General features: G+C 58.0%; 48 protein-coding genes and 1 other annotated feature (2 of these 49 only partly in view). Of the genes, 14 read left to right on the top strand and 34 right to left on the bottom strand.

What is annotated here, in order from left to right; all coding sequences use genetic code 11:
* The 4 genes from BCM02_RS01055 to BCM02_RS01040 all read right to left on the bottom strand — a co-directional run.
* A protein-coding gene (locus tag BCM02_RS01055; protein WP_246183134.1) for a helix-turn-helix domain-containing protein crosses the window boundary here: on the bottom strand, positions 1-375 show its beginning. Its footprint begins 1,911 nt before the window's first position; 375 of the gene's 2,286 nt are visible here — the first part of the coding sequence; the start codon lies at positions 373-375; the stop codon falls past the left edge of the window.
* Positions 376-1,032: 657 nt separating this feature from the next.
* Positions 1,033-3,351: a glycoside hydrolase family 95 protein gene (locus BCM02_RS01050; RefSeq protein WP_148927203.1), complete on the bottom strand. Its 2,319-nt coding sequence runs from the start codon at positions 3,349-3,351 to the stop codon at positions 1,033-1,035.
* A 2-nt stretch (positions 3,352-3,353) separates the two neighbouring features.
* Positions 3,354-4,451: a mandelate racemase/muconate lactonizing enzyme family protein gene (locus BCM02_RS01045; RefSeq protein WP_148927202.1), complete on the bottom strand. Its 1,098-nt coding sequence runs from the start codon at positions 4,449-4,451 to the stop codon at positions 3,354-3,356.
* Between the two features lie 35 nt (positions 4,452-4,486).
* A complete protein-coding gene (locus tag BCM02_RS01040) occupies positions 4,487-5,269 on the bottom strand; it encodes an SDR family NAD(P)-dependent oxidoreductase (protein ID WP_148927201.1) in 783 nt (260 codons plus the stop codon).
* A gap of 178 nt (positions 5,270-5,447) precedes the next feature.
* On the opposite strand from BCM02_RS01040, the gene BCM02_RS01035 reads away from it, so the two are divergent.
* Positions 5,448-6,350, top strand: a complete 903-nt coding sequence (locus tag BCM02_RS01035; protein WP_187433946.1) for a helix-turn-helix transcriptional regulator — start codon at positions 5,448-5,450, stop codon at positions 6,348-6,350.
* A 91-nt stretch (positions 6,351-6,441) separates the two neighbouring features.
* On the opposite strand, the gene BCM02_RS01030 is transcribed toward BCM02_RS01035, so the two are convergent.
* Positions 6,442-7,980, bottom strand: a complete 1,539-nt coding sequence (locus BCM02_RS01030; RefSeq protein WP_148927199.1) for a glycoside hydrolase family 31 protein — start codon at positions 7,978-7,980, stop codon at positions 6,442-6,444.
* Between the two features lie 146 nt (positions 7,981-8,126).
* On the opposite strand from BCM02_RS01030, the gene BCM02_RS01025 reads away from it, so the two are divergent.
* Positions 8,127-8,999: an AraC family transcriptional regulator gene (locus tag BCM02_RS01025; protein WP_187433945.1), complete on the top strand. Its 873-nt coding sequence runs from the start codon at positions 8,127-8,129 to the stop codon at positions 8,997-8,999.
* A 47-nt stretch (positions 9,000-9,046) separates the two neighbouring features.
* On the opposite strand, the gene BCM02_RS01020 is transcribed toward BCM02_RS01025, so the two are convergent.
* The 14 genes from BCM02_RS01020 to BCM02_RS00955 form a co-directional block, all read right to left on the bottom strand.
* Positions 9,047-9,880 (bottom strand): carbohydrate ABC transporter permease, encoded by an 834-nt coding sequence (locus BCM02_RS01020; RefSeq protein WP_148927197.1) that lies wholly within the window; start codon positions 9,878-9,880, stop codon positions 9,047-9,049.
* Between the two features lie 22 nt (positions 9,881-9,902).
* The gene (locus BCM02_RS01015) at positions 9,903-10,793 is read right to left on the bottom strand and encodes a carbohydrate ABC transporter permease (protein ID WP_148927196.1); all 891 of its coding nucleotides are present in this window, start codon (positions 10,791-10,793) and stop codon (positions 9,903-9,905) included.
* Between the two features lie 247 nt (positions 10,794-11,040).
* Complete coding sequence (locus tag BCM02_RS01010; RefSeq protein WP_148927195.1) at positions 11,041-12,519, bottom strand: ABC transporter substrate-binding protein; 1,479 nt, start codon at positions 12,517-12,519, stop codon at positions 11,041-11,043.
* A 262-nt stretch (positions 12,520-12,781) separates the two neighbouring features.
* Complete coding sequence (locus BCM02_RS01005; protein WP_148927194.1) at positions 12,782-13,573, bottom strand: PP2C family serine/threonine-protein phosphatase; 792 nt, start codon at positions 13,571-13,573, stop codon at positions 12,782-12,784.
* A gap of 33 nt (positions 13,574-13,606) precedes the next feature.
* A complete protein-coding gene (locus BCM02_RS01000; protein ID WP_148927193.1) occupies positions 13,607-14,440 on the bottom strand; it encodes an SPL family radical SAM protein in 834 nt (277 codons plus the stop codon).
* A gap of 52 nt (positions 14,441-14,492) precedes the next feature.
* Positions 14,493-14,825, bottom strand: coding sequence for an RDD family protein (locus BCM02_RS00995; RefSeq protein ID WP_148927192.1), 333 nt, complete (start codon positions 14,823-14,825; stop codon positions 14,493-14,495).
* A 50-nt stretch (positions 14,826-14,875) separates the two neighbouring features.
* Positions 14,876-15,124, bottom strand: a complete 249-nt coding sequence (locus BCM02_RS00990) for an AbrB/MazE/SpoVT family DNA-binding domain-containing protein (RefSeq protein ID WP_148927191.1) — start codon at positions 15,122-15,124, stop codon at positions 14,876-14,878.
* Positions 15,125-15,298: 174 nt separating this feature from the next.
* The gene (locus tag BCM02_RS00985) at positions 15,299-16,021 is read right to left on the bottom strand and encodes an amino acid ABC transporter ATP-binding protein (RefSeq protein WP_148927190.1); all 723 of its coding nucleotides are present in this window, start codon (positions 16,019-16,021) and stop codon (positions 15,299-15,301) included.
* Complete coding sequence (locus BCM02_RS00980) at positions 16,018-16,653, bottom strand: amino acid ABC transporter permease (RefSeq protein ID WP_425466145.1); 636 nt, start codon at positions 16,651-16,653, stop codon at positions 16,018-16,020. The genes BCM02_RS00985 and BCM02_RS00980 overlap by 4 nt, the downstream gene beginning before the upstream one ends.
* 151 nt (positions 16,654-16,804) lie before the next feature.
* A complete protein-coding gene (locus BCM02_RS00975; protein ID WP_148927188.1) occupies positions 16,805-17,599 on the bottom strand; it encodes a transporter substrate-binding domain-containing protein in 795 nt (264 codons plus the stop codon).
* A 346-nt stretch (positions 17,600-17,945) separates the two neighbouring features.
* Positions 17,946-18,833: a DNA-binding domain-containing protein gene (locus BCM02_RS00970; RefSeq protein WP_187433944.1), complete on the bottom strand. Its 888-nt coding sequence runs from the start codon at positions 18,831-18,833 to the stop codon at positions 17,946-17,948.
* A gap of 19 nt (positions 18,834-18,852) precedes the next feature.
* A complete protein-coding gene (locus BCM02_RS00965; RefSeq protein ID WP_148927187.1) occupies positions 18,853-20,124 on the bottom strand; it encodes a sensor histidine kinase in 1,272 nt (423 codons plus the stop codon).
* Between the two features lie 119 nt (positions 20,125-20,243).
* The gene (locus BCM02_RS00960) at positions 20,244-21,713 is read right to left on the bottom strand and encodes a peptidase G2 autoproteolytic cleavage domain-containing protein (protein ID WP_148927186.1); all 1,470 of its coding nucleotides are present in this window, start codon (positions 21,711-21,713) and stop codon (positions 20,244-20,246) included.
* Positions 21,714-21,863: 150 nt separating this feature from the next.
* On the bottom strand, positions 21,864-22,253 hold the full coding sequence (locus BCM02_RS00955) for a hypothetical protein (protein WP_148927185.1): 390 nt from the start codon (positions 22,251-22,253) through the stop codon (positions 21,864-21,866).
* Between the two features lie 303 nt (positions 22,254-22,556).
* On the opposite strand from BCM02_RS00955, the gene BCM02_RS00950 reads away from it, so the two are divergent.
* Entirely contained in the window at positions 22,557-23,744 is a 1,188-nt protein-coding gene (locus tag BCM02_RS00950) for a S8 family peptidase (RefSeq protein WP_187433943.1), read from the top strand.
* Between the two features lie 149 nt (positions 23,745-23,893).
* Positions 23,894-24,754, top strand: a complete 861-nt coding sequence (locus BCM02_RS00945) for a DUF2935 domain-containing protein (RefSeq protein ID WP_148927183.1) — start codon at positions 23,894-23,896, stop codon at positions 24,752-24,754.
* 98 nt (positions 24,755-24,852) lie between these two features.
* Here BCM02_RS00945 and BCM02_RS00940 read toward each other — a convergent pair whose 3' ends face one another.
* Positions 24,853-26,205 carry a lytic polysaccharide monooxygenase gene (locus BCM02_RS00940; protein WP_148927182.1) on the bottom strand — a complete coding sequence of 451 codons (1,353 nt, stop codon included), beginning with the start codon at positions 26,203-26,205 and terminating at the stop codon, positions 24,853-24,855.
* A gap of 510 nt (positions 26,206-26,715) precedes the next feature.
* Positions 26,716-27,306 carry a TFIIB-type zinc ribbon-containing protein gene (locus tag BCM02_RS36530; RefSeq protein WP_425466133.1) on the bottom strand — a complete coding sequence of 197 codons (591 nt, stop codon included), beginning with the start codon at positions 27,304-27,306 and terminating at the stop codon, positions 26,716-26,718.
* Between the two features lie 217 nt (positions 27,307-27,523).
* Here BCM02_RS36530 and lacZ point away from each other — a divergent pair, with 217 nt between their 5' ends.
* From lacZ to BCM02_RS00920, 3 genes are all read left to right on the top strand, one after another.
* Entirely contained in the window at positions 27,524-30,661 is a 3,138-nt protein-coding gene (lacZ, locus tag BCM02_RS00930; protein WP_246183133.1) for a beta-galactosidase, LacZ type, read from the top strand.
* Positions 30,662-31,116: 455 nt separating this feature from the next.
* Complete coding sequence (locus BCM02_RS00925; RefSeq protein ID WP_246183132.1) at positions 31,117-31,530, top strand: fibronectin type III domain-containing protein; 414 nt, start codon at positions 31,117-31,119, stop codon at positions 31,528-31,530.
* 209 nt (positions 31,531-31,739) lie between these two features.
* Positions 31,740-32,486, top strand: a complete 747-nt coding sequence (locus BCM02_RS00920) for a DUF4184 family protein (protein ID WP_342791289.1) — start codon at positions 31,740-31,742, stop codon at positions 32,484-32,486.
* A gap of 83 nt (positions 32,487-32,569) precedes the next feature.
* Here BCM02_RS00920 and BCM02_RS00915 read toward each other — a convergent pair whose 3' ends face one another.
* The 7 genes from BCM02_RS00915 to BCM02_RS00890 all read right to left on the bottom strand — a co-directional run bounded on the left by BCM02_RS00915 (position 32,570) and on the right by BCM02_RS00890 (position 42,809).
* Entirely contained in the window at positions 32,570-33,526 is a 957-nt protein-coding gene (locus tag BCM02_RS00915; protein ID WP_148927179.1) for a family 43 glycosylhydrolase, read from the bottom strand.
* A gap of 494 nt (positions 33,527-34,020) precedes the next feature.
* The gene (locus tag BCM02_RS35095; RefSeq protein ID WP_187433942.1) at positions 34,021-34,194 is read right to left on the bottom strand and encodes a hypothetical protein; all 174 of its coding nucleotides are present in this window, start codon (positions 34,192-34,194) and stop codon (positions 34,021-34,023) included.
* Between the two features lie 16 nt (positions 34,195-34,210).
* Positions 34,211-35,539 (bottom strand): stalk domain-containing protein, encoded by a 1,329-nt coding sequence (locus BCM02_RS00910; RefSeq protein WP_246183202.1) that lies wholly within the window; start codon positions 35,537-35,539, stop codon positions 34,211-34,213.
* Between the two features lie 282 nt (positions 35,540-35,821).
* A complete protein-coding gene (asd, locus tag BCM02_RS00905) occupies positions 35,822-36,907 on the bottom strand; it encodes an aspartate-semialdehyde dehydrogenase (RefSeq protein ID WP_148927177.1) in 1,086 nt (361 codons plus the stop codon).
* Between the two features lie 204 nt (positions 36,908-37,111).
* Positions 37,112-37,380, bottom strand: a binding site (T-box leader).
* Positions 37,381-37,496: 116 nt separating this feature from the next.
* Entirely contained in the window at positions 37,497-38,078 is a 582-nt protein-coding gene (locus BCM02_RS00900; protein WP_148927176.1) for an NAD(P)H-dependent oxidoreductase, read from the bottom strand.
* A gap of 306 nt (positions 38,079-38,384) precedes the next feature.
* A complete protein-coding gene (locus BCM02_RS00895) occupies positions 38,385-40,964 on the bottom strand; it encodes a rhamnogalacturonan lyase (protein WP_148927175.1) in 2,580 nt (859 codons plus the stop codon).
* 369 nt (positions 40,965-41,333) lie between these two features.
* The gene (locus BCM02_RS00890) at positions 41,334-42,809 is read right to left on the bottom strand and encodes a protein adenylyltransferase SelO (RefSeq protein WP_148927174.1); all 1,476 of its coding nucleotides are present in this window, start codon (positions 42,807-42,809) and stop codon (positions 41,334-41,336) included.
* A gap of 201 nt (positions 42,810-43,010) precedes the next feature.
* On the opposite strand from BCM02_RS00890, the gene BCM02_RS00885 reads away from it, so the two are divergent.
* From BCM02_RS00885 to BCM02_RS00875, 3 genes are read left to right on the top strand one after another with little or no spacing between them, the layout of a single operon-like run.
* Positions 43,011-44,546, top strand: a complete 1,536-nt coding sequence (locus BCM02_RS00885) for a spore germination protein (RefSeq protein ID WP_342791288.1) — start codon at positions 43,011-43,013, stop codon at positions 44,544-44,546.
* A gap of 30 nt (positions 44,547-44,576) precedes the next feature.
* Positions 44,577-45,965 (top strand): Ger(x)C family spore germination protein, encoded by a 1,389-nt coding sequence (locus tag BCM02_RS00880; RefSeq protein WP_187433941.1) that lies wholly within the window; start codon positions 44,577-44,579, stop codon positions 45,963-45,965.
* Between the two features lie 21 nt (positions 45,966-45,986).
* Positions 45,987-47,069 (top strand): GerAB/ArcD/ProY family transporter, encoded by a 1,083-nt coding sequence (locus BCM02_RS00875; RefSeq protein ID WP_187433940.1) that lies wholly within the window; start codon positions 45,987-45,989, stop codon positions 47,067-47,069.
* A gap of 31 nt (positions 47,070-47,100) precedes the next feature.
* Here the strand turns inward: BCM02_RS00875 and BCM02_RS00870 are convergent, their stop codons facing one another.
* Positions 47,101-47,640 carry a chromate transporter gene (locus tag BCM02_RS00870; protein ID WP_342791287.1) on the bottom strand — a complete coding sequence of 180 codons (540 nt, stop codon included), beginning with the start codon at positions 47,638-47,640 and terminating at the stop codon, positions 47,101-47,103.
* A 14-nt stretch (positions 47,641-47,654) separates the two neighbouring features.
* Positions 47,655-48,287, bottom strand: coding sequence for a chromate transporter (locus BCM02_RS00865; protein ID WP_148927171.1), 633 nt, complete (start codon positions 48,285-48,287; stop codon positions 47,655-47,657).
* 311 nt (positions 48,288-48,598) lie between these two features.
* Here BCM02_RS00865 and BCM02_RS00860 point away from each other — a divergent pair, with 311 nt between their 5' ends.
* On the top strand, positions 48,599-49,792 hold the full coding sequence (locus BCM02_RS00860) for an ROK family protein (RefSeq protein WP_148927170.1): 1,194 nt from the start codon (positions 48,599-48,601) through the stop codon (positions 49,790-49,792).
* Positions 49,793-49,886: 94 nt separating this feature from the next.
* Here the strand turns inward: BCM02_RS00860 and BCM02_RS00855 are convergent, their stop codons facing one another.
* The 4 genes from BCM02_RS00855 to BCM02_RS00840 form a co-directional block, all read right to left on the bottom strand.
* Positions 49,887-50,627 carry a copper resistance CopC family protein gene (locus BCM02_RS00855; RefSeq protein WP_187433939.1) on the bottom strand — a complete coding sequence of 247 codons (741 nt, stop codon included), beginning with the start codon at positions 50,625-50,627 and terminating at the stop codon, positions 49,887-49,889.
* A 155-nt stretch (positions 50,628-50,782) separates the two neighbouring features.
* Positions 50,783-51,427, bottom strand: a complete 645-nt coding sequence (locus BCM02_RS00850) for a chitinase N-terminal domain-containing protein (protein WP_187433938.1) — start codon at positions 51,425-51,427, stop codon at positions 50,783-50,785.
* Positions 51,428-51,972: 545 nt separating this feature from the next.
* Positions 51,973-52,338: a DUF4180 domain-containing protein gene (locus tag BCM02_RS00845; RefSeq protein WP_148927167.1), complete on the bottom strand. Its 366-nt coding sequence runs from the start codon at positions 52,336-52,338 to the stop codon at positions 51,973-51,975.
* Positions 52,339-52,394: 56 nt separating this feature from the next.
* Positions 52,395-53,378, bottom strand: coding sequence for an aldo/keto reductase (locus BCM02_RS00840; protein ID WP_148927166.1), 984 nt, complete (start codon positions 53,376-53,378; stop codon positions 52,395-52,397).
* A gap of 112 nt (positions 53,379-53,490) precedes the next feature.
* Here BCM02_RS00840 and pdxR point away from each other — a divergent pair, with 112 nt between their 5' ends.
* The 3 genes from pdxR to BCM02_RS00825 form a co-directional block, all read left to right on the top strand.
* Entirely contained in the window at positions 53,491-54,915 is a 1,425-nt protein-coding gene (gene pdxR, locus BCM02_RS00835) for a MocR-like pyridoxine biosynthesis transcription factor PdxR (protein ID WP_148927165.1), read from the top strand.
* Between the two features lie 193 nt (positions 54,916-55,108).
* Positions 55,109-56,284 carry an MFS transporter gene (locus BCM02_RS00830; RefSeq protein WP_222870989.1) on the top strand — a complete coding sequence of 392 codons (1,176 nt, stop codon included), beginning with the start codon at positions 55,109-55,111 and terminating at the stop codon, positions 56,282-56,284.
* 112 nt (positions 56,285-56,396) lie between these two features.
* Positions 56,397-57,671: the 5' portion of a methyl-accepting chemotaxis protein gene (locus BCM02_RS00825; protein ID WP_148927163.1), read on the top strand. The gene runs 3 nt beyond the window's last position; 1,275 of the gene's 1,278 nt are visible here — the first part of the coding sequence; the start codon lies at positions 56,397-56,399; the stop codon falls past the right edge of the window.

Below are 57,671 nucleotides of genomic sequence, written 5' to 3'. Positions count from 1 at the left end.
GAGCACGACGTTGGCGTTGCGCAGATAAATGTAATAATTTTGGAGAAAATCGTTCGTCTGCCCGTACACCATCACTTCCTTCATGATCTTCCAAATGCCGTAGACATTCCCTTCGCCCGGGTCCGTCTTCTCGTTCATGAGCACGTACAAGTCCTGGTTCAGCGCGAGCTGGCGCGTGAAGCCTTCGACCTCGGCCATGCGCCGCTCGAGCATTTGCTGGCTCTTCTGCAGCAGCGTCAGGCTGTTCTCGATGGAGACGGATTGCGTGACCGCGATCGACGTCCGGTACGACATGTAGCCGGCCAGACTCGGAATGATCAGGATGATGATGTAGGAGATCAAAAAACTGCGAAAAATCGAGGACTGGTTGGACACTGCTGTCCACGCTCCTTAAAGATAGTCGATCCCCCCACCCCCTCCGCCGAGGGGGCTCCGAGGGCGCTGCCCTCTGGACACCCGGCTTCGTGCTTGTTCACCCTCCCCCTTCCCCCTCCGCCGAGGGGAACCAAAGGGCTTCGCCCTCTGGACTCCCTTTTCGTGCCTGCACCTTTGTTCGCGATTGGCGGATTGCTTCGAGCTGGCACGCTTTTGTCCTTGCGGACAAAGCTTCAGTGGTTGTAGAAGCTCAGTCCTAGTACACAAGCCTGTCAACTATAGGCCACAGGTGACTTCAGTGGACGTTTTCCCTTAACCTGACAGCATTACCCTCCGCCGAGGGGACTCCATAGCGTATGCTTCCGAAGTGCGCTTTCCTTCGGAAACCGCTGAGGTTGCCGCCCTCTGGACACCCGCTTTCGTGCCGTCTCGCGGGGTAGTGGTTGGCGGATGTTTTCGAGTTGGGCACGCTTTTGTCCGTTGGACAAAGCTTACTTCGTAGCGGTGCCCTTCCGAACACTCGAACCGCGTTAGTACTTGCCCTTCCCTACTATTCTATTGGTTTGTTCGCAAGCGAATACTATGATATTGCTTCCGCCTCGATAGCCGCTTTACGCGCAAAAGACAACCACAGTTTCCTGTAGTTGTCTCTCCGTGTTATTGGTGCTGCGCGATGAGCTCGCACCCTCGGATGTGCAGGCTTTCGCCCGCTTTCAGACGGAGCGGGATGACGCGATCGCGGTAACGCAGCCGCATATGCAGCGGCGACATGGTCAGGATCGTCGCTTCGGCGAGACTGCCGTCCTGCCAGTGAATGTCCACTTGGGCGTTGCCTTGGGCTTTGAGCCCGGTGATGCGGCCGGTTGGCCAGGCGGCTGGCAGCGCCGGCAGGAGATGGATCTCGCCGGCATGGCTTTGCAGGAGCATCTCGATGAGCGCGGCGGCGCCGCCGAAGTTGCCGTCGGCGACGAAGATGTTCGTCTCCGCGCCGGCGATGCCCGCCTTGGAATAGGTGAGCAGATTATCGAAGCACAGGTCGCTGATCAAGTACGCGACGTTCTCATAAGCCCGTTCGCCGTCATGCAGACGAGCGTAGCTGGCCGCGAACAGCGCCAACGTGAACTCCACGTCCTCGAAACCATCCTCGCGCTTGCGGGTCAACAGCGTTCGCCGTGACGCTTCGCTTAATTCGGGCGTGCCGTGCGGCGTGATTTCCCCGCCGGGATAGAGGCCATAGAGATGCGCCAGATGGCGGTGATCCGGCTGGGCTTCCTCGTAATCTTCCAGCCACTCCTGCAGCTTGCCGTCCGTTCCGATCTGCAGCGGCGGGAGCAGCGCGATCGCCTCTTCCAGCCGCCTGCGGAAATCCGGATCGTCGCCGAGCTTCTCCGCCGACGCCAGGCAGAATCCGAACAGCTCGCGCACGAGCGACTGGTCCATCGTCGGCCCCATCGACAGCGCGTGGCTGTTCCGTTCGCCGCCCCGCACGTAGAAACTGTTCTCCGGGGAATTGGACGGTCCCGTCACGAGCCAGCCTTTCTCCGGATGTACTACCATGTAATCATTGAAAAAGCGAGCCGCTTCTTTCAGCACCGGATAAGCCTGCTCCCGCAGGAACGCTTCGTCGCGGCCGTATTCGTAATGCATGCGAAGATGCATCGCAAGCCATAATCCGCCGGTTACGTTCAGCCCCCACGAATAGTGCCAGCCAGGGGCGGTGAAGCCCCACGCGTTCGAGAACACGTGCGCGGTCCAGCCCTCGCAGCCATAGAAGTCGGCGGCCGACGCGCGCCCCGCCTCCGCCAGTTTCGCGACGTATTTCATGAGCGGTCCGTGACATTCCGCCAGGTTCGCCGCCTCCGTCGGGTAGTAATTCATCTGCGTGTTAATGTCGAGGTGATAGTCGCAGCTCCACGCCATCCGGTTCGCTTCCCCGTCGTTCCATAAGCCTTGCAAATGCAGCGGCAGCGGCGAGTCCGAACGCGAGCCGGCGATCGTCAAATACCGGCCGTATTGGAGGAAGAGCGCGAACAGCTGCGGATCGTCCCCGCCGGTGCCAAGCAGGCGAATACGCTCGTCGGTCGGCAGCACCTCCCTCTCCGACCGTCCGAAATCCGCCTCCACTCTCGCGTATAGCGAGCGGTATTCCCGTCTATGATCGTCGAGAAGCCGGTCGTATCCTTTGGTCGACGCTTTCGACACCGCAGTTAACGCTTCGTCCTGCCAGCCATCGTCCAGACGTCCGTAATCCGTTGCCACGCCGACATAGATCCAGACCGAATCCGCGCCGCTCACCGTAAGCGCGTCTCCGTCCGGCTTGATCGTCCCGCCGCTGGCGACAAGCTTGACCGCGCCCGCGCAGCGTACGCCGCACGTGCCGTCGCTGTGCATCGTCTCCACCGCCTGCCCGCGGAAGCGAATGACCCCTTCGCCCTCGGCGACCGCCTCGAACCGATCCGTCCTGCCCGATAGCCGAATCGCGAACGAGACGCCGCCCGGCTTATCGCCGCCGATGCGCGCCGCGATCACGTCGTCCGGATGGCTCGCGAACACTTCGCCGGCGCGACGTGCATCCGCATGCTCGACGGATGCCCGATAGACCGCTTCCTCTAGATCCAGCTCCCGCTTCACGCGGCCGCCGCCAGTTTCGTGCGCGATACGGATATCGCACATCGACAGATGCGTGCCGAAGTTTCGCTTCTCCGCCTGGAGCAGCTGCTCCGCGAGCGCCTCGCCCTGCGCGTAATCGCCCTGAAAGAACAATCCCCGCAACCGATCGAGATCCGCCCTACCGCGCGAGTTCGTCTCCGTACGCTCTTCCTTGCCGGACCAATACGTCGCTTCCGTCAGGCACCAGGTTTCTTCCTGCTCGCCGCCGATAACGACCGCGCCGATCCGTCCGTTGCCGATCGGCAGCCCTTGCTTCCAGTCCGCCGCCGCTTTGTTATATGTTAGTCGCATGCCATAATTGATCATTGTCATCTCACCCGATATTCATCATAATAGCGCGGCACGATATCCGTCGAAGCGCCCGGACGCTCCGGCAGCCTGTACATGCCGCTGATCACGGTGGCCGGTTCCTCGAAAATATGCCGGATCCACGGGATATACTCCAGCATGATCGCGCCGGGCGTCGCAGCGGCCAAATGCTGATGGATCTGCCCCATATCGCCTACGTGCGGGCAAAGCGGGATATCGTACGCCGCGGCCAAGCCTGCGACCTGCAGCCATTCCGTTATACCGGCGACGCGCGTGACGTCCGCCTGGCAATATTCGACGGCGCCTTGCTGCATATAATCGCGGAACGCGTATTTCGTATAGACATGCTCGCCCAAGGCGATCGGGACGTTCAACGCGTCGGCGAGCTTCTTATGACCGGCGATATCATCCGGATTGAGCGGCTCTTCCAGCCAGAACAGGTCGAATTCCTCCAACCGCTTGCCCCAGGTCATGGCCGTATTGATATTCCACTGCTGGTTGACGTCGATCATGAGAATCGGCTGTTCCCCGATCGTCTCCCGCACCGCCTTGACGCGATCGTAATCCTCGCGAGGGTCCGGCTTGCCCACCTTGATCTTCACGCCCGCGAAGCCCTGCTCGACGATCTCGGCGACATCCTTCAGCAGTCGTTCCTTCGGCCAATTCAGCCAGCCGCCGTTCGTGTTGTAGGCGCGGATGCCCTTGCTCTTGTGACCGCCGAGATATTGCCACAGCGGCTTGTTCGCCGCCTTCGCCATGATGTCCCACAGCGCGATGTCGACGGCCGCCAGCGCCATATGCGCGATGCCGGCGCGGCCGACCCAATGCATTTTACCGTAGCGCATCGCATCCCACAGCTCTTTGACCATGAACGGATCCTTGCCGATCAGCTCCGGCGCGTAATAGCGGTCGATGGTAGCGGCGATGAGGTCGTCGCCATGCGCGCAAGTACCGGTGTACCCGCAGCCGACGAACCCTTCGTCGGTATACACCTTCACGCCGGTTAGTCCCCAGTGCGTCGCCGCGTTGATGGCGTCCGTGATCGGCGGGGTGATCGGCACGTGCAGCACGAATGATTCCACTTTCGTAATTTTCATCGTATGGACTCCTTAACCGAAAATAGCGAACCCAATTAGTAACCGAGCGAAGCGCCGCCATCGACCGGGAGCGCCGCGCCCGTGATGAAAGACGCTTGCCGGCCAGCCAAGAACAGCACCGCCGAGGCGATCTCGTCCGGCTCCGCCAGCCGGCCGAGCGGATGCATCTCGCCAAGCTCGCGCGCCGTACGCGCGGGATCGTCCTGTCGAGCCGTCCAAGCCTCAAGCAGCGGCGTGCGAACGCCGGCGGGACAGACGCAGTTCACCCGCACGCCGCCTTGGGCGAAATCCAGCGCGAGCGACTTCGTCAACGCGATCACCGCGCCCTTCGACGCCGTATAGGCCGGGTTGTTCTTCTGCCCCGTCAGTCCGCCGAGCGAGGCTATGTTCACGATTGAACCTTTTGAACGCTTAAGCGGCTCGGCCGCGTGTTTGATGAGCAGAAACGCGCCTTTCACGTTCACGTCCAACACCAGGTCGAGCCCTTCTTCATCGATTCGTTCGATCGGATGAGGCATAATAACGGCCGCATTGTTCACGAGCACGTCCAAGCGGCCGAACGTTAATAGCGTGCGCTCCATCAGTCGCGCGATCTCCGCTTCATGCGACACGTCGCAGCGGACGAAGAGGGCTGCCGGCACGCCGCCGCTCCTGCCGCCGAATTGCCGATTGATCCGATCGGCGGCTTGTTCGCCTTCCGTCTCCCGCAGTTCCGCGATGACGACGCAGGCGCCTTCGGACGCGAACCGCCGCGCGCACGATTCTCCGATGCCGGAACCGGCGCCCGTCACTATGACGACATGATCCTTAAATAACACGGGTTCTCCCCCATTCGCTTACGGCGCTTGCATAAGATACAGGCCAGTTATCAACCCGACGCTTCCATTATGCACGGGCCTATCGTATCATGATCAATAACGCATCGTATTTGGTAGCGCATCCAAAAAGTTGACGATTCATCCGGTAATGACATACTTCCGAACGGGGGAGTCTTACGTGAGAACATTAGCCATGCTGAAGCCGCACGTCGGCGATTCCATGCCCTATCTATACGACGGCAGCTCCAATGAAGGCTTGCGCGTCTGCAGCGTATATGCGTTCCATCTGTTCACGGACGGTCCAGGCGAGATGGAGATCGAAGGCGTCCGTTATCCGATCGAGAAACGAACGCTCGTGTTTCTCCGTCCCGGCCAGCCGCACGCTTTTCATATTTCGCCCGCGCATCCGCTCGCATCGCATAACTTGTACTGCGATCTGTGGGACGCCAAGACGCCCGTCTCCCGGCATCGGACGTTTATTTACGCGCCGAACCCGTTTTCCCTGCCCGAGCTATCCGCTATGCATGCTTGCCCTGAAGCGGACGCGCTGCCCGGCGTCTTCTCCCTCCAGCCGTATCCGCATCTCTACGAAGCGTTCCTGCATATCGTCCGCCAGTACAACGAGATGTCGGATTACCGGACGGAGACGGTCAACAGCCTCTTCTACGCCTGGCTGCTCAGCTGGCATAACGCCTTCCATGCGAAGGTCCCCCGCGATTATCGCATCGTGCGGCTGATCCGTAGCTTGGAGCTTATGCCCGAGCGGCGGGAGCCGGTGAAGGAGTGGTGGCGGCAGTGCGGATTGAAGCGGACCCACTTCCACGAGCTGTTTCTCCGCGAGACCGGCATGACGCCGAAAGCTTACCAGCACCGGCTGATCATGCGGCGGGCCGTCAACCTCATCCAAGAGAGCGAGCTCAGCATCACGGCCGTCTCGGAGAAGCTCGGTTATCCGTCGATTCATCCGTTCACCCGGCATTTCACGGCTTATTACGGCATCAGTCCGAAGCAATACCGGTTGAATCCGCGCGCGGGTCTCGCCTTGAACGCACAGGCGCGAGAAATTCGCCATGCGAAGTGAATAGCCCGTCCCGCCACGAAGGCGCGGACGGGCTATTATTCGAGTCATTATTCAATCGGCGGATCAACCGGCTAGCCCTATCGGCAGGCCGCTACCCGATTAACCGATACCAAGGAAGCCGCGTTAGCGGCGCATCGATGTCCCGCACGCACGGACCGATTACGACGGAACCGTCATCCCCCAGCCATTTTCCGAGAGGAAATTCCACCTTCCTTCTTCGCGCGCCTTTCATGAGCACGGGCGATGCGAGGATCGTATCGCCGAGCATGAATTGGTCGGTCAACCGCTCGAACCCTTCCCCCGGGAAGACGTAGTCCAGATGCCGGATGATCGGTTCGCCCGTAATCGCGGCCTGTCGGGCGAGCGCCAGAATAAGGTCCCCGAACGATCGGTGAAGATCCGCCGCCGCGACGCACGCCGCCAAATGCTCGTCATCCAGCGCGCGCCATGGCGCGGCCGAGAACTGCATCATCGGGAACAACGCCGAGCATTGCGCATATCGAACGAACAGCTCCTGGTCGACCTGGCGGTCCGGCCGGTTCTCGACGTCGGCGATCTGTCCGCCTCCGATCATATCCGGACAGACGAACGCATACCCGGCCAGCCCCTGCGCCAAGCCGTTCGGTATGAGCGAAGCCAGCCCGTCCGCGCCCCAGCTGTGGTTCTTATCCGCGAGACGCTGCACGAGCGGCCGGCCCGCGCTCTTCCAGCAAGCGCGGTACTCGTTCAGCGCATAGCGCAGACCGACGCGCGCCCACGCCTCGCAATGCCCGTTCGGATGGGCGCCGGCCGCGCTTCGGTCGTCAGCCCGGTAATATTGCGGATCGCCGGCATCGAATTTGAATCCATCTACGCCGTATGCCGTCATCAGCCGCTCCAATTCGCCGTCGAACCAGCGAACCGCCGCTTCGTTCGTGCAATCCAGGACGGCGCTGTACCCGTTCCACCAGCGACGGACGGCCGTCTCGCCCGTTGCGTTCCGAAGGAGATACCCTTGGCGTTCGAGGAACCGGAAGTTCGCCGCGTTATCCGGACTGACGAACGGGCAAATCCACAGCATCACCTTGAAGCCCATCTCGCGAAGCTTCGCGCACATGGCCTTCGGATCGGGGAATCGATCCTTGCGGAACGTCCAGACGCCGTAATCTTCCATCCAGTTATCGTCGATCATGAGAATCCCGGGCGGCATGCCGTTCCGGAGCGCCGCTTCGGCGTAAGCGAGCACCTTCTCCTGCGTCGGCTCATACTGCAGCTCGATCCACAGGTTGTACTGCGGCGCCGCGAAGAACATCGGATCCGGCCATCTGCCGTCCGGTGCGAAATGCGCATGCGAAGCGGCCCGATACGCCTCCCGCAGACTGCCATGCCCCTCGCCTAACCGCGCAGAACTGCCGGCTTCGCATTCAACCACGAGTTCGTCCGGGTCAAACTCGAACCGAAACGGCTCCTCTGACCATATATAGCGGCCGAGGCTCGAGACGAGGAACGGCACCGCTTGATTGCTTCGCCCTTCGCGGATCAAATCTCGGGTATGCCTCTCCTCGCCGAACGGCATCCTAATCCCGTCTTCGATATCGCCGCCCCACCAATATTCGCCTTCCAGACGCTGTACGATCAATCGCTCGCCCATTCTCGCCACGACTCCTTTTTCCTGAAGCGCTATAGCGCAATAATCGCTTTCCGTGTCCCTAATAATAGGCTAGAATCAAGCGTATGCGATACAGGCGATCGTGCGCGATTGTTAAACGATCTAGCTGCGTTGGAGGTGGATGCCGCTTGGCGGCCGAAGGACATAACCAATACATGATGCTGCTTAGCGATCTGTATCCGTTCAATCTGTTCACGCCGGAACCTGTGGCGGGCACGCTCTTCCCCCCGCATTGGCACGATGAATGCCTGGAGATGGTCTACGTCACCAAGGGCTCGGCCGAATTTCGAATCGGCGGAACCAAGCACATCGTCGAGCAGGGCGATCTCGCGCTCATCGGCGAAGGCCAAATTCACAGCGGTTACGCGGAAGACGGAACGCCGATGTATTACACGATCTTGCTCGATCGCAGCCGCATGGTGAACGCCGACACGAGCAGTCTCGCCTACAGCGCCTTGTTAACCGGCCGTCTGGAGATGCCGACGATTCTTAAGCCCGGCGATCTGCATTATGGGACGTTAACGAACGTCATTACCGCCGTCATCGCGGAATTCAATCAGCGCGAGCTCGGGTTCGAGCATGCCGCGAAGTCGCACCTGCACGTGCTGTTGACGTACCTGAGCCGCTTCTACGGCTCGTCGGCCGAACGTCGCGACCGCAGACAGGTCGCCGCCATGCGCCAAATCGACCGAATCAAGGACGTCATCGCGCATGTCGAACGTCATTATTCGGAATCGCTGACGGTTAACCAAGCCGCGTCGGTGGCCGCCATGAGCCCCTATCACTTCTGCCGCGTATTCAAAGGGGCCGTCGGCCGAACGTTCAACGAATACGTGCAGCTGTTCCGGATCGCCCAGGCCGAGACGCTCATCCGCGACACCGATCTGCCGATTACCCTCATCGCGGAGCGGTGCGGCTTCGGTTCGGTCCACTATTTCGACGAGCTGTTCAAACGCCATCGCGGTCAGACCCCGACGCAGGCGCGCAAAGGCGCGACTTAACCCCCCGATTGCCGCAATCGGGAGGCGTTCGTTTGCGCTCCGCGCTCTCACCCTTTCGTCCCGCCCTGCATGCCGAAGCCCTTCGACATGAACCGCTGGGACAAGACGTACAGCACGATCGACGGGATCGCGTACATGACGGAGAATGCCGCCAGTTTGCCGTAATCCGCCATGCCGTATTGACCGAAAAACTGATAGATCTTCAACGAGGCGGGGAAATTCTCCGGCGACTGCAGTAGGATGTATGGGACGAAGAAATTGCCCCAGCTCCCAGAGAACGTGAAAATCGCGACCGTGCAAATGCCGGGAATCATGAGCGGCGCAACCACCTTGCGGATGCCGACGAACACCGACGCGCCGTCGATCCAAGCCGCTTCCTCCAGCTCGGACGGCACGGAGTCCATGAAGTTCTTCAACATCCAGATGCCGTAAGGCATCGCCGACGCGACGAAGAACAGGATAACGCCGAAAATATTGTTGTACAGCTTCAGCGTGAGAAACAGCTGATAGACCGGCACCATGACGGCGGTGATCGGCAGCGACGTCATAAACAGAATCGTCAGCATGAACGGCTTCTTGAACCGCAGCTGGTACCGCGACAGCGGATACGACGCGAGCAGGCCAAGGACGACGACGATGATGGCTTGGCCGCCGGACATGAGCAGCCCGATCAGGAACGCCCGCTGGTTATCCGGATTCGTGAGCACGTCGACGTAATTGCCCCCGGTCAGCCGAGACGGCATCTTTAATGATTGCATCGCGTTCGAATCGACGGAGGCGACGAGCACCCACAGCAAGGGGAGCACGAAACAGATGCCGATGAACGCCAGGATGGCGTACGGCAATATTCGGAAGACCCATTTTCGCTGGTTCGCATTCATAACGGTCGTTCTCCTTGTCGGTTTACTCTTTCATGGAACGGATGTAGAACAAGCTCAGAATGATGCCGATCAGCAGGAGCAGCAGGGAGATCGCGGTGCCGTAGCCCAGCTGATAATTCACGAACGCTTGATTGTACATGAAGATCGGCAGCGTTGTCGTCGACGTCCCCGGCCCGCCTCCGGTCATCGCGTAGATAAGCCCGAATACGCCTAGCGTCTGGAGCGTCACGAGCATCATGTTCGTCATGATCGTATCTTTGATGTACGGAATCGTAACGCGGGTTAGAATCTGCCATTTCGAAGCGCCGTCCACGACTGCCGCTTCTTCGATCTCGCTCGGCACGTCGTCCAGCGCGGCTTGGAACACGAGCATCGAGAACGCGGTGCCATGCCAGATGTTCGCCAGTATGACGGTAACCATCGGAATCGTGTACAGCCACGTGACGGTCGAGAATCCGAACGATTGCAGTATCGCGTTCAGCGTTCCCTCGTCGCCGAAAAAGCTGTACAAGCACAGCGCGCAAACGATCTCCGGCGTCACCCAGCCGGCCAGCACGATCGTCCCGATAATGCGGCGGAACCACCTGTTCTTGTGCTTCATCAACAGCGCGATCAGGAAGCCCAGCACCTGTTGGCCGATGACGGCCGATCCGATCAGGAAGACGAGCGTGTTCCAAATGCTCGAACGCACCGTCGGATCCTCGAACATGCGCGCGTAGTTATCGAGACCGACGAAGTTCAGCTCCTTGGCTGCTTCGCCGGTCAAGGCCAGATTCGTGAAGGAATAGAATACCGTCAGCAAGATCGGATAGATGAAGAATACCAGCATGATCGCGACCGACGGAAGCAAAAAATAGAGCCACGTCCACGTCTTCCTTCGTTTCGCGGGCGCGGCGGCGGCTATACTGCTCATCTCGCGCATCCTCCCTTCCGGGCTTCGGATAAGGTGAAACGGCTGTCGCCGTCCTTGATGGCGCAGCAAGTTTCATTCCGGTTAAGCTGATTGGTTTGCGTTCACAATCCGAGGATTGGGAATGCAGCATTCAACGATCCTGAAATAGAAGCCGAATTATATTCGTGAAACTTATATTTGCTTATATTTTAAAAGAAGGCTTGCTCGAAGCGCCGCTTGCGGCAGCGCGTCAAGCAAGCCGGCCGTCTTATTTCTCCACGATGTGATCCTCGCCGACAATGCGGGTCACGTCCTGCGCGTATTTCTTCGCGGCCGCTTCCGGCGACGTGCCCGTCGCCACGGACTCGACCATCGTCTGAATTTGCGTCGACACTTCCGGATATTTGTCCTGCGCCGGACGGAATTCGGCGTTCTGCAAGTATTCGGTCGCGATGCCGTTGAACGGCATTTCCGTATAGCCCGGATCCTTCGCCACGTCGGCGCGGACGGTAATGTTGCCGGCGGCGATGACGAGCTTCTGCGTATTTTCCTTGTTCAGCGCGTATTTGATGAAATTCCATGCCTCGTCCTTGTTCTTCGCGTTGGCCGGAATGGAGAGCGCCCAGCCGCCCGCCAGCGTAATGGAGCCCGGCGCTTGCCCTTTGCTCGTCGGCATCGGCGCGAAGCCGAGCACGTCCTTGTATTCCGGCCACGGCGCCGCGCCGTTCGGCAGGTAGTTGCCCGTGATCCACGAACCGTCCAGTTGAATAGCCAGCTTCCCTTGCGGGAGGTATTCACGCGAAGCCGTATTGCCCGCTTGCCCGTTCAGCACCTTGGACAGCGGCGGACCGAGCTTCTCTTTGTTGACCGTTTCGACGAAGGAGAGCGCGTCGATAATGCCTTGGCTCTTCGTGATCCATTTGCCGGTCGCGTCGTCGTAAAGGCGTTCGCCCGTGCCGTACAGCAGCATTTCATAGGTCTGCATCGACGTCGCCTCGCCCGTCGCTTTGCCCATGTTCATCCAGATCGGCACGACGTCCGGCAGCTTCTCCTTGATCGTTCGGGCGGCGCTCAACACCTCGTCCCAATTTTTCGGCTTCCAATTTTCCGGCAACCCCGCCTGCTTGAACAGCGTCTTGTTGTACCAGAGTCCGCGCGAATCCGTGTTATACGGAACGCCGTATACTTTGCCATCGCTGGCGGTAACGCCTTTCTTCATCGCCTCGATGAACGAGCCGTTCGTCCAGTCCTCCCATTCCTCGAGCCGGTCGTCGAGCGGCTCGAGATAGCCGGCGCTCGCGTCGGAATTCAGGATGAACGTATCCTCCGTGACGATGTCCGGCGCGGTGTCCTTGGATTTGAGCGCCAGCGCGATTTTGGCGAAATAATCGCCTTCGGATGCCTGAATCGGCGTCGGCTTGATCTCCACGCTCTTGTCCGGATAGCTCTCCGACACCGCCTTGATCCATTGGAACAGGACGCCTTTCTCGCCGATGCCGTCGTCCCGATATGTAATGGTGATGACCTTCTTGGCCGCATCGCCCTCCGTGCCGCCGCCGTTCGAAGCTCCCGCGTTCTCGCCGCCGCCCGCGTTGCCGCCGTTGCCGTTCGTTCCGGCGTTCGCCGAGTTGCCGCCTTCTCCTCCCGTCCCTCCGTTGTTGCCGCCGTTGCTCGAACAAGCGAACAACAGGGTTGTACATAAAACAAGCGAGGTTGCGGCCGACCATAGTTTTTTTCCGTTCTTCATCGATTGCCCTCCCTCTTTCTCTTCTACCAATTACTGACATACATGCATCGAAAAACACGACCTCTGAAGCGCTTTCAGCATTGCACATTAAAAGATATTGAGAATTGGCGGCTATTATTCGCGATAATTATACGAATCCGACTATGATTTCGCGCCATTATACTACAATTGCAAGACTTCGGCTTCTAGCAGGACATCGCCGCAATAGCAAAAAGGGCCGGAAGCTATACGCTTCGCGGCCGCGTTAATCCTTGTCTATCGCTTAATCGCTTGGATAAGCAGCCTCAGCCGGATTGTGAACCGACCAGGCGATGAAGCTGGTACTGTCTTTAGTACCTGCATGGTGCAGACCGTCCAGAAAATCTCTCGCCGACGCGCGTCCGGTTAACAGGTCGTTCAATCGATCTAGGCCGTCCTCCTTCTCCAGGAAGCCGTCGGTTATCAGGAGGATCGCGTTCCGCCCCGTCCGCAGCTCTCTTCTGCCGGAAGAATAACAAGGCACGTTCCGGTCGAACGTATTGACTCGTCCGATCCACTCATAGAAATTACGCTGATTGAGCATGGTCTGTCCCCAACGCGCCAATTCGCCATGGCCGAGAAACAACATGCAGTCGCCGACGGAAAACCACCAGACGATATTCGCTTTGCGCAAACAGAGCAAACAGGATGTTTCTCCCACAAGATTGCGGCATGCCGATCGGAAGCCTTCCGAAGCGAACAGCTCCATAATCGCCTCTTCAAGCCGTGGAACAGCTTCAGCTATCGGCCGTGCGATGATCGCGGTCAAATGTTCCAGATGAGCGGATAAGGTTCGAATGATTAACGACGCGCTGTCGCAGGTCGCATGCGCATCCAGCAAAGCGGCAAATTCCCAATCCTCTTCTTCGTTCGTCCACAAGAGCAGACCGTCTTCGTTTTTAACTGCCTGCCAGTCGCGTCTTCCTCCGTATCGGCCGATTGTAATCCCATCGTGCGAGTCGACCGAAGGCGCATCCAAGAACGGGTTCACGACACCCGTCCAGCTCAACGTTCGCAACCGCGGCTTTTCGCTCATGTCCCATTCTCCTTCCGTCTATCCTGCGCGCGACTAATCCGGGAACGCCTCGTCCTTCGACACGCGGACCATCTCCGCGGGGAAACTCTTCTTGAAGAACTTCTCGACGCGCACGTGAATATCCCGCTCATACCAGTCCGACAGCCCGTTCGCTTCGAACAGCTGCGGCATGCCGAGCCGCCGCGAACGGTTGCCCATCGTACCGTCGCCGATGCTGAGCGTGTCGATCCAGATGCGGTCCACGATGCCTTCGAGCCGCTTCGGAAATTCGGGCGTAAACGGCAGCACCGGCGAAATGGCCGCTTGCGTCGCAATCCCCGCTTCGTGAAGTTCGCGCAACGCGTTCAGCCGCAGCTTAATGCCCGGCGCGTATGGCGCGAAGAGACGCTTCATATCCTCCCGGTCGGTCTCCACCGTCATCGAGACGAGGACGCTGCACGATTCCTTCAGCCGCGCGAGCAGGTCGATATCCCGGGTGACGAGCGGACTTCGCGTCTGCAGCTGAATCAGATCGGGCGGCGCGTCGAGCATGGCCTCCAGAATGCCGCGCGTGATCAACGCCTTCCGCTCGATCGGCTGATACGGGTCCGTCGCGGAGGACATGAACAGCCGGACCGGTTTGTTGCGGCGGCGAAGGCTGCCTACTTCTTTCCGGTAGATCTCCGCCGCGTTCGTCTTGATTTCCACCCACTCGCCCCATGGAATCTCTTTGAATCGCTGGATCGGCATCTCGCGGACGTAACAATACGCGCAGGAGAAGGCGCAGCCGCTATACGGATTGAGCGAATGGGTGAATCCGACGTCGAGATACCCTCTCGTCTCGCTCAGAATCGATTTGGACATGATTTCTTTGATCTCGATCGCCATCAATGCGGTCCCCCTCTCGCCAAGCATGCGGATTTTCGTACGTTTGCTCCTATCATACCATGTTCGCAAGCGCGGATTGAAACCAACGCGACGTATGCAAAATCAAAACGGCTTCTCGTTCCGGAACGGAAGAAGCCGTTTTGATTACGCGCTTTGATGGACGCGCCATGCAAACCATGTACGTCACGAACGCGCTGCCCACCGTCGTCGTCGGGAGTATTGTATGTTCCGTACGAACCAGTCTTCGCCTGCTTTCTTGTTCAGCGCGGAACGGGCTGACGAGCACGATTCCCCCTCCCATCGTAACGGCGAGAATGAACGTATGATCCAACAGAAAAGCGCCGGCTCTCTTCCAGAGCGGCGCTTGCGGCAAACGATGATTCATCTGTAAACAACCCTTTCTTCCTATCTGGTTGACGATCGTTTGCTTGCGGTTTATTGAAAATGCCGGGTCGTCTCCTGCACGCAATCGGCGCAGATCAGCTTCCCTTTGAACATCAAGGCGTCAATGTTGCCGCAATAAAGACAGCCCGGGCTGTATTTCTTCAGAATGACCTGCGTATCGTTCACGAACACTTCGACGGATTCGCCGATATCGAGCGACATCGCGCGGCGGATCTCGATCGGGATGACGAGACGGCCCAGCTCGTCCACCTTGCGTACAATGCCAGTTGGATTTTTCATGATAGAATTCCCCTTTTTTTGATAGATAACTATTATTCCCATTATGCCTTTACTAGGGAGAGATGACAATATCAGATCGCGCGCGGCGGCTTTTTTTCGAATAAAACAAACAACCCGCGGGGTCCGCGGGCTGCTGGCCAATCTCATCGAATTCGTACAGACGTCCAAATCCGATTAGAGCACCTTGCTCAAGAACGCTTGCGTCCGTTCATGCTTCGGCGCATCGAAAATCACGGCAGGCGTGCCTTCCTCGACGATGTAGCCGCCGTCCATGAACAGGACGCGGTCGGCGACTTCGCGGGCGAAGCCCATCTCGTGGGTGACGACGATCATCGTGATGCCTTCATGCGCCAAGTCCTTCATAACCTGGAGCACCTCGCCGACCATCTCCGGATCGAGCGCCGAGGTCGGTTCGTCGAACAGCATGACGCGCGGATTCATCGCCAGCGCCCGCGCGATCGCGACCCGCTGCTGCTGACCGCCCGACAGGCGATCCGGATACTCGTCCCGCTTCTCCGCCAAGCCCACCTTCGCGAGCAGCTCCATCGCTTTCTTCTCGTTGGCGGCCTTGTCCATCTTCTTGATGTATTTCGGCGCGAGCATAATATTCTGCAGCACGGTCAAATGCGGGAACAGGTTGAAGCGTTGGAACACCATCCCGACGTCCTCGCGCAGCTTGTCGATATTCGTCTTCGGATCGGTCACCTCGACGCCGGCGATGTCGACTTTGCCGCTCGTAACGTCCTCCAGCAAGTTCAGACAGCGAAGGAACGTGCTTTTGCCGGAGCCGGACGGACCGATGACGCAGACGACTTCCTTCTCCCGGATGGTTGTGGAGATATCCTTAAGGACGACGTTGGAACCGAATTGCTTCTTTAAATTTTGCACGGTGATCATCGCAGGTTCAGCCTCCTCTCGAGCAGTAGCGACAGCCGGCTAAGCGGTAGAATCAGCAGGAAGTAGAAGACGCCGACCATGCCCCAAATTTCGAATGAACGGAAATTGGTCGAGATAATGATTTCGCCGCTTTGCGTAAGCTCCCTAATGCCGATAACCGACAACAGCGCCGTGTCCTTGATACTGATGATAAACTGGTTGACTAAGGCCGGGATCATGCGGCGCAGCGCCTGCGGCAGCACGATCAGCCGCATCGTATAGAAGCGGTTCATCCCGAGGGAACGGGCCGCCTCCACTTGGCCCTTGTCCACGGAGTTAATGCCAGCGCGGACGACCTCCGCGATATATGCGCCGGCATTTAGGCTGACCGCGACGATACCGGCGACTTCCGGATCAATCCGAGTATCAAAAAATTCAGGCAGACCGAAATAGATGAAAAATACTTGCACGAGGAGCGGCGTGCCCCGGATAATATCGACGTAAATGCCCGCCAGTCCGCGAATAATCCGGCTGCGAGCCGTACTCATCAAACCTGCTGCGAGGCCGATTACGAACGCGATCACAAGCGAAATGGCGGCGATTTTCAGCGTAATCAGCAAGCCCTCGAACAAGATGGGCAACGCGTCGCTCATAATTTGCAGCGTATCTGACACCGGTGAACAACTCCTTTCCGAAGGTGAAGCTTATCAAGCTTGGATGGAATGTGAAGGCGCCGGCCCCTTCGGAACCTCGGGCGTCCAATACGCGCGCGAGGGCTGAAGGCTGCCGGCGCACGGCGAACCGTTACTGTGCAGCAGATCCCGTATAGGTGTTCACGATCTTGTCGTACTTGCCGTTCTCCTTCAGCTTCTTCAAGCCGTCGTTCAGCTTCTGCAGCAGCTCGCTATCGTCTTTCTCCACCGCCATGCCGTAGAAGTCGCCGTTCAGACGGTCGCCAACGATTTTCAGGTTGGAATTCGGGTCGACCGCGATTTTGTAGGAAATGACCGGGAAGTCCTCGATCGTGACGTCCGCATTCTTATTCGACACCTCTTGGTACATGGCCGGGCTGTCGTCGAAGTATTTCACTTCGGCGCCATATTGCTTAGCCAGTTCTTCCGCTTTAATTGCGCCGGAAGTGCCCTTCTTGATCGCGATCACTTTGCCCTTCAAATCTTCGGGGTTGTCGATGTCGGCCGTATCCTTGTGCACGATCAGGGAGAGACCTGCTTCGTAATATGGCTCGGTGAAGTCCACGACCTTCTTCCGCTCCTCGGTAATGCTGATGCCCGCGACCGCGCCGTCCAGCTGGCCGGAGGTAATGCCCGGGATGATGCCTTTGAAATCCATCGGCTTGATCTCGACCTCGAAGCCCTCTTCCGCGGCGATCGCGTTCAGCAGATCGATGTCGATGCCCACGTATTTGCCGTCCTTCTCGAACTCGAATGGCGGATACGTCGCGTCCGTGCCGAACACGTACTTCTTGACCGCTTCCCCGCCCGCTCCGCTTGCCGCGTTGTCCGTATTTTTGTCGCCGCAGGCGCTAAGCGTGAATGCCATCATGGCGCAAGCCGCGATCAGTCCGATCTTCTTTTTCATGAGAAACCCACCTTTATCGATAGTGTGAAGCAGTATCGCTTTCTTGGAAGTTATCGTATACGGCGCACTACGCAAACCTACGCGATCCTACATGTGTAATTACAAAATGTGATATTAAACATGACATCGAATAATTATGTAATCGCTATCACTTACATGGGAAATGTGAAATTCCCATGTTACGGACAATTCCAAGGGAAATAGGTCACATTACCTCACGCGATTTCACGCGTTGTTCTATTTCGAGGGAAAAAGGCGAAGCAACTACTATTCAGTTTTCCGAACACAAACCAAATAACCGTTCCACGCGGGCTTCGGCCCGACATCGAACGGTTGCGTTAGCGAGTTATTCCATTTTGCCCAGCATCTCGACGTGCAGCACTTGCAGAAATTTCTTGATGTTGACTTTGCTCTTGCCTTCCGGCTGCTCTTCCTCGATCGCCTTCATCTTCAACCGCACGTCCTGGAAATCGAAATAGAGCGGCGCGTAGTATTCGAACTTCGGATTGCTGTAATCCGTCAGCCCGATCGACGCCATGTTCGCGAGCGCCGCCATGACCGCCCGGCGAAGCCGCTGCTCGATCGCCTTGCTCTCTTTCTCGATCTCCTGTTCCCCGCGGCCCCCGCGAGCCGCCGCTTCGTACAGCTCCTTCAGCGCCGGGAACGCGTGACGATCCGGCTGTTTCGCCAAATATTCCATCATCGCCACGATATCCTTGCTGCCGCTCTCGCCCATGATTCCGAGGTCCATCAGAATCGGCTTCACCACTTCGCGAGGCTCGAGCGTCTTGCGAGGCGGCACGGATTCGAACATGTCGAACGCGGAGAGCGACTGTTTCATCTGCTGAATATGCCGTTCGTATTTCAGCCTCTCCCTTACGTTCGCCAGCACCGCTTCCACCTCGATGCGGTTAATCGGCTTATGGATGAAAAATTCGATGCCGGCTTGGTAAGCCTCGCCGACCATCTCCTTGTTCTCGACCTGCGAGATCATGACGAATTTGCCCGCGAACCCCCGATTCTTCAACTGCCTTACCGTCTCGATTCCGTCTTGGTCCGGCATGAGCAGGTCGACGAGGACGATGTCCGGCCTTGCGCCGAGCACCGCTTGCACGCCTTGTATGCCGCCATCCGCCATGCCTGCCGTCTCGCCAAGCCCGCATTGCTCGATGATGCCTTGGAGCATCCGCCTGCTGACCGCGTCGTCATCGATAATTACGTATGTAATGGCCATATCCGTTTCCCCCTTGCTGCTACACGATTGCCCTCTTCAATACACGCATGACGAACGTCGTCCCGTTTCCTTCGCGCCGCGCGATATCTAATTGACCGCCCAGCGCCCGCGCGATATCGCGCACATGCGACAATCCGATTCCGGTCGCGGCGACGCCCGCCTCATTGAATTTCGTCGTGTATCCCGCTTCGAATACGATCGCGCGATCCTGTTCCGGAATGCCCTTCCCCGTATCTTGGACTTCGAACACAATCTCCTCGCCCGCTTCGTAGACGCGGATCGCGATATGACCTCCCCGCTCGATCGCTTCCACCGCGTTCGCCGTTAGATTGTTGAGCGCGGTCAAGAGCGGAATATAATGCGCCGTGACGAAGCGCGCCTGCATGTCCACTCGGAACGCGATTGTCTTGCCCAGCATCTCACCGTACTTCGAGTTGCCCTTCACGACATGATTCATCAGCTCCTCGATCTCCATGTTCACGGCCATCTCGTTGTCGTACAGCTTCGACAATCCGGCAAGGATGCGCTGCGAATCTTTCTTCACCTCGTGAATGCGCTGGGCGATGCCGAGCGCCTGCTTGCCATAGCCGCTCTCGCTTGCGCCGCTTAATTGACGGTACAGCGTGAAGCTGTCGGCGGTGATCCGTTCGATCTCGTCCATCGATTTCTTCAGATAGAAGGTCTCGCCGTACAAGCCGGAGCCGATGTTCAGCATCTGCTCCATCCGCTTCTCCTGCTCGGCGTGGAGCGCGCGCATCTGGCTGACCGAGATGCTGCTGTACAGGCCAATGACGAAGAAACTCCGGACGAACGCGATGGCCAGCAAATTGAACCATTCAAGCAAATAAAAAGCCTCCGCGCCGATGAATAGCCCTCTTAGCAGCAGTTCCGCTTCGTTCGACGCGAAATCGACGATCGCGACGAAGCCTCCGAGCAGTAGCGGATGAAGTTTATCCGTCCGTTTCAAAATATGCATCATGCCGTACGCGTACACCACATAATAGATGCCCGCCGGCAAATTATGCTGCAGCGCGTCCGCCACGGACCACGATTTCGTTTGGAGCATCCATTCGCCGCCCTGGAACATCACGCTGACGATGCCGGTGAACAGACCGGTCCACATATACGGGATATTGCGCATGAACAGCAGGAACAGCAGGAAGACGCTGACGCCCAGGCCGATGCGGAACGAATCTCCGGTGAACGGGTAAATTTTGAATTCCGAGCCGATGCCCGACGCGACGGCGATAACCGCGATTTGCAGTTTCTCCTTCTTGAAGAGGTTCTTCATGGCCGCCCTCCCTAGTCAATGATCGTATTATAATCATTTTGACCGGCTATGTGTAGAGCGGGCGGCGCGTTCAAGGCTTCCGATCGAGACTCGATTCAGCATTCAATGCCGGGACATGATCAATACTTGATGCCGAGCAGGATCAAAATTTGGAATTCTCCGGTTCGTCTCAAGACATAATAGCCGATATCCGAAGCTATCGCGATCCCGCCTGCGCCGACCGCGCAGCATTGGCCGGCTCGGCAGCTCCCGTCGTCGCGGACGAGCAGCTTGCCCAACATGCCGACCGCGACCCATTCGGGACGCTGCGCCCTCGGCAAATAGGGGACAGCGGGATCCCACGCCGGATTTAGCACGGGCCTACGCTCGCGGCGGCCGGGGGCGACCGTTTGCCCCTCGCGATCCGTCACGGCCGGAATGTCCTCTTCGCGGTAGACGATTCTCCCCCACTCGTCGGTCACGTATTTCCCATGCCATCTCAGTTCGCCGCTGTCCGCCACGATCGCCGGCCTCGCGCTCGTTACCCCCGCGATAAAGCGGTCGCCGGGCAGCGCGAGCCTTACTTTAGCCGCTTCGAACGCGACAAAGTAACCGGGTTCGATCGGCTTGCCGTCCGCCGTCTCGAACATCTCCGCGTAATCGGCGGCCGGCGTGCTGAGCGCGCCGTCGATCTTCACGTTGCCGCTGCTTAGAATTTTGGCCGCGATGCCGAGCTCCAGCTCGCTGTTGCCGTTCGCCAAGTACCACGAGTACGACTCCTCGTTCGCGATGCCGAACCGGCCCATCACGTGAGCGCCGTCGAGTCCGCCGGCTTGCGTTCCGAGCCCTTGCGCATGCGAGAACAGGCCGTCGGCAACAGTCAAGGCCCCCTGCGCATGCGAAGCCAATCCGCTCGCCGTCGTGATCAAACCTTCGGCATGCGCGCCTTGACCGGACGCGATCGTCTGACTGCCTTCCGCATGCGAGAGGTCGCCGCTCGCCAAGGTCCGCTGCCCCTCCGCGTGCGCGGCGATTCCGCTTGCCGTATTCAGATTCCCTTCCGCATGCGTCGCTCGGCCGCTGGCCGTATTGCGCTCGCCCTCGGCATGCGCGCCTTGACCGGAGGCGATCGACTCCATCCCTTCCGCATGGGAGTCGAGTCCGGACGCTTGCGTCAGCTCGCCTTCGGCATGCGCGTTAAATCCGATGGCCATCGTTATCTGGCCCTCCGCATGAGAATGGCTGCCGATTGCGCGCGTCTCGTTCCCTTCCGCGTGCGCGTAGAGACCGCTCGCGATCGCCCCGCCTCCCTCCGCGTGAGAGCCTGGTCCGACGGCTTGCGTGAGATAACCTTCCGCATGCGAGGACGACGCGTTCGCCGCCGTGCCGAACCCTTCCGCGTGCGCGTTGTCGCCCGGCGCGCGCGTCGCTTCGCCCTCCGCATGGGCGTATACGCCCGATGCTACTGAACCGCCTCCCTCCGCGTGGGAAGCCGGGCCGATGCTCTGCGTGAGGTAACCTTCCGCATGGGAAGAGGCTCCGCTCGCGATCGTCTCGCTGCCTTCGGCTTCGGAGCAAGCTCCCGTTGCTTGCGCGTTGCATTCCGCCATTGTAATCACCGTCTCCTTCCGCTACATCTTCATGCGTTCCGGAACGCGGGCAGGTTCACCTATGTAATGGCCTGCTCGCACGCGCGGACGCCGTACCAGCGACAAAAGCTTGCCGCCCGCAAGCGGGGGCAAGCTTTCGTCTTTCCGTTATTAAGTTGGAAGGTTGAAACGTGCGACATACACTTCAAGACCGGACGGCACGGATTTTTGCGTAAGCTGATTATTCGCTTCATCGAAGATGCGCAGCGTGTAGCCAACGGTCGTGAGCGTCGGGATGTTGTTGAAGCGAGCAACGCCGAAATCGTCGAATTCCGCCGTGAGCGTAATCGTGCCGCGCGTCAGCGTCGCCGTCCACCCCGGCGTATCATACGGCAGGTTGGTTGTCGTCTGTTGCACCGCAATGACGTGGAACCGCTCCAGCGTCTGTCTGATCCGGCGTTTCTTGCGCGCCGCCGGTTTTTTCACGGCCGACTTTTTGACGGCTTTAACGGCAGCCTTCTTCACGACTTTCTTCGTCAAGCTCTTTTTGCTAAACATCAAGTCTATCAACCCTTTCTTTTGAGGATACTCTAATAGATGCCGGACAGGCTCGAAAGGAAACGATCCATCTACCTATTTTTGAAAGAAACGTCGATAGCCGCTTCTCCTTGATAGATTGAATAGATTCGCCTCCGATGAACCCGCGCGCGCGCCTCCTCATAACATGTCGGAAGAGAGGTGAACAGCCGCGTGGAAACCGGACAAGAAAGACCGCGCAAGAAGAACCATCCATCGTATAAAATGTGTCCCGCGTTAACTCGCAGACGCCGGCAAGTCAATTCCACATCGGGAAGAAATCCGAAGTTGCGCATCATCGTGAAAATGAAGCAAAGCCCGTCCCCGCTCGCCATCCGAATGCTGCGCAGAGAGCTAGGCCAAGAAGCATTGCCCGTCCGTCGGCGGCTCGCGATTTTCTCGGCCTTCTCCACGGTCGTGTCGCGTTCCTGTCTGGATAAGCTGTGCAACTGCAAAGGCGTCGAGAAGGTGTACTTGGATCGGAAACGATCCGCCACGCTTCATGTCGCGTCGCCTGCGATCGGCGCGCCTCAAGCGCGCAGATTTAGCGGACTGACCGGCAAAGGCGTCAACATCGCCATCGTGGATACGGGCGTGTACCCGCACCCCGATCTCATCCGTCCGCTGAACCGCATCGTCGCGTTCAAGGATTTCGTGAACGGCCGCAAGCATCCTTACGACGACAACGGCCACGGCACTCATCTAGCCGGAGACGCCGCCGGGAACGGTTGGGCAAGCAAGGGTAAATACGCGGGCGCCGCGCCCGAGTCCGGCATTGTCGGCGTCAAGGTGCTGGATGCCCTCGGCGATGGTTACGACTCCGACATCATCGCCGGCATCGAATGGACCATCGCCAATCGCAAGCGATTTCGCATCCGCATCCTTTCCCTCTCGTTAGGAGGCCCTGCCGTCGGCGGCTGCCAAGACGACCTGCTCTGTCAAGCGGTCGAACGCGCGGTCCGATCCGGTATCGTCGTCGTCGCCGCGGCGGGCAACAACGGACCAGGCCAAGGCACGATCGAATCGCCGGGCAACAGTCCCTCCGCGATTACGGTCGGCGCCGTCGACGATCGGCGCACGATCGCGCAGGCCGACGATCGCCTCTCCTGGTACTCGAGCCGGGGACCGGCCAAGGGCGGGCTGCGCAAGCCCGATCTCGTGGCGCCCGGCGAAAGCATCACCTCGCTGCGGGCGCCGAGCTCCGCGTTGGACCGGGAGCTCGCGCATCAGCGCGTAGGCAGACGCTACTTCTACATGAGCGGCACCAGCGTGTCGACGCCGCTCGTGGCCGGCGCCGCGGCGCTGCTGCTTCAGCGCTGCCCGTCGCTGACCCCGTCGCAGGTGAAGACGGCCTTGAAGCGCGGCGCGTTCCGGCTCGGCCTCGGCGCGAACGCCGGCGGAAGCGGAGAAGCGAACGCGCGGTTCTTGATCGGCCGGAGCGCACGCAGCCAGGCAGCGCGGCGGCAACGGAACTGAATCTCGGACGGCCGCAATAACGCGGCTCTCCGCCTACATACCGACCGATCGTTCGACCGCGCTTTACGATTGACCCTCATACCCGCCGAACGCCGCTCATACAATAACGGATAGCGGCCCGCAGTACATATCCGAGGGAGGTGTAGCCGGTGACGATCCGTGTCTTAACCCCGTGGGAGGAACATCGTTTCTGGGTGGAAATCTTGCAGGATCATGCCTATTTCGTGCGCGACCATTTGTCCGTCTCGGAGCAGGAACCGATTCGGCTCGCGCAGTCGTACATCGACGCGTTTCAGTCGTTGTATAACGAGCTGCATGCCTTGGACAAGAACGGCGATTACCGGAATCCGGGCTTAGTCGCGTTCGCGCGGAAAGCTTGGCCGGTCGCGAACGGGTATTTTCAGCTGGAGGGCAGCCTTCAGCGCGCGCGCATCGCCAACCGGGTGAATCTGAATTTATCGCCGACGTATTTGAACGGCACGTTGAACGAGAATCAGGAATATTTGCGTTTACTAGGGTACATGACGCACGGCCAAGCTCCGCCGCCGCTTGCGCTCGTCGACTTGATGGATCTCTGGCTGGAGGATCAGCTCGGACACGCAATCCTGCTCATCAACGTGCTGGACCCGGCGGAGCACGGCATTCGCGCGCGAGCGCAGATTCACTTGGACGCCTTCCGGGCGTTGTTCAGCCAGAACGAAGTCATTCGGGGCTATCTTCGCTTCTCCCCGCCGGGCATCCCCGTCCAGCTCCGCTTGGCCAGGGAAACGCTGGCCGCCGTGAATGGCTTCTATGAGTTCGTGCTGGAGATCATCCATCTGTACCGGTCGACGGCGCTGCTGGAACGGACGACGCTCCGCTTCTTGGAGCATCATCTACCCGAGACGTGCTATTTCATCCGCAAACTCGCCGATCTCGTGCCGGATGTAACCATATCCGCGCATTGTTCGCTGACCAAGCCCACCTTCGTCGATAATCAGAAGCTGCCGACTAACCCTCCGGTCGTATAGCCTCCGGTCGTATAGCCTCCGTATCGTATAGTTACATGGGCGATTGACAAAAAGACCCTTGAACCCGAAACGGGATTCAAGGGTCTTCGAATTAAGCCTTACGGCTGCAGCTGCCAGAGCGCCGGCACGTTAGATGGCTCCCAGCCGGTCAACGACGTGTGCGCCTGGAGACACTTGTAAACAGCGCCGTTGTAGGAGACGAGCGCGCCAGTCGCATATGCGGCGTTGGCCGTCCACGGCGTTGCGCTCGGACCTTGAGCCGTCGTCACGGTTACGGCGTTGCTCGCGGCGGATTCATTATTAGAAGGATCATAAGCTCTGACGGTGAACGTATAGGACGTATTCGGCGTCAGACCGGCGACCAGCTTCTCGTAGGAACCGCCAGACACCGTGTCGATGAGCGCCGAACCAGCGTAGATGCGGTATTCCGCAATGCCGGAAGCATCCGACGATGCGCTCCACATTAAAGTCAGCGAGTTGGAACCCGCCGCGCCCATGACATGCAGTCCGCTCGGCGCCGTCGGCGGCGTACTATCGACCGGCAGCGGATCGGTCGTCACCATCACGGCATTGCTCGCCGGCGATCGATTGCCGGCGGCGTCATAGGCTTTGACCGTTAACGTATGGGTCGTGCCCGCGGCTAGATTGGTCACGTTCACGCTAATCTGATTACCAGGGACGGTCGCGATCGGAGTCGCGTTCGCCCCGGCGTAAACCTCGTAGCCCGAGACGGCGACGTTATCGGTTGAAGCGCCCCATGTCAGCGTCGCCGTCGTCGCGCCGACCGCCGTCGCGTTCAAGCCGGACGGCGCCGTCGGCGCCACGTTGTCCGACGCGCCGAATTGGACGTCGATCGCGTTGTACCACGCGTTGCCCGTATCCGCGATATCCCAGACGGCCAGGATGATGTGATAGCCGGTTCTGGCCGGCACGTTGCAGCTGTGCGACAGCGTCGCCGGCGGTTGCTGGCTATTGCCGTTCACCGTGCAGAACGGCGTTAGATTAAGCTGATCGCGAGTCAGCGGCGCGTTCGGATTCCAGTTTTCCTTCGTAATGAAGTAGCGATAGCTCGTCGTCGCATGGCGAGCCGTGAATTTCCACGTGAACGTATTCGGACCGCTGCTCATGCTTGCCTTGTTCCACCGCGTCGCGGATTGCTGATCGAGCGTGGCGAAGCCGGCGAGCCCCGCGCTCGCGATCTTGCCGTCGGCCGGACCGGCGGCCGGGAAGCCCTTTAGTCCTTCCAGGCTCTGCGGCTCGTAGATGATCGGTCCGCAGTTCGCGTTCAAGCCGTTCTTGCATTGAATCGCCCGGCTAGCCGGCGAGTCGACGTAGCCATGAGCGGATGCGGATTGCGCGAGCAGGAAGGATAGCGCGATCGCGAACATCAGACCGCCGCAGGCGATAAGCAACCGCTTGGTAAGCACCGTATTCAGCCTGACTTGATTCATCGTCACATGACCTCCTGGATATTCGATTGACATGCTCGACCATTCATACTTCGTATTGCGCGAATGTTAGATCCATCCCCTCCTTTCTACCGAATAAGACAAGCCACTGCCGAGAATGATCGGATCTCCCCCTTACGATCGATTTATATAAACTCCGAAGAGCTTATACCGAGCTCGAGAACTTGGACCGGGAACGCTTAATAAATAGAACATGCAAAGAAACAACCTCGAATCGTCCCCGCCAAATAGGCGGCAATAACGGGACGAACGCGTCGGATCGTCTGCGGATCCTTACGCTTGTATGCCGACAGTTCTGTTAATTTTTAGTCGCATTACTATTTAAATGCGGATGCTTACCGTTTGATTACACCAATTTGACAAAATGGGCAGCTTGTACTTTTTCTCAGCGATTACTTCGCTTAACGGCTCGGCCTGTCTTGCTTGAATGACAAAAAAACCTTCGGCCTGAACCGAAGGTTTCCCGCTTGCTCCTATACCGCTTGCCTTGCGTTACTCGAACAAATCGCCCAGCACGTCGAGCACGTTTTTCTTCTTCTTGTACGGATACTTGCCGCCGTGCCCGTGGCCATAACCGCCGGACGAGTGGCCGCCGTAATAGCCTTGCTGGCCAGGCTGCGGCGGGTAGTACTTGCCGTCTTTGGGCTTCTGTCCATATTGCGGCGGCGGCGCCGAATGCGACCCGTAGCCGCCGGATGGCGGAGGCGGCGTATTGCCGTAGTTAGGCTGTCCGTAGCTTCCGGACGAGCCGCCATAGCCGCTCTGCGGGTTCGAATTCGAATATCCCCCGCCCGGCTGCGGGGTCCAAGCAGACGGCTGCGAAGGATTACCCGGCGGCTGCGCGGACGGCTTCGTATACTGGTCGAACAACCCGCCGGCAGGCGGATTCGAAGCCGGCTGACCTCCATAATACTGCTGCTCCATGCGCGAATACTCGTTCTGCAGCGTTCTGACGTCCTTCAGCAGTTTGTCGAGCTCGCCGCGGTCAAGCCATACGCCTTTGCAATCCGGACAGACGTCGATCAAGACGCCGTCCTTCTCCACTTCCCGCATGCGGACATCGGTACAGATCGGACATTTCATCGCTCTTGCCTCCTAGGATACGTTTTCAATAATCGTACCATATACGCCGTTCGCGCAAAATAGTTACAAATTCGCGCATCGCCCAAGAACCCCCGTTCTTGTCGGCTATAGGACTATTTTCTTCTATCTCCCGCTGTTTATCTTATATTTACGGACCCCGTCCTCATCCATTACGCTGGAATAAAGCGTTTACTTTCTAGCTTGAGGGGGATTTGCCTTGAAACTCGATAACCTCGAACGTAAGACGACAACCAAATTCGCCTACACCGTCCCGGCCAACGGGTACCCGGAGTGGAACAACAATCCGGATATTTTCGCGCTTAACCGGATGCCCGCCCATGCGGCGTTCATGCCGTATGCGTCCGTCGAAGAAGCGATCCGAGGCGACCGCGACGCATCCGCCAGCTATTTGTCCTTGAACGGCACCTGGAAATTCAATTGGGCCGCCAATCCCGATGCCCGGATCGCGGGCTTCGAGCAGGACGCGTTCGACTGCGGCGTATGGGCGGACATTCAAGTGCCCGGCCATTGGCAGTTGCAAGGCTACGATTATCCGCAATATACGAACATTCGATATCCATGGGAAGGCACGGAGGAGCTAAAGCCGCCGTTCGCCCCGACGACCTACAATCCGGTCGGCTCCTATGTCCGTCAGTTTACCGTTCCGGCATCTTGGGACGGACAGTCCGTCTACATTAGCTTTCAAGGCGTGGAGTCGGCGTTCTATGTATGGGTGAACGGCGATCTCGTCGGCTACAGCGAAGATACGTTCACGCCGGCCGAATTCGATCTGACGCCATATCTGCGCGAGGGCGAGAACAAGCTCGCCGTCGAGGTGTACCGCTGGTGCGACGCCAGCTGGCTGGAGGATCAAGACTTCTGGCGGATGAGCGGCATCTTCAGGGACGTCTACCTGTATACCCGCAAGCCGGTTCATATTTACGATTTCTTCGCCGTCCCCGATTTGGATGAGCGCTATCGCGACGCGCAGCTGACGATTCGAGCTGATATCGCCAACGATTACGAAGCCGGACACGCCCTCGCCTACTCGCTGGAAACGATGTTGTTCGACGCATCCGGCGCGCCGGCGCTCGATCAGCCTCACGTGCTGCAGGCGAATGTCGTACCCGGCGATTCGGTCACCGTGCAAGGCAGCATTCCCGTCGCTAATCCTGCGAAGTGGAGCGCCGAGCAGCCGAACTTGTACACGCTCGTCCTTTCGCTCCGCGACGAGGCGGGCGCCATTACCGAGACGGTCAGCTGCCGCATCGGCTTCCGCAAGTTCGAGATTCAAGACGGGCTGATGCGAATCAATGGCAAGCGCATCGTGTTCAAGGGCGTGAACCGCCATGAATTCTCCTGCGATCACGGCCGTGTCCCAAGCCGCGAAGGCATGCTGACCGACGTCAAGCTGATGAAGTCGCATAACATCAACGCCGTGCGCACCTCCCACTACCCGAACGACTCGGCATGGTACGAGCTGTGCGACGAATACGGCCTATACGTGATCGACGAGACGAACTTGGAGACGCACGGAAGCTGGTCCTACAACCAAAGCGAGCTTGGCGACTTTACCGTGCCGGGCAGCCGGCCGGAGTGGACGGCCAACGTGATCGACCGCGCCAACTCGATGTTCCAACGCGACAAGAACCACCCTTCCGTGCTCATCTGGTCGCTGGGCAACGAATCGTTCGGCGGCGACAATTTCATCCGCATGCACGATTTCCTGCGGGAAGCCGATCCGAGCCGGATCGTGCATTACGAAGGGGTATTCCATTGGCGCGCGTCGGAGGATGCCTCCGACATCGAGAGCCACATGTACACCCGTCCGGACAAAGTCGAGCAGTACGCCCAAGACAATCCGAGCAAGCCGTTCATCTTGTGCGAATACGCCCACGCCATGGGCAATTCCGTCGGCGGATTACATCATTACACGAAGCTGTTCGACCAATACCCGATTCTGCAGGGCGGCTTCATCTGGGACTGGGTCGATCAGGCGATCCGTCAGTACGGTGAAGACGGCAAGCCGTACATGGCCTACGGCGGCGATTTCGGCGAAAGCCCGCATGACGGCAACTTCTGCGGCAACGGCCTGCTGTTCGCCGACCGCGCCGTCACGCCGAAGCTGCTCGAGGTTCGCAAATGCTACCAGAACGTCGACATCGAAGCGGTCGATTCGGCGAACGGACGGTTCTCGATCTGGAACAAATCGCTCTTCACCGATCTTAACGCCTACGCGGTTCGTTGGCAGATCACGGAGAACGGTCATGCCGCCGGAGAAGGGACGATTGCGCTCGCGGTCGAACCGGACGGCAGGACGGAATTCGAGATCGAGCTGCCGAAACGCCAAGATCCGTTCGCGGAAGCGGTAGTCACGATCAGCCTCCACTTGAAGGAAGCCGCCGCATGGGCGGACGCCGGTCACGAAGTCGCTTTCGAACAGTTCGTGCTTCCGGCCGCGGCACTCAGCGCCCGCGTCGGCGCATTGGCAGCGGACGGATCCGTGACGCTGACGGACTCGGCTTCCGAGCTTGCCGTCGAGGGGAACGGCTTCCGCGCGGTATTCGACAAATCGAACGGCGCGCTCGTTTCCTGGTCTTCCGGCGCACGCGAGCGTCTGCTCGCGCCGCTCGTCCCGAACTTTTGGCGGGCTTACACGGACAACGACCGCGGCAACAAGCATCACGAACGATGCGCCACTTGGCGCGATGCGGGCCGTGATCGGCGGCTGCTCGCTTTGACATGGGAAGCGCTGCAAGACCGCGTGCTGATTCGCGCGAATTTCGAACTTCCGACGACGAACGTCTCCGCTTGCGCCATTCAATACGCGGTAAAGGCGAGCGGCGAGATCGACGTGTCGATGGAACTCGCTCCGGGCGCCAATCTGCCCGAGATTCCGGAGATTGGCCTCATGGTACAGCTGAATCCTTCGCTCGACCGGTTAACCTGGTATGGCAAAGGTCCGCATGAATCCTACTGGGACCGCGAGAGCAGCGCGAAGCTAGCGATTCACGAAGCCCTTGTCGCTGACCAATTCGTGCCCTATCTGCGACCGCAGGAGTGCGGGAACCATACGCAAGTGCGCTGGGCGGAGATTACGAATACCGAAGGCGAAGGGCTGCGCGTCGAGGCCGGCTTGCCGATTGAATTCAATGCGCTTCCGTATTCCCCGTCCGAACTGGAGACGCACGATCACGTGCACCTGCTCCCTCCGGTCTCGAAAACGGTACTGCGCATCAATCATAAGCAAATGGGCGTCGGCGGCGATGACAGCTGGGGTACGAAACCGCACCAGGCTTATTGGCTGGAAGCGAACCGTACGTACGCATACTCGTTCCGCATGAAGCTCATCTAAACAGCAAGAGACCTCCGCGGCTGGCGCCGCGGAGGTCTCTTCGTTTATCCCGCTGACGACCTGGGCTATAACGCTCCGAACTTGGGACGAGCAGATCGCGCTAGTCAGGATCGAGTGACGTCGAAATCCAAGCCATTCTTGCCGATGCCGGCGAATCGAGTCGCTTTGTGGCGATGACACCCCGCCGAACGCGTCGAATGTTTGCCGTTTGAACTCGTCGTGTTCTATCCACGCCTATTTCCGTTTCCCGGTTAATTAGCTCTCCTTTCCCTTCTTTTCATGCGCAAGGTGTGATTTAATGAGCCTGTATACAGAAACCTATTTCTATTTGTTTTTAGATTTAATCCCATTTTGTGGTTATGCAAGGAGGTGTTGCGATCAACTTTAACCCGAACATCACGATTAATCACGCACCTGGCACCAACCATCTCGTTATTATGAAGGAGGAATTCTTAGTGAACCGTCTCGCCAACATCCGTCAATCGCTCAAGACCAGAACCGTCGCCCTCGCCGCAGGCGTCATGCTCGCCAGTCTTATTCCGTCGCTCGTATCGGCTTCTTCAACGGCCGCGCTCGTCGACACGCAGGCGCCAACCGCGCCCACGAACTTGAAATTCACGTCCGGCAACTCGACGAGTCTGTCCATGAAATGGGAAGCGGCGTCCGACAACGTCGGCGTAGTCGCTTACGAGATATATCGGACCAATTATGGCGTGCTCGCAGGCGTCGTATCCGGTTCAACGCTTACGTTTACCGATACCGGCCTGAATCCCGGGACGCCCTACTCCTATTCGGTCAAAGCAGTGGACGCCGACGGCAACCGCTCCGGTTGGAGCAACCCGATCGGCATTACGTTGCCTAATTCGTAACCTATTTCCTCGCTAGAACTAGAGAACCGCGGCCTGAACGCGGTTCTCGTTTCTCGTTTGCCAGACGCCCCCTGGTACGGTGAGGATCGCGATCCCGTAGGCTTCGACATCCATGCGCCGGAACATCTCCTTCACGTCGACGCGGACTTCAGGTACACTCGAATTAACATCTGCGACCTGGCTCCGACTCGAACGCGAAAGGAACTTCGATGATGCCGTTTACGTTTGCCCACCCTGCCTTTGCTCTCCCGATCAAGAAGGCAGCTCCTCGCTTACTTAGCGCAACCGGACTTGTATTAGGAAGCATGGCCCCGGATTTCGAGTATTTCGTGAACCTGGAACCGCACGCCACGATCGGCCATTCCGCCTGGGGACTGCTGCTGCACGCGCTGCCGCTTAGCGTTCTGTTCGCTTTCTTGTTTCATCTGATTGTGAAAACGCAGCTCGCCCTTCATTTGCCCTCGGCATTAGCGCTCGACCGGCGAGCCTATCGGCTGCTTGGGACATGGAAGCTGAACACCTTGCGAGCGTGGATCGTATTCCTCTACTCCGTCGCCATCGGCTTTATTACCCATGTCGTTCTCGACGCGTTCACGCATCAATCCGGCTATGTCGTGCTTCATTGGCCGCTGCTGCGAGAACCTGCGCTATTCGGGCTGCCGGTGTTCAAATGTCTTCAGCACGGCTTATCCTTAATTGGGCTTATCTTCGTCGCCTTCCTTACGATATCGGCTCTTCTACGGGCGAAGACGGATCACGTAAGCATGCCGTTCGTCTCCGCGCGACGCAAAGCATGCTTTTGGATCGTGGCCGTCCTCGTCGCCGCGCTCGTCGCAATCATCAAGCTGGTCGTGTCGGAGAGCGGGAACACGCTCGGTATTCTTGTCGTCGCGCCGCTGTCCGGCTCCTGTCTCGGACTTGTCGTCAGCTCCGTCATTTTCGGACGCCGGCGGTGATGGCAGCACGATCGGAAATTACGCAAGGCCCTCGCCCAAGCAATCGCTTAGGAGAGGGCCTCGTTCATTGGTTCGACGAGCCGTTAATTGTAATACGGCCAGCCGCTGGAATCCCAGTACAAGTCGCTGATGAGCAGCTTCGGATTGCCGTTGTCGGCCGCGCTGTAAGCATGGCGGACGATCAGGTTCGTGCTCGGCACATCCTGGCCGCCTGGTCCGATCCAAGCCGCGTTGCCGCTATCGATCACCGTCGCGCCGCCGTTCAACATCGACGTTCCGTCTTTCGCGTAATAAGGTCCGAACACGCTGGTCGAACGGCCGACGGCAACCTTATACGTGCTGTTCGTGCCTTGGCAGCAGTTGCCGATGGATACGAACAGATAGTAATAGCCGGTGCTGCCGTTGTAGATGACGCTTGCGCCTTCAATACCGCCGGATTTGGTTGCGACGCGGTAGGAATTGCCGGTCGGCTTCATCGTATTCTTGTCGATCGCCGTAATATAGATGCCGGCGAACCAGGAGCCGAAGGCCATGAACAGATTGCCGTTCTTATCGGCAAACACGTTCGGATCGATCGCGTTGTACGTGGAGGACGAGTTCGAACTCACGACCACGCCTTGATCCACCCAGTCCCCTTTCGCGATCGAGGTGCACGTAATCAGACTGATCGCGGACGTATTGGAGCCGAACGAGGAGATGGAATAGTACAGATGGTACTTCCCGTTATAGTAATAAATATCCGGTGCCCACACGTCCAGCTTCGTATGATTCGGCACGTACTGGCTCCACCAAGCAGGCTCGGTCGCGAATACTTGGATGCCGCGGGTGAACGACGTCCCGTTCGACGAATACAGCACTTGGATGCCTTGGCCCGTGCTGAATACCCATGTCGTGCCGTTCTCCACGATGTACGCCGGGTCATGAACGCCGATATCGCCCGACAGCGCTCGAGTGGAAGCGTTTACAGGAAAGGCCGCCATAAGCAATAACAAAGCAGACAATAACACCAGTGTTACATTCTTCTTACTTCTCTTAATCATGTTAACACGCTCCTATTTGTTGGAATGAAGACGCGTTTCTAGTAGACAGCTCTCACCTCCCTTGACACGCGATTCGCATTGTTAGCGTTTACAATTCGCGTTATAAAAAGATTATTTCACCCTTCTACTCGAATGCGACCTTGAAACGATAAGGTTCGGGCTGCCGAATTAGAAGGAGATGAAACCGCGAAATCTAAGATTAATAATTTCATTAACGTTATAACAATAATATTTATTTTGTATTCATAAATTAGCTCAATTCTTCGTATTAGTCAATCTTTTTTATTGATTCATTTAAAAAATGAACAAAAAGCACCGCTTTACATGGAAAGCGGCACGATAGGCATCCTTCTATTAAGCTTGTCATTCCTAGTCGAATTGACGTGATAGCGAGCAAAAAAAAGCGCCACAGGTATAAAGACCCGTGACGCCGATTTTGGTGTGCAAACCATGCAACGAGTTCGGGCTGCTCCCAAAGGCATTCCCTGCCATGCTTAAAGCAGTTGTTCGACGAACGTTCCCAGTTCATATCCGTGACCGTATGAGGTGTCTACTAGCCGTTCCGCCCCGCTTATGACATAGGTGGTCAGCTTCAACATGCCCAGCAAAACAAGCATGGCCGATAGAGGCGAGGTCAGACGGAACCACTTCTCGAATTGGCGACGCATCGCCTTCGGCCTCCCTTCAATCTTCCGGAATATAGTAATTATCGTCGCCGATTTGAATGCTGTCTATCGCGCCCTTCTCATCCAGATCGTGCAGGAAGAATAGCGTGCGCCGAACGCTGCCGTCTCCGAAGTAGAGATCGAGCGTATTGCCCTTGATTCGATACGTGCCGCCCGTTTCGGAGGTACCCGCGGAATTCGTCGAGCTCACGATCAAGTCCAGGGAACCGAGCGAAATATCGGTGCTTTCGAACGTGCCGTCTTTGTTGAACGTAATATACGATGTGCTTGAACTGGAGGCCGCGTTTATGCCGATGAGTCCATAGTAGCTGATATGCTTGAACGTGCTGTTTAGTTTGAGACCTGCCGTTACCGGGTCGACCGGGAAGAGCACGACGTCGTTGATGGTCAGATGGCCTTCCTTCGACTTCTTGATCGAATACGAGGTCCCGTCTGCAAGCGTCATCTTCCCGTTCGCGATCTTGTAGGTCGAACATCCGTCGCGCTTGCAATCGATCGTCTCCGGTCCGCCGTGCGGCGGCGATCCGACGAGCACTTGCTTACCTGGCATGAACGTGTAGGTATCCCAGCAGGCGCCGCCGCATTCGTAGCCGCCGAAGTCGTCGCGGAATCCGTAATACATGCCTTGGAGCTTGGCAAGATCCACCTTCTCCGGGCCTGGCTTGTACGTGCCGCTGCCCTTGTACTTGTTCTCGACCTGGGCGGGATCCGCCTGCTTGACCGGCTGCTGTCCCGCGGACGAGGAACCGCCGCTCTGTTCGCCCCCGGTGCCTTGGCCGTTCCCGGCTGCTTCATCCCCGCCCGAAGCCGGCGGGTTGTCTGCCAGCGCCGCGAGCTGTTCCTGCAGCTGCTCCTTCGTCATGCCGAGCGCCGTCCACAGCGCTTCGGTTACGATCGTGATCTCCCGGTTCTTCGCGTCCCAGTGCACGATCGCGCCGGTCGCTTCGCCCACGAACCGCAGCGGGATCAGCACCGTGCCGTTCACGCTGAACGCCCCCGCGTTCAACGCGACCTGTTCGCCGTTCACCGTCGCGGTGGGATTGTCGGTAGAGAGCGCGATCTGCAGACCGTCCTTGCTGCCCGATACGGTCTTCGTTTCTTCTTCCCAAGACACCGTCATCCCCATCGCCTCGAACATCGCCCGGAACGGCACGAACATCGTGCCGCCGCGCACGACGACCTCCTGCTTGAACACGAGCTCGCTCGTGTCGACGAATACCCGGATCGGGCTCTCGCCTTGGCCTCGCGCAGCCGCGGGCCACATCGCCATCATCATGGCCGCGATCAACGCGAATACCGCCGACCGCTGCCATCCTGCCTTCAACACCTTCAACTTGGATTCCCTCCTCCGTGCTTCCCTGCCCTTCGATAGAGACCATCGACAGATTACCAGAATCAGCCAACTTTTAACAGGTTCCAAAGTTATGGCACATTTAGACTATGCCGTGACCGAAACAACCGAGAACGCGCCCTGCCAAACGTAAACCAAGCAGTTAAACGTCCTGCAAACGCAGCAATAATGAACCGAAACGCAAAAACAGCAAGCCGCCGGGACTCCCCGGCCTGCTTGCTGCCTGCGTTTCGTCGGCCCGATCGCCGACGGTCATGCTTATTTCGGTTGAATGTAGCCTTCCGCCTTCAGCAGCTCGGCGATCAGCACCGCGCCGCCGGCCGCGCCGCGCAGCGTGTTGTGAGACAGTCCGACGAACTTGAAGTCGTACAGCGAATCTTCGCGAAGACGTCCGACCGACACGCCCATGCCGCGCTCGATGTCGCGGTCGAGCTTCGTCTGCGGACGATTCTCTTCCTCGAAGTACGTGATGAACTGCTTCGGCGCGCTTGGCAGCTCGAGCTGCTGCGGACGGCCTTTGAAGTTCAGCCAGCGCGCGAGGATTTCGTCCTTCGACGGCTTCTTCTCGAACGAGGCGAATACGGTTGCCAGGTGGCCGTCCGTTACCGGAACGCGAATGCATTGGGTCGTGATGAGCGGCGAGCTGGCTTTGACGATCTGTCCGCCCTCGACGCTGCCCCAGATGCGAAGCGGCTCTTGTTCGCTCTTCTCTTCCTCGCCGCCGATGTACGGAATGACGTTATCGAGCATATCCGGCCAGTCGGTGAAGTTCTTGCCTGCGCCCGAGATCGCCTGATATGTCGACGCGACGACTTGGGTCGGCTTGAAATCGAGCAGCGCGTTTAGCGCCGGCACGTAGCTTTGGATCGAGCAGTTCGGCTTGACGGCGATGAAGCCGGCCTTGGTGCCCAGACGTTTGCGCTGCGACTCGATGACCGCGACGTGGCCCGGGTTGATCTCCGGAATGACCATCGGGATATCCGGCGTCCAGCGATGAGCGGAGTTGTTGGAGATGACCGGCGTGCCCGTCTTGGCGTACGCTTCTTCCAGCGCCTTGATTTCGTCCTTCTTCATGTCGACCGCGCAGAAAATAAAATCGACGCCGCCCGCGACTTCTTCCACTTTGGAAGCGTCCTGCACGACGATTTGTTTGACCGCATCCGGGATCGGGGTGTCCAGTTTCCAGCGACCATTAACGGCTTCCTCGTAAGTTTTGCCCGCGGAGCCCGCGCTCGCGGCGATCGATGCGACCTCGAACCAAGGATGACCATCCAGCAGCTGCACGAAGCGCTGGCCGACCATGCCCGTACCTCCAACGATACCTGCTTTTAATTTTTGCGACATATGCGTTTCATCCTTTCGGGTAATGTAATGGGAAGATGATTGCGGCAACCTATTAAAACCTATTCAAACCGGCGAAATCGGTTACGATTCGCGCGCGGACCGAAGACGACGGCAACCAAGGCGAAACGTCTATCGTCTATTTTAGCGGCGATAAGCGTTACGTTCCGTCAGACATAAAAAAAATCCCACCCCCAAGACGCAAGTCTCAGGGACGAGATTGGAATACTCGTGGTACCACCCAGATTCGCCAAGACGTCGCCGCCCTTGGCCTCTTCAAGTACGACGCCTACGGAGCAGACGCTTATACTTTAGCTCTGTAACAGGAGCTCCTGTCGCGCCACCCCCCAGCATCATTCGGGTTCCGGCGCGCTGCTCGGAGTCTTTCTTCGATAAAGGTTCCTTTGCTCCTTCCCAGCCATCGGAGCTCTCTGTGAAAGCAATCCTTTACCTACTCGTCTCGTCAACGCATTTGAATGTTGCGCTAATAATAACAGATTACCCCCTGCGAGGTAAATAACCTTTTAGAAAGTTTCGCGAAAATTTTGCTGTCAACGCTGCCTAGTGTTGGCAACGGGCGAGACGCGCAGGATTACAAAGAATGGAATGCGCGATCCACGCGGGCAAGCATCTCTTTGCGCACGTCGTCCGATACGGACGAGACGCCGCCGAACAGCAGGTGTTCCGCCACTTCGACGCCGCAAAATCCGAAAATGCCGCTGCCGGACGTCTGCTTAAGGGAGTCCGTCATGCCGGTCGACTCGTAGACTTCCTCCGGCGTGCCGTACGTGTTGACGATGACGCCTCGTTTGCCCGCGAACAGCTTGTCGATGCCGCCTTCGCTGTTGTATTGATAGGCGAATCCGTACGAGAAGGTCCGGTCGACATAGCCCTTCAGTATTGCCGGCAGTCCCGTCCACCAGATCGGATAGATGAACGCAATCACGTCGGCTTTGGCCAAATATTCCTGCTCGGTCCGGATATCCTCCGGCGTGCGGCCCGCTCGCATGGCGGACGTGTCCTCGCCGGTGAGCACCGGATTGAAATTCATCTTGTACAAGTCGCGAATCGTGACGTCGTGCCCATCCGCTCTCAGCGCGTCCGCGGCCGAGTTCAGTATGGCGCGATTGAAGCTATCCTCGTGAGGATGTGCAAATATGATCAACGCGTTCATGGCTGGTCGCCTCCTTTTGCTTGTTAGGTAGTGGAAAAGTAAACATACTGAGTTTGTGGCCGCGACGCCGATGACTATGCATCCAGATGCATGAAAGTTGATGCAGAAGTCGGTATTGCGGCGAAAACCGAAGGCGAAGCGGCGCGGCACCAAGTCCCTCGGCAATTATCGAACTACATTACCCGCAATGGCGTTCGCAAGCTCAGGGGCCTTCATCCCGGAATCTATGCCAAGAAGAGCACCGTCACCGGTGCTCTTCTTGGCGCTATCGCATTTGCACATCCTGCATGCAAGTCGGTATCCGGACTACGCCTGCCAAACACCCAGCAACTGATTCGCCAGCTCCGTCAGCCGCAGCGCGGCAGCGTTAGACGTCTTATCCTTGCCTTCGCGCTTCTCCAACTGGGAGAGGAACTTCTCGATCGACTTGGCCGCTTGTTCGTCCTGCCCCTTGTCATGATGCTTCTTCGCCTGTTTGAGGGAGGCTTCAAGTTGCTTCGCGAGCGGCCCGGATAGCTCGCCCGATGCTGCGTATTGGGCCAACTGCTCGTCCAGCAAGCTCAGCATTCCCGGCATGTCCGGCTTGCGGAGCGGCACCTTCGCCCAATTAATGTCGGAGCCGAAATAGAAGCTTGTATAGGATGGCTGATTGTACGTCGTATTCTGCCTCGCGATCTCCGCCCGGTATTGCGGATCATGCATCAGCGTGTACAGCTTGCGGTTCGTTAGATCCGTGTTCGTGTAAATCCGGATGGCCGTGCTGTCGGCCGCGCGTACGAGCAGCTCCTCCCGCCAATCGCCCCAGATGTCCGCCACGAGCGACGGATTGCCCTTCGTGCCGTTGTTCGCGCGCATTCCCTCCGCGGTCAGCAGCGTCCCGCGCTTCAAGTCGTCGATGGACGGCGTCGCTTCCAGCGCGCCGCCTACGAGTTGGGTCGTCATATCGGCCGCCCACTTGATGCTCATATTCGTGCCCGGCGCTTTGGAGTCGATCTGACTGCCGCCCGCGTTCCAGAGCGCGCCGGCCGGCGACAGCGGAATGCCTGCCCACGACTCGTAGCCGGGCTGCGCCGGATCGACGTCGCCGACCATGCCGCGTCCCGTGTCCTTGCCCGTATAGCCGCCCCATAACACTTTGCCGCTCTTCGCATCGCGCATCGCGTAGCCATAAGGCGCGTAGGCGCCGCCTTCGTGGACGGTGAAAATCTCCATGCCCTCCCGCTGAGGATCTAGATCCGCCACGTGCATGGCGTCGCCATGTCCGAGTCTGGCCGTCGCGCCCGGCGTCGCGCTCTCGGGAGGCATCTCGGCCATCGAGCTGTAGAGCAGCGTTCCGTCATCGTCGATGGTAGCCGAGCCATACACGATTTCCTGCTTGCCGTCGCCGTCCACGTCGGCGGCGCTCAAGGAGTGGAAGCCTTGCGTTGTCAGCGTGCCGTACTCCGGATCGGTACCATCGCGCCCATGAGGTCCGTCATTGAACGGATTCGTCATCGGCGTCCATCCGCTGTCGACGTACCAGTGTTCCTTCAAGCTGCGGCCGTCCCAGCTGTACGAGACCAGCGTCGAACGCGTGTAATAACCGCGCGCGAATACGGCGTACGGCTTGGCCCCGTCCAAGTACGCGACCCCCGCCAGGAAACGATCCACCCGGTTGCCCGGCTCGATTCGGGCCATCGCGTAGTCGCCCCACATCAAGCCGTCGTCGCCGCGGCCCGGCTTGTACGGAATCGTCTGCAGCTCGCGGCCGTCCGCGCCCCCGAAGACGGTCAAATATTCCGGTCCGTTCAAAATAAAGCCCTCGAACGCTCTCAGATTATTGCGCGCGCTTCGTTTCGGCGCATAGACGTCCATGAAATAATCGGTTAGTTTAACGGCGTCCTCCTTGGACAACGGATACGCATATTGTTTCTCGATGCCGAAGGCTTCCTCCAGCGTCGCCGGCCAATGGCCGTTCACGACTTCCTCGTGCTTGTGCCATTTCAAGAACATTTGGACAACATGATCGTAATACCCCTGCTTGCTGAGCCGATAGTCGTCCGTATTCGAATAACCCGCCGCCTGATCCGCCTTGGGCATCGTGATATACTTCTCCGATTCCACGCCGCCGTTCCGGCCATAACGGATGATCTTCGTGCCCGGCGCCGTCTTGAACATCATCTCGGACTTCCCGTCCCCGTCGAAGTCGTACACCATGAATTGCGTATAGTGCGCGCCCGCGCGAATGTTGACGCCGTGATCGATCCGGTACAGCAGCGTGCCATCCATCCGGTAACAGTCGATGTACACGTTGCCCGTGTACCCGATCTGCGAGACGTCCTTCGCGTTCGACGGATCCCACTTCACGAAATATTCGTACGCCCCGTCGCCGTCGACATCGCCCACGCTCATATCGTTCGCCGAATACGTGTATGCTTCGCCCGCCGGCGTCACGCCGTCCGCGGGCTTGTTCAATTTGAGGTCGAAATATGCGTTCTGCCAAGGCTTGATCGCATCGCTAAGGCCAACCTCGCGGCCGCCGGTCAAAGTCGCGACCGTATACACCGCGTCCGCCGATCCGGAGCGGTCGAGGAAATTGGTGCTGTCCGTGACGTCCGCGATCTTAACGCCGTTGCGATAGACGCGGAAATCGGCGCCCGTCAGACCGGCGGACGTGCTGCCGCTTGCTTCTCCGACCAGCAGCCTCCAGCTCAAGAAGACGCCTTCCGAGGTGGTCGCGGCCACGAGCCCGCGGTCCAAATACTCGAGTTGTACCGCCTTCGTCCGTCCCCCTTCTCCTTGGCCCGGCTTACCTGCCTCGGCCACGCCGCCGGATCCGGCCACCATCGTCACTGCCGCCAATGATGCGATGAACGTCTTGCGCATGCGTTTGCTGCGTTTTGCCATAAGGTCCCTCCTACATTTGCTGGGTATGTACATACTCATCGTCCGAGTTCTAGATGGATGCGCTTACAAAACGGAATGCGTGCCGTCCTCCTTTTGTCCTCAATATGCAAGACAGTTCCTATTATAGGAATCGCCCCCACCGCAACATAGCGAAATATCCGTGTTTTTGTGTTTAAAAATCAGTGGTAGACGAATCAAGGGACTTCGCCGCTACGCCTATAGAGACTCATAGAGGAAGGTAGAAGTCGAGGCAACGACAAAAAGAGGGCGATCGACGCCCCCTCTTTGATTCGCATATCATTACAACGCGCTCGCGACGGGAATCATTCTGGACGACTCGTTGTCGAAGTCAATGAATTTCGTTATCGGTTACGTCCCGCAAAAGGTACGGTACGGCCCTACGCCGCATGCGGCCATGACGGCATATTCCTCTTGTTCCGGCGCATAGGCGTACGGATTAGCCAACGCGGTCAGCAACCGATGCATCGGCTCCAGATCGCCATGTTTCGAAGCCGCCTCCAGTGCTTCTTCCACGCGATGGTTGCGCGGAATGATCGACGGGTTATTGGCGCGCATGAGCGCTCGCCGCGCTTCTTCCGTCTGAGGCTGGCGGGCGAGCCGCGCTTGCCATGACCGCTCCCACTCCGTGAAATCATCCGAGCCGAACAACGCGTTGTCTTCCAGCTCCCCGACCGTAAGCGAGCGGAACGTATTCGTATAATCCGCCCGATGCGTCTGCATGAGCGTCTGAAGCCGCCCGATTAGTTCTTCGTCTTCCGCCTCTTCGCCGAACATGCCGAGCTTCGCCCGCATTCCCGATAGCAAATGGGCATGAAACTGATCCATATATCCCTCGATTGCCTGCTGAGCCAAATTGACCGCTTCCTGCTCATCGTCGTGAAGAAGAGGAAGCAGCGTCTCCGCAAAACGGGAGAGATTCCAAACGCCGATCTTGGGCTGCTGACCATATGCGTAGCGGCCATGGGTATCGATCGAACTGAACACCGTCGCCGGGTCGTAGGCGTCCATGAAAGCGCACGGCCCATAATCGATCGTCTCTCCGCTGAGCGCCATGTTGTCGGTGTTCATGACGCCGTGGATAAAGCCGACCAGCTGCCACTTCGCGATCAGCGACGCTTGACGGGCAGCGACGCCTTCCAGCAGCGCGAGATACCGGTTCTCCGCATTGGCGGCTTCCGGATAATGCCGCTCGATCGTATATTCGGCCAGCGTGGCCAGATGCTCCCCGGACAGCGCGCCCGCCGCATAGACGAAAGTGCCGACGCGGATATGACTGGACGCGACGCGGGTAAGCACCGCGCCTGGCAGCTCCTCGCCGCGGTAAATCGACTCTCCCGTCGCGGCCACGGCCAGACTGCGGGTCGTCGGGATTCCCAGGCCGTGCATCGCCTCGCTGATGATATACTCCCGCAGCATCGGGCCGAGCGCCGCCCGGCCGTCGCCTCCGCGCGAATACGGCGTGCGTCCCGAGCCTTTCAGCTGGATGTCGAACCGTTCGCCCCCAGGCGTGATTTGTTCGCCCAGCAGCAGCGCCCTACCGTCGCCGAGCATGTTGAGATGACCGAATTGATGGCCGGCGTATGCTTGCGCAAGCGGCTCTGCGCCCTCGGGAGCACGATTGCCCGCGAATACCTCGATGGCTTCTTCGCTTCGAAGCGCTTCTTCGTTCATACCGAGCGATGCGGCAAGCGGGCCGTTCATGACGACGAGCGCCGGCTCATCGACCGGATTCAGCTCCTGCTTCGAATAGAAGGCGTCCGGCAATCGGACATACGTGTTATCGAAGTTCCAGCCGGCCGCGGTGTTTTCGTTGGTTGGCGTCATAGGTTGCTCCTTTGTTCTAGCGGCTAGGATATGGCCGCATAATAACATGGTCATGTACGTTTATTATACCCATTCGGGCAAGCGGTGACCAATGCGGGAATCGGGGACGCAAGCGCGGCTTCATTAAAGTCCGATGTATAGCCGCAACCTCTTTTGAAGAAAATACCAATCAGTTAAAAGAGGAGCCAGTGGACAAACCAAATGACCCATTCTCGGATAAAGCGGCTTATCAGCCTGTCCCAACAACCGAACCCGCCTGTCATTCCGATAGATCCCGCTCTGCAGCATCTGGCTTTATCCAAGCGGCTGTATTCCAATCTCCAGCTGCTGCATGAGATGTATGCAGATTGCACCGACGTTGTATTTCATGAATGCCGATACGACAATCAAAGCGCGGTGCTGCTCTACATCGACGGATTGACGAACACGGAAGAACTGGATCGCCAGGTGCTGAAGCCACTGGTGGAAGGGATGTTGGACTTCCTTAATCCGGAGGATATGAGGCAGAAGCTTGCCCTCTCCTCCACAACCATCGTCCACACATTGGCGGAAATCGCCCTGCAGGCCGGTGAAGGAAGCGCTATTCTGCTCGTGGACGGCCATGAGCAAGGCATTGCCCTCTGTCTGCCGTCCGTCGAGAAACGTTCCATCTCGGAGCCTTCGGCGGAACCTGTCGTTCGCGGCCCCCGGGAAGGCTTCGTTGAGTCGTTGCGCGTTAATACTTCTCTCTTGCGAAAACGTTTGAAGAGCCCCCGGCTGAAGTTCAAATCGATGAAGATTGGCCGTTTTTCGCAGACGAATGTGGTGCTCGCTTATATCGAAGGCATCGCAAGTCCATCCCTGTTGGATGAGGTGGAGAAACGTCTTTCGCAAATTAATGTCGAGGGCTTACTGGATACCGCCATACTCGAGGAGTATCTGGAAACCAACAAATACTCGCCTTTCCCGCAGTTGTTGGCTTCTGAACGGCCGGATCTGGTGACTGCCAATCTGCTTGAAGGCCGAGTGGGTATTATAGCGGAAGGTTCGCCATTCGTCCTCATTGCACCGGTCTCGGTCTTTTCTTTCTTTCAGTCTTCGGAGGATTACTATCAGCGTTTTATGTACGGCACGGCGCTGCGATGGCTGCGTTACTTCTTCGCTTTTATCGCTTTGCTCGGCCCATCGCTGTATGTCTCGATTCTCTCTTTCCACCAGGAGATGATTCCGAGTACCCTCATGCTTTCCGTGGCGCAATCGCGGGATCAAATCCCTTTCCCCGCTTTCGTGGAGGCTTTGTTGATGGAAATTACATTCGAGGGCCTTCGCGAAGCCGGGACGCGATTGCCGAAGCAGGTCGGCGCCGCCGTCAGCATCGTCGGCGCGTTAGTTATTGGACAGGCGGCCATTCAATCCGGCATCGTCTCGGCGCCAATGGTCATGGTCGTCGCAATGACGGGCATCGCCTCGTTTATGATTCCGAATCACGCTTTCGGAATTTCGGTTCGGCTGTTGCGTTTTCCCATCATGTTTTTCGCGGCCTGCTTTGGTCTCTTAGGCGTCATCCTTGCCGTCCTGCTTATCAATAATCACCTCTTGTCCTTGCGTTCGCTCGGTGAACCCTACTTCGAGCCGATCGCTCCGTTCAAGCGAGCCGGACTGCAGGACGTGCTCGGACGTGCTCCGTATCAGGCAAGAGATGCGAGCGGCGAGGCAAGCGGAACCGGGGATGCCCCTGCACCACAAGTTGACAAGTAGTCCAACATCATGCTGAAGGATGGTCCGCCCATGATGGTTGCAACGCTGCGCAAAGGTATCGGAACCGTCATGTTTCTCCTCTTGACGACGGGTTGTTGGGACCGCGTCGAAATCAATGATCTATCGATCGTGACCGGGGCCGGCGTCGACCTTGCCGATGACGGTCAGTTGGAGTTGTCCATGCAAGTTTTCGTGACCAAACAATCAAAAGCGGGAACGGAAGGCTCCGGCAGCGTCGCATCGCAAACAATCGTCCGGACCGTGAAAGGCAAGAATATGGCGGACGCAACCTCTAAAATGCAAGAATTGCTGCCGCGCCGCGTCTTCTGGGGTCACGACGAAGTTTTCGTCATCGGCGAATCGTTCGCCCGCAAGGACATTAATGCGACCTTGGATTATTTCATCCGTCATCCGAGTCCAAGGGAGAGGGCCAACGTGTTTGTAGCGGAGGGAAAAGCGAAAGCGCTGCTCGAATGGCAGCCGGAGATTGAACGCGAAAGTTCGGAAGCGCTGCGCGAGATGACCAAATCATATACAGGGCTGAACGTCAATATGCTGCAGCTTCAACAATTGCTGATTGGACCGACGCGTACGGCTGCGCTTCCACTCGTCAAAATGAACATGTTCAAAGGGAACAAGACCGGGTACATTCACGGTTCGGCGATCATCAAAAAAGGGCGTATGACCGGTCGCATTACAGGCACCGATACCCGGAGCATTTTATGGTTTAAAAACGAGATGCGCAACGCGACCGTAACCGTTACGCCGGAAGGAGCAGAAGAGCCGATTTCCGTCTTTCTTAATAAGAACAAAGCGTCGATCACGCCTTCGATCAGCAAAAGTAAATGGTCCGCCAAACTATCGATTCAGTCCGAAGGGCTCGTCGCGGAGAATCCCAATCCCTTGAATCTCATGGAGCCGAAAAATATGAGCAAGCTCGTCCAAGCCGTCGAGGCGGAGGTGAGCAGCGCCTTCATTCCGTCATCCGGCGAGCCGTCCGGCAAAATGCCGATTTCCTCGGTATCGCGGATGCGTTCAGCCGGAAGTATCCGCGGGAGTGGCGCAAGGCGGAGAAGAATTGGGATACGATCTTTCCCACCGTCGAAATTACGGTTGACCAGGAATGCGAAATCATTCGCACGGGCGTCATCACCCGGAATCCATCAAGTTCTGCAGCGGAAGAGTGAGAATCGAAGGATGATGAATTTGTTATACATCTTAGGGCTATCAGGCCTTGGCGCGCTGAACGCCCTTCTGGAATGGAAACGCGCATCAGGCCGGGAGCGGGTTGCCTTAATGGGCCTGATTCTTCTCGCCTGGGTTCTAGCCGCCTTGGTGATTCTCTTCCCGCAGCTGCCCGATCCGTATGAAACTACAAGCAGCTTATTTAAACCATTGGCCAAATGGCTTCGCAAGTAAATGGCGAGTTTGGAGGGTCGTATGCTCGACAATGGTAAAATAACGGTCATGCAGATGTCGCTATTCTTTTATATCAGCCTGCTGACGACGGCCGTGCTGACCGCCCAATCGCTGGCTGCCCAGATGTCGAAACAAGATATGTGGTTAGCCCCTTACCTAGGGGCCGTGACGGGTGGCATCGTCGTCGTTCTGATATGCGCGCTTCACCGGCGGTTCCCCGGCCAATCGATAATCGAATACAGCGTGACGATACTGGGCCGTCCGCTCGGCAAGCTGCTGGGCTTGTTCCTCATGTTCTTTACGCTTCAAGCTACCGGGATCGTTCTCCGGCAATTCGTCGAATTCATCGCGCTCAACTTCCTTCCCCGCACGCCCATTTTCGCCGTAGCGGCCGCTATGGTATTCGTGTGCGGGGTTGCCGTAAGAAGCGGAGTGGAGACCTTGGCCAGGCACGCGCAGCTGCTCGCCGCGGTCATCCTCTTATTCTTCTTCTTGATCAGCGTGCCGTTGTTCCCCGATTTCAAGTATTCGAATATCCTGCCCGTGTTCGGGAACGGCCTCATCCCGATCATCAAAGGCGGGCTCGTGTATCATCTTTGGTTTACCATGTTTATTTACGCCTCCTTTTATATGCCTTCATTGAAGAACGACAAGAAGCTCCGAAGGACGATGTTAGGAGCAGTCGGCATGCTGGCGGTCACCATGAGCATCAGTAATCTTGCGACATTGTTTATCGTGGGCAACATGACCCCTTTCTTCATGTTTCCTTTCATGGTGTTGGGCCGTTACATCAGTCTCGCCGATTTTTTCGAACATCTGGAATCGCTCGTCATGGCTTTCTGGATCTTCAGCTTGTTCCTCCGAATCGTCTTGACGTACTACGCGATGGCGATCGGCACGGCGCAATGGTTGAAGCTGTCGGATTATAAACCGATCGTATTCCCGATCGGAGGGCTCATTATAATTTTCAGCCTGTGGACGAGAAGCTTTGCGGAGTTATTGTTCCAAGCAGCCAACCATGCTTTTTATTATACATCCGTAGGCGTAGGCATTCCGTTGCTCCTGCTAGCGGTCGCCATGATTCGACAACGTCGCGGAATATGAACGGCACGCTGCGCGCATAAGGACCTATACACTAGAAGAGAATGATTCCCGCCGCGGCCGCCGCGAGAATGACCTTGAAGGGATGCCACTTGAAGCGCAGCATGACGAGGAACGATCCGGCGGCGATCAGCAGCGTGGCGAACGTTGACCAGTGCAGGATCGGCTTGGGCAAAGCGAGGAAACCGACGTATAGCGCGGCATACAGAATGAGTCCCGTTACGATCGGCCGCAAGCCGTAGAACGAGGAGCGGACCCATTTATGACGGGACAGCTTCATGCAGAATGCGGCCGCCAGCACGATGATGCATAGCGATGGCAGCACGATGCCGGCCGTCGCGGCGATGGCGCCGACGATCCCGGCCGTATGGTAGCCGACCATCGTCGCGGTATTCGTGGCCATCGGACCCGGCGACAATCCGGCCACGGCGGCGAGCTCCAAATATTCGCCCGATGCCATCCATCCCCGGTCGGTGACTTCCCGCTCGATCATCGGCATGACGGAATAGCCGCCGCCGAAGGAGAGTAAGCCCGCTTTAAGAAATAAGAGAAATAATGCCCACCAAATCCCCATAACGCCACCTCCGGCTAAATGTAATATTCGGGATAATAAGTCTCCCCGCCGCCTCCGCCCGATTCCGCTCTTTCGGTTTGCACGCGCATGCCCAACCTTTCCTTAGCGCGGACGATACCAAGGCCGGCCGCCACGCCCATCGCCATCAGCGCCGCGGGATGAACCGGCGTCCAAAGCAGCAGCAATAGCGCGATCGCCGCCACGCCCGCGGTCGCTTTGTCGAACAGCGCCGTCTTGGCCATCTTGTACGCGGCAGCCGCGATGAGCGCGATGACCGCCCCGTGGATGCCTTGCAGCGCCGCCGCGACTTTCGCGTTCTGCTCGAATGTGGAGTAGCCGATGCCGAGCAGGAATACGATTAGAAAAGTCGGCAGCGTAATGCCCGCGACCGCGGCGATCGCCCCCGGCACGCCGGCGGTCCGGTAGCCGATGAAGGCGGCCGCATTAACGCCGACGCCCCCAGGCGCCGTGCCGGCGACCGTCAGCAGCTCGCCAAGCTCGGACTCCGGGATCCATTGGCGCTTCGCGACCGCCTCTCGCTCTATGATTGGAATCATCGCATAACCGCCGCCGAAAGCCGACGGACCTATGCGGCAGAACGTCCAGAACAAATCAAACAGCCGTGCTTTTTTCGTATCATGACTCATTTTGGCTTCGGGCTCCTTTATGAACTACTGTCAACTTTCTAACTTCCATTATACTTTATTTATTTCATTTTGGAATAAAGATTAGCGGAAACGGCTATAAGTTGATCTTATTATTGGAATACTCTTCTCTTATCCCCGTTATTCTCATCGACTTAAATTCAATTTGGTTTTTGGTGACTGAATTCTTATCATCAAATTCGCACATTGCGCTACCCTTGTTTGGCGCATCGTCTGGCTCTTTGCAGCCGTTTCGGATATGATGAGAGAATCTAGTATTCGCATCAACTTTAACGGGTAAGCAGGGAGCGACCATGGAGAACCAAGTTAATCGCAAAAAGATGGTGTACCATACCATCGCCAAGCGGGGCATCGTCTCCAAGACGGATCTGCTTGGACAATTCGAGCTATCGACCAGTACAATGAACCGTCTGTTGGAGGAGTTAAGCGGCGACGGCTATATTGAAGAGGTTGGATTCGGCCCTTCTAGCGGCGGGCGGAAGCCGATCTTATATCAAGCGGCCGCCTCGCGCGGCTATATCGTCGGCTTGGAAATATCGCGGTTCTATTCGGCGCTCGGGCTGTTCGACCTGCATTTCAACGCGAAGACGCTCGTTCGATGGCGAATGGACGAGGACATGACGCCCGAGACGTTCGTGGCGCATGCGGCCCGGCAATTGGATGCCATGCTGCACGACCATCATCTGAGCCGCGATCGCGTCATCGGCATCGGGATCGGCGCGGTCGGACCGCTCGACCGGGAGAAAGGCCGCATCTTGAAGCCGCTTCACTTCAGCGCGCCGGGATGGACGGAAGTGCCGATCTGCGAGCTGATCGAGCGCGAGACCGGTATCCCGGCCATGCTTGATAACGGGGCGAATACGGCGCTTATGGGCGAGCATTGGGCGATGCGGGATGATCGGCCGGATCTTCAACACGCGCTTTACGTCCATGCGGGCGTAAGTCTGCGATCCGCCATGATGTCCCACGGCCAAATCGTGCACGGGAAGGTGGACATGGAAGGCTCGATCGGGCAAATGATCATCCAAGCGGGCGGCGAGCGGCTCGGATCGCACGGCAATTACGGCGCGCTCGAATCGTATGTTTCCGTGCGGGCGCTGGAGAAGTTGGCTCAGTCGGAAGCCAAGATCCGCCGAGACGAGCTGCTGCCGCTCCGGCAGACATCGCCCGATTCGATCGCCTACGATCGATTGCTTAGCGAGCTGTCCCAGAACAACGGGCAAGTGCTGGAGCTGTTCCTCCGGACGGCGAGGCATTTCGGTATCGGGCTCGCCAATTTGATCAACGTGTTCCACCCCGAACTGATCATCCTAGGCGGACCGCTCGTCACGGCGCATGAACGGTTCTATCAGACCGCCATCGAGATCGCGCTGTCGCATACGTATTATTATCCCGAGTACGAGCCCGTCTTCTCCAAGGGCGTGCTGCGCGAAGACGCCGTCGTGACCGGCGCCGCCCATATGGTATGGAAATCGATGTCCGTGTAAAGCGGCGTTCCGCGATCGCAACAACTGGAAGAAGCCGCCCTTGCGCTTGGCAAGGACGGCTTCTTCTTTGTTGATGACCTTCATTCGCTTCAAGTTACGATTTGGAAGCGATTCGCACGACGCCGAATATAAATCCCCCGAGCAGCAGCACGCCGAATACGACCCACATGATCGTGGAACCGTTCATCGATCCGCCGGACATCTCGTCCGCATCGGAGTCGGCTTGCTGGGCAGCCGCCGATTCGGCATTGCCGTTATCCGTCGACGCTGGGGTCTGCTCTTCCGACGCCGGGGGCGAGGAGTTCGCTCCCTCGGAGGCGTCTGGTAGTCCGGATGCCTCCGCTTCCTGATCAGATGTCGCGGCGCCCGCATCGCCGCCCGCGCTCGTCGTCGGCTCGGTGCCGCTATCGGATGCCCCTGCATCCGGCAACCGTTCGTCGGCGGCAGCGTCGGTCGATGCCGACGGCGTTTCTTCCGCTTGACGTTCGACTTTAAAGGCATATTCGCCGTCGACGTTATGCCCGTCCTCGCCGATGATCCGCCATTTGACGGTATACGTGCCGCTGGCAAGCGGCTGCTCGAACACGCCTTTCATGCTGTCTTTGCCGGTCTCCACGGTGACGGGTACCTCTTCTCCCGCCTCGTTCGTCACGGTTAATGCCGATAACGGCTCGATGACCGTATTAAACGTTACTTCAAGCTCCGACAGCGGCGTCTTGACGACGTCGCCTTTGGCCGGGTTGGATGTCTTCACGCCGGTATGGGCCAGCGCGCCGGTCGGCAGCAGCGTCAGCACGATCGCGACGAGCACTAGCGTAAGCAATGATTTGCGCAAAATCGAATCTTCTCCTTCGTCTCTATGTTCGCCACGAGTCTACCACAACGACTTCAGATCGGCATGACTCTTTAGGGCTATACGATGACGAATCGCCCGTTCACGCCAAAAAACCTCCGCCAATATGGACGGAGGCTTGTCTATGCGTATTAACGTTACGGGACGACGACCGTGACCGGGTCGCTGAGCGTCGTGCCGAATGGGTTGATGAGCTCCACTTGGTACGTGTACGTACCGGACGGACGCTTGAAGAACCAAGAGAACGACTGCCCGCTCGAGGTGCCGATCTCTTCGAAGTAATTCAGCGCGACCTCGCTCCCGTTCTCGAGAATGCGGCCGGACGTGGCTTTGTTCCCGCTCCAAATGTTCCAATTGACGGTGAATTCGCCCTTGGTATACAGGTTGTTATCGTTCACGCTGATGCTCGGCTTGGCCGGCGCGCCCGTAGCCGAAGTCGCGACCTGATTAATGGTGTTCGACCATGTCGTGCCGCACGCATTCTTCGCGATAATGCCGAACGAGTAGCCAATATAGCCGTTGCGCAGATTCGTGACGGTAAATTGGTTGCCCAATACATTCGTCGCCGCGAAAGGCGCCCTCGGCGAATAGTAGACATCATAGGCGTCGGCTCCGGCCGACGTTGTCCATGCAAGCGACATCGATTGGTTGCCCGGGGCAGCCGTGAGCGTGAAATCGCCAGGCTTCTCGCATGGCGCCGGCTCCGCGTTCGCGATCGAGACGGCAGGCAGAGACAGGACAACGGACAAGGCTAGAGCAGCAAGCTTTTTATTCGGATTCATCATTTCACTCCTATACTCGCATCAATTCATCATTTAGGAGTACTCCGCTTACACCGGCTTTAATTGGACGTCCTTAGCCATTTTATCTACACCGTCTATTTCTGTCAATTATTAGTAATTTATGAAAAATAGCCATCTCGCTTCATCTCTCCCAGGCCAAACGAATTAATTTCAATCCACCTCTATTACCGACGAATCGCTTGCCATTCCGCACGCATAAGAAGGAGCCGCAGTCAACCGCCAAGGTTCATCTGCCGCTCCGATCGTGCCAAATGCGCTTCAATCCTGAATTTCGCCGGGTTCCGGGAATGCCGCGCGTCGTTCGCTGCTATGCGTCCTACCGGGACATTCTTAATGCAGGGAATTCACCAGTGCGTTCCGTATTCCGCGACAAAAATAGGCGCACAGCCTGTATATCCCGTTCTCAAGTCTCTATACGGCGATAGTTAATGAACATTCTGAGAACGCCGCGACGCAAGGATCGTCCTCGCTAGTCATGCCGACTCTAGCGCGCGGATAGCATGCATCCCGACGCCTATGCTTTGTTAAGCTTTGCTCAATTTCGCAAGCGCCTCTTCTTCGTTCGGCACGAAGAACGCGTCCCTGCCGTGGTTGCTCTCGCGGAAAAAATCGCGCAGGCTCGTGCTCTCATAGCCGGAGAAATCGCCCACGACCGCGAATTTGAATTGGTAGTTGATGAACTTCTGCAAAATCTCGCCCGCGATCCGCGTCTTCAGATCGAAGAACGGCTCGGCGATCTGCTCTTTACGCACGACGAGTCGATCGCAGCCTGTTTCGTACCGGACCGTGGCCATTAGATCGAGCACGGACTGGACGTCCGTAATAAGCGGCGCGTCGGCTTCGATGACGGCTACCTCCGCGTTTCCTGCTTGTTTGACAATGATCTCCATCTTCATCCCTCCTACATAATGGGATTATATGGTTAGGTACGCCAAACCGCAAGCGATTAGCGGAAGGAAGCGAGCAGCGAGCGAATTTCATCCATCTGCGCGCGCAATAATGGTCCATGTTCGACTGCGCTCGCCAGCTCCTCCGCTTGCTTCCTCGTCTTGAAGCCCGGTATAGGCACGGCGGATTCGCTTCTTCCCCAAATCCAGGCCAGCGCGCCTTGCACGAGCGACCGCCCGCCGCTCGTCAATATTTCGCGTACCGACTCCAGCATGTCCAAATATGCCGGCACCGGCTTACCGTCCTTAAAGTAGGCGACCCATTCGTGGCCGCTTCCGCGAACATCGGTCGGCGCCAACCGCGAGGCGCCATTGAACTTGCCGCTGAGCAGCCCCATCGCGAGCGGGGAGTTGTTGATGCTCGTCAGTCCCCGGGCTTCGCACAGCTCGATCAGATCCGGCGCGTCCTGCAGCACGTTCAGCGCATGCTGAATGGCCACGGCTCCCGGCTGCTCCGCAATCGCGGCCGCCCTGCCAACATCCCACGTGCTCCAGCCGTAGCTGCGGATCAGCCCTTCTTCCCGCAGTCGGTTCAACGCGCCGATCGCCGATTCCGTCTCCTCTTCGATAAGCATGCCGACGTGGATCTGATACAGGTCGATGTAATCGGTGCCAAGCCGCCGCAGCGAGTTTTCGCAAGCCTTGCGAATGTATTCGGGCGTAACGTCATGACGCAAATAGACTTCACGGGCGGCGGGATTGTTCGTGTAGCCGAATTTCGTGGCAATGACAACATCGCCTCGTCTTCCCTTTAACGCCTGACCCAGAATCGTCTCGCTATGTCCCGCCCCGTAAGCATCCGCCGTATCGAAAAAGTTGACGCCTGCCTCAAGCGCGGCATGAATCGCCGCGATGGACTCATTGTCGTCGACCGCGCCCCAACCGTCCTCGAGTCCGCCCAATGTGAACGGTCCGCCGATCGCCCAGCAGCCTAACCCCAACGGACTAATGGCTGCCTCGCTATTGCCCAATTTCCGTTTCATTCCAATTCCTCCTTATGTCATCTGACTCCATTTCAGTATAATGAGATGAATGGCTCCGAATAAGAGCCAACTAATACGAATTTCAAAGAACCAATTTCGGGAGGCGATTCCCTTGTACGGCATACGCATCGATCAACGCATCTCCGAATCGGCGATGAAACAAATATGCGGACAACTGCGTGGCATGATCGAATCCGGTGCATTGACTCCCGGGACGCGGCTGCTGCCGACCAGGCAGCTCGCCAAGGAATGGGGCATCGCCCGCAATATCGTCATCGAAGTCTACGAGCAGCTGACCGCCGAAGGCTATCTCGAAGGTCGGGTCGGATCGGGAACTTACGTCGCGGATGGCATCCGTATTTCGGATGATCGCGGGTCGCGCCCGCCCGAGATGCATGCGCGGCCGATTCCGCCCTTGCCCGAAGCCGGCAGCGAAATCATTGATTTTGCGACCGGCATACCGGACGGCCCGTCCTTCCCCGGCAAGACATGGGCCAAATATATGAAGGAAGCCGCGGTGCATCCTGCGGATCGTTCGCCGGGGTATGGTTCTATATTCGGGAACGAACAGCTTCGGCGAGAAATCCAGGACTACCTATTCCGGGCGAAAGGCATCCGATGCGAAACCGAGCGGATCATAATCGTTTCCGGCGCTTCGGAAGGCATGCTGCTGGCTGCCGCCGCGCTGCAACCGCGTTATCGCGCCGTCTACGTCGAAGACCCGACCATCCCGTTCGCGCGCGATATTTTCAAACATATGCAGTACCGGATCGTTCCCCTTCCGGTCGACCGCGCCGGCATGAATTTCGATCTGCTGAACGGTTTTCGTCCCGGCCATCTCGCGCTGGTCACGCCTTCCCATCAATTCCCTGTCGGCAGCCTGCTCTCGATCCAACGAAGGAAGAGAGCGATCCGGATGGCCGAGGAAGCGGACGCTTATCTGCTGGAGGACGATTACGACAGCGAATTCCGTCTCAAGGGCATGCCCGTCCCGCCTCTCCACACGCTGGCGCCGGATCGTGTGCTCTACATCGGCACGTTCAGCAAAACGCTATCGCCCGGCCTACGGATCGGCTTCGTACTCGTACCTCCGTCGCTTATCGATTCCTTCGGCGCTACCAAAGAAGCGCTTAATCTATTTACGCCGCCAGCCGCGCAGCAAGCCTTAGCCGGATTCATGGCTGACGGTCATTATGAACGGCATATTCTTGCCATGAAGAAACTTTACAAGAAACGCCGACAAGCTCTGATCGATGCGCTTCACCGATATTTCGGCCAGTCGGTCGCGATCGACGGCGACGAAGCCGGGATGCATCTTCGGGTCGCGTTCCGTCACGAACTGCTGTCGACGTTACCGTGGGAGAAGACGGAAACGTTCGGTTTCAAGGCGGAAACATGCCGGGAGTACGCAATCTCGAACATGCATGCCCAAGACGGCATCGTGCTGGGATATGGCAATCTGAGCATTCCGATGATTGACGAAGGGGTTCGCCGCCTCCAAGACTACGCCGCGGCGCACGGCTATTGTTCCGTGTAATCGCGCGGAACGCGGCAAGTTGGGATATACTAGAAGCAATATCGCGTTAACATTATCGAATCAAGGAGCGAATTCCATGTCCCGACCAAGACCGCCCTGCTAATCAGCCGCCCCGTTAACTCGCCGTTCACGCGCTCCGCCTCTTGGCGATGCATTCGCATCCGCTTAGAGAGGAGCATGAACGGTGAACAATATGCACAATGTTCGCAAGCTGTATCTGATCCGGTTTTTCGGGAGTCTTATCCCCGCTTACGTCATCGAGCGGTTATTCTGGGAGTCGCGCGGCATGACGATCCAGATGGTGACGTATACGGAAATCATTTTCGCCGCGACCGTCGTCCTGCTGGAGGTTCCGACCGGCATGCTGGCCGACCGATGGGGACGCAAGCAAATGCTGCTGCTCTCGGCCTGCCTTTATGCGGCGGAACTGCTTCTACTCGTCTACGCCCACGCCTTCTGGCATTTCGCCTTGGCCATTCTTCTTGCGGGCATCAGCCGCTCGGCCAGCAGCGGCGCGGAGAACGCGTTCCTGTATGATTGCATGCTCGCCGACGGGCGTGCCGAAAATTTCGAGAAAGTCTTAGGCCGAATAAACGCGCTGGATCTGACCGCCGCTATTCTGGCCGCGCTCGTCGGCGGTTGGCTGGCCGGAACATTCGAGCTCGAGCTTCATTATTGGCTGTCCGTCGCCAGCGTCTTAATCGTGATCGTCCTAACGGCCACCCTTGCGGAAGTTCGAGCCGAGACAGAGGACGACGAAGGCAAGGAACGGAAGCCGCTTCTTGACTATTTGCGGACGTCCATCCGATTTTTCAAGACGCATGCCGACGTCCGGTCGGTCGTCTTTACCGGCATGGTGATCGGCTCCTCGGTCAGCTTTCTCTATGAATTCTGGCAAATCTATTTGGCTCGACTTGCGGTTCCAGTCGCCTATTTCGGGCTGTTCTCCGCCCTCGTCATGCTGCTTGGATTGCCGGGCAATTTGCTGGCCCACCGGCTGCTTGTCCGTTATGGCGCGAGACCGCTGCATCTTGCCGCGACGCTGCTCGCTTCAGTCGGATTTTTCTTCGCCGCGTTCGTACATCACCCTGTCAGCCTTGCCGCCATGCTGCTTACGAGTCTGGCGGCCGGGATCGCCGAGCCGATCGCTACCGGGTATTTGCATCACCGGATCGGCGACTCCTCCATGCGGGCAACGATTGATTCCTTCCAGTCGCTCGGATTGAACGCCGTTCTGGCCGCCAGCGCGATTGGCTTCGGGCTCGCATCGGCCCATTTCGACGTATTTGGGGGATATGGTTTTGTCGGTGCGTTGTGCGCCGCCTATGCAATCTGGAACGTGTGCTCGTATCGGAATAAGGCAACCTAATACGCCATGGAATCGATCATTTAGGATGCGTCAATCATTCATAATTGCCTCTCATCTGCCGATATACAATTGGAAGTCTGAAAGCTATATAGGCAGAGGGGAAGGCGATTCAATGAATACCAAGCAAGAAATCACCAAGAAACTGGTGCTGTATCTCATTCGCAACATCATTCAAGGCCTTGTCATTACGGTGGTCGCGCTCGGATTGACTTGGTTGTGCACAGGCGGAGACATGGTGCTCTCCCAGCATATATGGATGCTAATCTGGGTGCCGATCGGTACGGCGGTGTTCGGCTTCATGAACTTTGCCGCTTACGCCAAGCCGTTCAGCGAAATCGAGACCTTCATTTCTACGATCGCGAAAGGCGACCTGACGCGGGACATCAACCTGCGCAATCTTGGTCCTCTTAACCGGTTCGGCGTGCCGATGAACGGCATGCGCCAAGGACTGAACGATCTGGTCGGCGAAGCGAAAAGCGTCTCCGACGGCATGCGCGGCAGCATCGGCGGCCTTCATGGCCAGTTAGAAGAGACGGCCCGGGATTATCGCGAGATGAACGAGAACATCCAGCGTTCCGCTTCGGCGGCGGATCGTCAATCGCAGTCGGCGGCGGAATGTTCGCGCGCCGTAGAAGAGATGGCGCACGGCGTCGTTCGGATCGCCGAGGGGGCCGCCGAGGCTGCGGCCGTATCGGCCAATGCCGCCGGCACCGCGTCGCAGGCACGCGGCGAGATGAGCGCCATGAAAGCGCAAATGGATCGCGTCAACGACACGTTCTCCTCGTTGTCGGCTATCATCGCCCAGTTCCTGGAGGGAAGCCGGCAAATCAGCCACTTCGTCCAAACGATCGGCACGATTGCCCAGCAGACGAATTTGCTGGCGCTGAACGCGAGTATCGAGGCGGCGCGCGCGGGCGAACACGGCCGCGGATTCGCGATCGTCGCCGGGGAAGTCCGCAATTTAGCCAACCAGACGAATCAATCCGCCGAGCAAATCGGCAACTTGATCGCCGGCATCGAACAGAACTCGACGCACGCGATCACCGGCATGGAGCAGTCCGAGCAAGAAATCCGCGCCAGCCTCGACCAGATGGCGGCCATGGAACGCAATATGCTGCAGGTGCTCGCCGATGTCGAAGGGATCAACGGCAAGCTTGGCGATATTTCGGCCGTGGGTCAACAGCTTGCGGCGGCAAGCGAGGAAGTCTCCGCTTCGGTGGACGACATGGCCGCTTCGGCCGGAAGCTCGAACGCCAGCACGCTGAATCTGTCCGCGCTGGCCAGCAATATCAACCGCGCAATGACGGAAATCGCCGACCAAGGCGACGAGCTGCATAAGCTGAGCGAACGACTGAACGGCCTCATGGCCCAATTCAACGTCGCGAAG

Origin of the sequence: Paenibacillus methanolicus (genome assembly GCF_008124765.1) — a bacterium.
Lineage (GTDB): Bacteria > Bacillota > Bacilli > Paenibacillales > Paenibacillaceae > Paenibacillus_Z > Paenibacillus_Z methanolicus.
Note: the sequence above shows the minus strand (reverse complement) of the source record. Positions and strands in the feature narration are given on the sequence as shown.

What these genes read in the sequence shown, in the direction of transcription:
- BCM02_RS01050 (WP_148927203.1), bottom strand. Translation starts at nt 3,351, where the DNA reads ATGATCAATTATGGCATGCGACTAACATATAACAAAGCGGCGGCGGAC.
- BCM02_RS01045 (WP_148927202.1), bottom strand. Translation starts at nt 4,451, where the DNA reads ATGAAAATTACGAAAGTGGAATCATTCGTGCTGCACGTGCCGATCACC.
- BCM02_RS01030 (WP_148927199.1), bottom strand. Translation starts at nt 7,980, where the DNA reads ATGGGCGAGCGATTGATCGTACAGCGTCTGGAAGGCGAATATTGGTGG.
- BCM02_RS01020 (WP_148927197.1), bottom strand. Translation starts at nt 9,880, where the DNA reads ATGAATGCGAACCAGCGAAAATGGGTCTTCCGAATATTGCCGTACGCC.
- BCM02_RS01015 (WP_148927196.1), bottom strand. Translation starts at nt 10,793, where the DNA reads ATGAGCAGTATAGCCGCCGCCGCGCCCGCGAAACGAAGGAAGACGTGG.
- BCM02_RS01010 (WP_148927195.1), bottom strand. Translation starts at nt 12,519, where the DNA reads ATGAAGAACGGAAAAAAACTATGGTCGGCCGCAACCTCGCTTGTTTTA.
- BCM02_RS01005 (WP_148927194.1), bottom strand. Translation starts at nt 13,573, where the DNA reads ATGAGCGAAAAGCCGCGGTTGCGAACGTTGAGCTGGACGGGTGTCGTG.
- BCM02_RS01000 (WP_148927193.1), bottom strand. Translation starts at nt 14,440, where the DNA reads ATGGCGATCGAGATCAAAGAAATCATGTCCAAATCGATTCTGAGCGAG.
- BCM02_RS00995 (WP_148927192.1), bottom strand. Translation starts at nt 14,825, where the DNA reads ATGAATCATCGTTTGCCGCAAGCGCCGCTCTGGAAGAGAGCCGGCGCT.
- BCM02_RS00990 (WP_148927191.1), bottom strand. Translation starts at nt 15,124, where the DNA reads ATGAAAAATCCAACTGGCATTGTACGCAAGGTGGACGAGCTGGGCCGT.
- BCM02_RS00985 (WP_148927190.1), bottom strand. Translation starts at nt 16,021, where the DNA reads ATGATCACCGTGCAAAATTTAAAGAAGCAATTCGGTTCCAACGTCGTC.
- BCM02_RS00980 (WP_425466145.1), bottom strand. Translation starts at nt 16,653, where the DNA reads ATGAGCGACGCGTTGCCCATCTTGTTCGAGGGCTTGCTGATTACGCTG.
- BCM02_RS00975 (WP_148927188.1), bottom strand. Translation starts at nt 17,599, where the DNA reads ATGAAAAAGAAGATCGGACTGATCGCGGCTTGCGCCATGATGGCATTC.
- BCM02_RS00970 (WP_187433944.1), bottom strand. Translation starts at nt 18,833, where the DNA reads ATGGCCATTACATACGTAATTATCGATGACGACGCGGTCAGCAGGCGG.
- BCM02_RS00965 (WP_148927187.1), bottom strand. Translation starts at nt 20,124, where the DNA reads ATGAAGAACCTCTTCAAGAAGGAGAAACTGCAAATCGCGGTTATCGCC.
- BCM02_RS00960 (WP_148927186.1), bottom strand. Translation starts at nt 21,713, where the DNA reads ATGGCGGAATGCAACGCGCAAGCAACGGGAGCTTGCTCCGAAGCCGAA.
- BCM02_RS00940 (WP_148927182.1), bottom strand. Translation starts at nt 26,205, where the DNA reads ATGAATCAAGTCAGGCTGAATACGGTGCTTACCAAGCGGTTGCTTATC.
- BCM02_RS36530 (WP_425466133.1), bottom strand. Translation starts at nt 27,306, where the DNA reads ATGAAATGTCCGATCTGTACCGATGTCCGCATGCGGGAAGTGGAGAAG.
- BCM02_RS00920 (WP_342791289.1), top strand. Translation starts at nt 31,740, where the DNA reads ATGATGCCGTTTACGTTTGCCCACCCTGCCTTTGCTCTCCCGATCAAG.
- BCM02_RS00915 (WP_148927179.1), bottom strand. Translation starts at nt 33,526, where the DNA reads ATGATTAAGAGAAGTAAGAAGAATGTAACACTGGTGTTATTGTCTGCT.
- BCM02_RS35095 (WP_187433942.1), bottom strand. Translation starts at nt 34,194, where the DNA reads ATGCGTCGCCAATTCGAGAAGTGGTTCCGTCTGACCTCGCCTCTATCG.
- asd (WP_148927177.1), bottom strand. Translation starts at nt 36,907, where the DNA reads ATGTCGCAAAAATTAAAAGCAGGTATCGTTGGAGGTACGGGCATGGTC.
- BCM02_RS00900 (WP_148927176.1), bottom strand. Translation starts at nt 38,078, where the DNA reads ATGAACGCGTTGATCATATTTGCACATCCTCACGAGGATAGCTTCAAT.
- BCM02_RS00895 (WP_148927175.1), bottom strand. Translation starts at nt 40,964, where the DNA reads ATGGCAAAACGCAGCAAACGCATGCGCAAGACGTTCATCGCATCATTG.
- BCM02_RS00890 (WP_148927174.1), bottom strand. Translation starts at nt 42,809, where the DNA reads ATGACGCCAACCAACGAAAACACCGCGGCCGGCTGGAACTTCGATAAC.
- BCM02_RS00885 (WP_342791288.1), top strand. Translation starts at nt 43,011, where the DNA reads ATGACCCATTCTCGGATAAAGCGGCTTATCAGCCTGTCCCAACAACCG.
- BCM02_RS00880 (WP_187433941.1), top strand. Translation starts at nt 44,577, where the DNA reads ATGATGGTTGCAACGCTGCGCAAAGGTATCGGAACCGTCATGTTTCTC.
- BCM02_RS00875 (WP_187433940.1), top strand. Translation starts at nt 45,987, where the DNA reads ATGCTCGACAATGGTAAAATAACGGTCATGCAGATGTCGCTATTCTTT.
- BCM02_RS00870 (WP_342791287.1), bottom strand. Translation starts at nt 47,640, where the DNA reads ATGGGGATTTGGTGGGCATTATTTCTCTTATTTCTTAAAGCGGGCTTA.
- BCM02_RS00865 (WP_148927171.1), bottom strand. Translation starts at nt 48,287, where the DNA reads ATGAGTCATGATACGAAAAAAGCACGGCTGTTTGATTTGTTCTGGACG.
- BCM02_RS00860 (WP_148927170.1), top strand. Translation starts at nt 48,599, where the DNA reads ATGGAGAACCAAGTTAATCGCAAAAAGATGGTGTACCATACCATCGCC.
- BCM02_RS00850 (WP_187433938.1), bottom strand. Translation starts at nt 51,427, where the DNA reads ATGAATCCGAATAAAAAGCTTGCTGCTCTAGCCTTGTCCGTTGTCCTG.
- BCM02_RS00845 (WP_148927167.1), bottom strand. Translation starts at nt 52,338, where the DNA reads ATGGAGATCATTGTCAAACAAGCAGGAAACGCGGAGGTAGCCGTCATC.
- BCM02_RS00840 (WP_148927166.1), bottom strand. Translation starts at nt 53,378, where the DNA reads ATGAAACGGAAATTGGGCAATAGCGAGGCAGCCATTAGTCCGTTGGGG.
- BCM02_RS00830 (WP_222870989.1), top strand. Translation starts at nt 55,109, where the DNA reads ATGCACAATGTTCGCAAGCTGTATCTGATCCGGTTTTTCGGGAGTCTT.